The 57,671-nt window shown below is 34.9% G+C and carries 52 protein-coding genes and 1 pseudogene (2 of these 53 only partly in view); 47 read left to right on the top strand and 6 right to left on the bottom strand.

The window, feature by feature from the left end:
• The 14 genes from purB to CAR_RS08115 all read left to right on the top strand — a co-directional run.
• Positions 1 to 1,234, top strand: partial view of an adenylosuccinate lyase gene (gene purB, locus CAR_RS08180; protein WP_013711244.1) — the 3' portion only. Its footprint begins 65 nt before the window's first position; only the last 1,234 of its 1,299 coding nucleotides appear in the window; the start codon falls outside the window, past its left edge; its stop codon occupies positions 1,232 to 1,234.
• A 149-nt stretch (positions 1,235 to 1,383) separates the two neighbouring features.
• Entirely contained in the window at positions 1,384 to 2,283 is a 900-nt protein-coding gene (locus CAR_RS08175; protein WP_013711243.1) for a DMT family transporter, read from the top strand.
• A gap of 355 nt (positions 2,284 to 2,638) precedes the next feature.
• Entirely contained in the window at positions 2,639 to 3,289 is a 651-nt protein-coding gene (locus CAR_RS08170; RefSeq protein WP_041556451.1) for a GntR family transcriptional regulator, read from the top strand.
• 240 nt (positions 3,290 to 3,529) lie between these two features.
• A complete protein-coding gene (gene pcrA, locus CAR_RS08165) occupies positions 3,530 to 5,776 on the top strand; it encodes a DNA helicase PcrA (RefSeq protein WP_013711241.1) in 2,247 nt (748 codons plus the stop codon).
• Between the two features lie 353 nt (positions 5,777 to 6,129).
• Positions 6,130 to 8,151, top strand: a complete 2,022-nt coding sequence (gene ligA, locus CAR_RS08160) for an NAD-dependent DNA ligase LigA (protein WP_041556449.1) — start codon at positions 6,130 to 6,132, stop codon at positions 8,149 to 8,151.
• Between the two features lie 4 nt (positions 8,152 to 8,155).
• Entirely contained in the window at positions 8,156 to 9,265 is a 1,110-nt protein-coding gene (locus CAR_RS08155; protein WP_013711239.1) for a CamS family sex pheromone protein, read from the top strand.
• A 388-nt stretch (positions 9,266 to 9,653) separates the two neighbouring features.
• Positions 9,654 to 11,165, top strand: coding sequence for a long-chain-fatty-acid--CoA ligase FadD (gene fadD, locus CAR_RS08150; protein WP_013711238.1), 1,512 nt, complete (start codon positions 9,654 to 9,656; stop codon positions 11,163 to 11,165).
• A 338-nt stretch (positions 11,166 to 11,503) separates the two neighbouring features.
• Complete coding sequence (gene fadE, locus CAR_RS08145; protein WP_148229450.1) at positions 11,504 to 12,709, top strand: acyl-CoA dehydrogenase FadE; 1,206 nt, start codon at positions 11,504 to 11,506, stop codon at positions 12,707 to 12,709.
• Positions 12,710 to 12,745: 36 nt separating this feature from the next.
• Positions 12,746 to 14,041 (top strand): acetyl-CoA hydrolase/transferase family protein, encoded by a 1,296-nt coding sequence (locus CAR_RS08140; RefSeq protein ID WP_013711236.1) that lies wholly within the window; start codon positions 12,746 to 12,748, stop codon positions 14,039 to 14,041.
• A gap of 37 nt (positions 14,042 to 14,078) precedes the next feature.
• Complete coding sequence (gene fadB / locus CAR_RS08135; protein WP_013711235.1) at positions 14,079 to 16,337, top strand: 3-hydroxyacyl-CoA dehydrogenase/crotonase FadB; 2,259 nt, start codon at positions 14,079 to 14,081, stop codon at positions 16,335 to 16,337.
• A gap of 64 nt (positions 16,338 to 16,401) precedes the next feature.
• Positions 16,402 to 17,589 carry a thiolase family protein gene (locus tag CAR_RS08130; RefSeq protein WP_013711234.1) on the top strand — a complete coding sequence of 396 codons (1,188 nt, stop codon included), beginning with the start codon at positions 16,402 to 16,404 and terminating at the stop codon, positions 17,587 to 17,589.
• 142 nt (positions 17,590 to 17,731) lie between these two features.
• A complete protein-coding gene (locus CAR_RS08125; RefSeq protein ID WP_013711233.1) occupies positions 17,732 to 18,643 on the top strand; it encodes a LysR family transcriptional regulator in 912 nt (303 codons plus the stop codon).
• A gap of 17 nt (positions 18,644 to 18,660) precedes the next feature.
• The gene (locus tag CAR_RS08120) at positions 18,661 to 19,782 is read left to right on the top strand and encodes an acyl-CoA dehydrogenase family protein (RefSeq protein WP_238526683.1); all 1,122 of its coding nucleotides are present in this window, start codon (positions 18,661 to 18,663) and stop codon (positions 19,780 to 19,782) included.
• Between the two features lie 14 nt (positions 19,783 to 19,796).
• Positions 19,797 to 20,222, top strand: coding sequence for a PaaI family thioesterase (locus tag CAR_RS08115; RefSeq protein WP_041556447.1), 426 nt, complete (start codon positions 19,797 to 19,799; stop codon positions 20,220 to 20,222).
• A 79-nt stretch (positions 20,223 to 20,301) separates the two neighbouring features.
• Here the strand turns inward: CAR_RS08115 and CAR_RS08110 are convergent, their stop codons facing one another.
• Positions 20,302 to 21,042 carry an alpha/beta fold hydrolase gene (locus CAR_RS08110; RefSeq protein WP_041556445.1) on the bottom strand — a complete coding sequence of 247 codons (741 nt, stop codon included), beginning with the start codon at positions 21,040 to 21,042 and terminating at the stop codon, positions 20,302 to 20,304.
• Positions 21,043 to 21,196: 154 nt separating this feature from the next.
• Here CAR_RS08110 and gatC point away from each other — a divergent pair, with 154 nt between their 5' ends.
• From gatC to rlmD, 5 genes are all read left to right on the top strand, one after another.
• Positions 21,197 to 21,502 (top strand): Asp-tRNA(Asn)/Glu-tRNA(Gln) amidotransferase subunit GatC, encoded by a 306-nt coding sequence (gatC, locus tag CAR_RS08105; RefSeq protein WP_013711229.1) that lies wholly within the window; start codon positions 21,197 to 21,199, stop codon positions 21,500 to 21,502.
• A 1-nt stretch (position 21,503) separates the two neighbouring features.
• Positions 21,504 to 22,958 carry an Asp-tRNA(Asn)/Glu-tRNA(Gln) amidotransferase subunit GatA gene (gatA, locus tag CAR_RS08100; RefSeq protein WP_013711228.1) on the top strand — a complete coding sequence of 485 codons (1,455 nt, stop codon included), beginning with the start codon at positions 21,504 to 21,506 and terminating at the stop codon, positions 22,956 to 22,958.
• A gap of 15 nt (positions 22,959 to 22,973) precedes the next feature.
• Entirely contained in the window at positions 22,974 to 24,404 is a 1,431-nt protein-coding gene (gatB, locus tag CAR_RS08095; protein ID WP_013711227.1) for an Asp-tRNA(Asn)/Glu-tRNA(Gln) amidotransferase subunit GatB, read from the top strand.
• A gap of 30 nt (positions 24,405 to 24,434) precedes the next feature.
• Positions 24,435 to 25,490 (top strand): diacylglycerol kinase, encoded by a 1,056-nt coding sequence (locus tag CAR_RS08090; RefSeq protein ID WP_013711226.1) that lies wholly within the window; start codon positions 24,435 to 24,437, stop codon positions 25,488 to 25,490.
• A 352-nt stretch (positions 25,491 to 25,842) separates the two neighbouring features.
• Positions 25,843 to 27,219, top strand: a complete 1,377-nt coding sequence (gene rlmD, locus CAR_RS08085; protein WP_013711225.1) for a 23S rRNA (uracil(1939)-C(5))-methyltransferase RlmD — start codon at positions 25,843 to 25,845, stop codon at positions 27,217 to 27,219.
• Between the two features lie 111 nt (positions 27,220 to 27,330).
• Here the strand turns inward: rlmD and CAR_RS13025 are convergent.
• Positions 27,331 to 27,519, bottom strand: a pseudogene (locus CAR_RS13025) (transposase); the annotation flags it as partial.
• A 136-nt stretch (positions 27,520 to 27,655) separates the two neighbouring features.
• On the opposite strand from CAR_RS13025, the gene CAR_RS08080 reads away from it, so the two are divergent.
• The 5 genes from CAR_RS08080 to CAR_RS08065 all read left to right on the top strand — a co-directional run bounded on the left by CAR_RS08080 (position 27,656) and on the right by CAR_RS08065 (position 30,835).
• Positions 27,656 to 28,123: a hypothetical protein gene (locus CAR_RS08080; RefSeq protein WP_158305250.1), complete on the top strand. Its 468-nt coding sequence runs from the start codon at positions 27,656 to 27,658 to the stop codon at positions 28,121 to 28,123.
• A complete protein-coding gene (locus CAR_RS08075) occupies positions 28,120 to 28,347 on the top strand; it encodes a hypothetical protein (RefSeq protein WP_041556443.1) in 228 nt (75 codons plus the stop codon). Before CAR_RS08080 ends, CAR_RS08075 begins: the two co-directional genes overlap by 4 nt.
• A gap of 119 nt (positions 28,348 to 28,466) precedes the next feature.
• A complete protein-coding gene (locus CAR_RS13180) occupies positions 28,467 to 28,640 on the top strand; it encodes a hypothetical protein (protein ID WP_158305249.1) in 174 nt (57 codons plus the stop codon).
• A gap of 100 nt (positions 28,641 to 28,740) precedes the next feature.
• Positions 28,741 to 29,400: a DNA alkylation repair protein gene (locus CAR_RS08070; RefSeq protein WP_013711223.1), complete on the top strand. Its 660-nt coding sequence runs from the start codon at positions 28,741 to 28,743 to the stop codon at positions 29,398 to 29,400.
• 178 nt (positions 29,401 to 29,578) lie between these two features.
• Positions 29,579 to 30,835, top strand: coding sequence for a PQQ-dependent sugar dehydrogenase (locus CAR_RS08065; RefSeq protein WP_148229404.1), 1,257 nt, complete (start codon positions 29,579 to 29,581; stop codon positions 30,833 to 30,835).
• A gap of 88 nt (positions 30,836 to 30,923) precedes the next feature.
• Here the strand turns inward: CAR_RS08065 and CAR_RS08060 are convergent, their stop codons facing one another.
• A complete protein-coding gene (locus CAR_RS08060) occupies positions 30,924 to 31,319 on the bottom strand; it encodes a hypothetical protein (RefSeq protein ID WP_013711221.1) in 396 nt (131 codons plus the stop codon).
• Between the two features lie 143 nt (positions 31,320 to 31,462).
• On the opposite strand from CAR_RS08060, the gene CAR_RS13175 reads away from it, so the two are divergent.
• The 5 genes from CAR_RS13175 (at position 31,463) to CAR_RS13240 (ending at position 33,708) form a co-directional block, all read left to right on the top strand.
• Complete coding sequence (locus CAR_RS13175) at positions 31,463 to 31,636, top strand: hypothetical protein (RefSeq protein ID WP_013711220.1); 174 nt, start codon at positions 31,463 to 31,465, stop codon at positions 31,634 to 31,636.
• Positions 31,637 to 32,048: 412 nt separating this feature from the next.
• Positions 32,049 to 32,288, top strand: a complete 240-nt coding sequence (locus CAR_RS08050; protein ID WP_041556441.1) for a hypothetical protein — start codon at positions 32,049 to 32,051, stop codon at positions 32,286 to 32,288.
• 135 nt (positions 32,289 to 32,423) lie between these two features.
• The gene (locus tag CAR_RS08045) at positions 32,424 to 32,720 is read left to right on the top strand and encodes a PadR family transcriptional regulator (RefSeq protein ID WP_013711217.1); all 297 of its coding nucleotides are present in this window, start codon (positions 32,424 to 32,426) and stop codon (positions 32,718 to 32,720) included.
• Positions 32,721 to 32,730: 10 nt separating this feature from the next.
• Complete coding sequence (locus CAR_RS08040; protein ID WP_052303140.1) at positions 32,731 to 33,342, top strand: DUF2812 domain-containing protein; 612 nt, start codon at positions 32,731 to 32,733, stop codon at positions 33,340 to 33,342.
• A 210-nt stretch (positions 33,343 to 33,552) separates the two neighbouring features.
• Positions 33,553 to 33,708: a hypothetical protein gene (locus CAR_RS13240; protein ID WP_013711215.1), complete on the top strand. Its 156-nt coding sequence runs from the start codon at positions 33,553 to 33,555 to the stop codon at positions 33,706 to 33,708.
• Positions 33,709 to 34,389: 681 nt separating this feature from the next.
• Here the strand turns inward: CAR_RS13240 and CAR_RS08035 are convergent.
• Positions 34,390 to 35,580 (bottom strand): serine protease, encoded by a 1,191-nt coding sequence (locus tag CAR_RS08035; protein WP_013711214.1) that lies wholly within the window; start codon positions 35,578 to 35,580, stop codon positions 34,390 to 34,392.
• Between the two features lie 331 nt (positions 35,581 to 35,911).
• On the opposite strand from CAR_RS08035, the gene CAR_RS08030 reads away from it, so the two are divergent.
• From CAR_RS08030 to CAR_RS08020, 3 genes are all read left to right on the top strand, one after another.
• Positions 35,912 to 36,991, top strand: coding sequence for a S66 family peptidase (locus CAR_RS08030; RefSeq protein WP_013711213.1), 1,080 nt, complete (start codon positions 35,912 to 35,914; stop codon positions 36,989 to 36,991).
• A 162-nt stretch (positions 36,992 to 37,153) separates the two neighbouring features.
• On the top strand, positions 37,154 to 37,873 hold the full coding sequence (locus CAR_RS08025) for a pseudouridine synthase (protein WP_013711212.1): 720 nt from the start codon (positions 37,154 to 37,156) through the stop codon (positions 37,871 to 37,873).
• 203 nt (positions 37,874 to 38,076) lie between these two features.
• Positions 38,077 to 38,358: a DUF503 domain-containing protein gene (locus tag CAR_RS08020; protein ID WP_013711211.1), complete on the top strand. Its 282-nt coding sequence runs from the start codon at positions 38,077 to 38,079 to the stop codon at positions 38,356 to 38,358.
• Between the two features lie 46 nt (positions 38,359 to 38,404).
• On the opposite strand, the gene CAR_RS08015 is transcribed toward CAR_RS08020, so the two are convergent.
• Positions 38,405 to 39,244 carry a glycosyltransferase family 8 protein gene (locus CAR_RS08015; RefSeq protein WP_013711210.1) on the bottom strand — a complete coding sequence of 280 codons (840 nt, stop codon included), beginning with the start codon at positions 39,242 to 39,244 and terminating at the stop codon, positions 38,405 to 38,407.
• Between the two features lie 249 nt (positions 39,245 to 39,493).
• Between CAR_RS08015 and CAR_RS08010 the strand changes: the two genes are divergently transcribed.
• The 4 genes from CAR_RS08010 to CAR_RS07995 all read left to right on the top strand — a co-directional run bounded on the left by CAR_RS08010 (position 39,494) and on the right by CAR_RS07995 (position 41,997).
• Positions 39,494 to 39,916 carry a VOC family protein gene (locus tag CAR_RS08010; RefSeq protein WP_041556439.1) on the top strand — a complete coding sequence of 141 codons (423 nt, stop codon included), beginning with the start codon at positions 39,494 to 39,496 and terminating at the stop codon, positions 39,914 to 39,916.
• 119 nt (positions 39,917 to 40,035) lie between these two features.
• The gene (locus CAR_RS08005; RefSeq protein ID WP_013711208.1) at positions 40,036 to 40,611 is read left to right on the top strand and encodes a hypothetical protein; all 576 of its coding nucleotides are present in this window, start codon (positions 40,036 to 40,038) and stop codon (positions 40,609 to 40,611) included.
• 28 nt (positions 40,612 to 40,639) lie between these two features.
• Positions 40,640 to 41,068: a DUF1801 domain-containing protein gene (locus tag CAR_RS08000; RefSeq protein WP_041556437.1), complete on the top strand. Its 429-nt coding sequence runs from the start codon at positions 40,640 to 40,642 to the stop codon at positions 41,066 to 41,068.
• A 53-nt stretch (positions 41,069 to 41,121) separates the two neighbouring features.
• Positions 41,122 to 41,997 carry a DegV family protein gene (locus CAR_RS07995; RefSeq protein ID WP_013711206.1) on the top strand — a complete coding sequence of 292 codons (876 nt, stop codon included), beginning with the start codon at positions 41,122 to 41,124 and terminating at the stop codon, positions 41,995 to 41,997.
• Between the two features lie 374 nt (positions 41,998 to 42,371).
• Here the strand turns inward: CAR_RS07995 and CAR_RS07990 are convergent, their stop codons facing one another.
• The gene (locus CAR_RS07990; protein WP_013711205.1) at positions 42,372 to 43,736 is read right to left on the bottom strand and encodes an MATE family efflux transporter; all 1,365 of its coding nucleotides are present in this window, start codon (positions 43,734 to 43,736) and stop codon (positions 42,372 to 42,374) included.
• Between the two features lie 204 nt (positions 43,737 to 43,940).
• Between CAR_RS07990 and CAR_RS07985 the strand changes: the two genes are divergently transcribed.
• From CAR_RS07985 to CAR_RS07935, 11 genes are all read left to right on the top strand, one after another.
• Entirely contained in the window at positions 43,941 to 45,203 is a 1,263-nt protein-coding gene (locus CAR_RS07985) for a mechanosensitive ion channel (RefSeq protein WP_013711204.1), read from the top strand.
• A 331-nt stretch (positions 45,204 to 45,534) separates the two neighbouring features.
• On the top strand, positions 45,535 to 47,025 hold the full coding sequence (locus tag CAR_RS07980) for a DUF1538 domain-containing protein (protein WP_041556436.1): 1,491 nt from the start codon (positions 45,535 to 45,537) through the stop codon (positions 47,023 to 47,025).
• Positions 47,018 to 47,686, top strand: a complete 669-nt coding sequence (locus CAR_RS07975; RefSeq protein ID WP_013711202.1) for a P-II family nitrogen regulator — start codon at positions 47,018 to 47,020, stop codon at positions 47,684 to 47,686. Before CAR_RS07980 ends, CAR_RS07975 begins: the two co-directional genes overlap by 8 nt.
• 840 nt (positions 47,687 to 48,526) lie before the next feature.
• Positions 48,527 to 49,990, top strand: coding sequence for a UDP-N-acetylmuramoyl-L-alanyl-D-glutamate--2,6-diaminopimelate ligase (locus CAR_RS07970; protein ID WP_148229402.1), 1,464 nt, complete (start codon positions 48,527 to 48,529; stop codon positions 49,988 to 49,990).
• A gap of 86 nt (positions 49,991 to 50,076) precedes the next feature.
• On the top strand, positions 50,077 to 51,207 hold the full coding sequence (locus CAR_RS07965; RefSeq protein ID WP_041556435.1) for a carbohydrate kinase: 1,131 nt from the start codon (positions 50,077 to 50,079) through the stop codon (positions 51,205 to 51,207).
• Between the two features lie 100 nt (positions 51,208 to 51,307).
• Positions 51,308 to 51,808 carry a signal peptidase I gene (locus CAR_RS07960; RefSeq protein ID WP_013711198.1) on the top strand — a complete coding sequence of 167 codons (501 nt, stop codon included), beginning with the start codon at positions 51,308 to 51,310 and terminating at the stop codon, positions 51,806 to 51,808.
• Between the two features lie 602 nt (positions 51,809 to 52,410).
• Positions 52,411 to 53,070: a TasA family protein gene (locus tag CAR_RS07955; protein WP_013711197.1), complete on the top strand. Its 660-nt coding sequence runs from the start codon at positions 52,411 to 52,413 to the stop codon at positions 53,068 to 53,070.
• 113 nt (positions 53,071 to 53,183) lie between these two features.
• Positions 53,184 to 54,968, top strand: coding sequence for a hypothetical protein (locus tag CAR_RS07950; RefSeq protein ID WP_013711196.1), 1,785 nt, complete (start codon positions 53,184 to 53,186; stop codon positions 54,966 to 54,968).
• A gap of 286 nt (positions 54,969 to 55,254) precedes the next feature.
• Entirely contained in the window at positions 55,255 to 55,938 is a 684-nt protein-coding gene (locus CAR_RS07945) for a hypothetical protein (protein WP_083806893.1), read from the top strand.
• A 200-nt stretch (positions 55,939 to 56,138) separates the two neighbouring features.
• Positions 56,139 to 56,984, top strand: a complete 846-nt coding sequence (locus tag CAR_RS07940) for a metallophosphoesterase (RefSeq protein WP_013711194.1) — start codon at positions 56,139 to 56,141, stop codon at positions 56,982 to 56,984.
• A gap of 166 nt (positions 56,985 to 57,150) precedes the next feature.
• A protein-coding gene (locus CAR_RS07935; protein WP_013711193.1) for an aldo/keto reductase crosses the window boundary here: on the top strand, positions 57,151 to 57,671 show its 5' portion. It continues 367 nt past the right edge of the window; the window shows 521 of its 888 coding nt (coding positions 1-521); it begins with the start codon at positions 57,151 to 57,153; the stop codon falls past the right edge of the window.

Genomic DNA, 57,671 nt, shown 5'->3' with positions numbered 1-57,671 from the left:
TTGGTTAGAGGTCGAAATATTGGCTGCTGAAGCTTGGGTTGAATTAGGAGAAATCCCTAAAGAAGATGTGCAGAAGATTCGTGCAAATGCTTCGTTTGAAGTTGAGCGTATTTTAGAAATCGAAAAAGAAACCAGACATGACGTGGTGGCTTTTACACGCGCAGTTTCTGAATCATTAGGAGAAGAACGCAAGTGGGTCCATTATGGATTAACAAGTACCGATGTTGTTGATACTGCTTATGGGTACCAATTGAAACAAGTAAATGATGTGTTGCGTCAAGATTTACAAAAGTTTTTAGAAATAATTGGTGAAAAAGCTAAAGAACATAAATATACTGTTATGATGGGCCGTACTCATGGCGTGCATGCTGAACCGACTACCTTTGGGTTGAAATTAGCTCTTTGGTATTCAGAAATGAAACGCAACATTGAGCGTTTTGAACATGCAGCAAAGGGTGTCGAAGCTGGGAAAATAAGTGGAGCAGTTGGAACATTTGCCAACGTTCCAACTTTTGTTGAAAAGTATGTCTGTGAAAATCTAGGAACGAGAGCACAAGAAATTTCAACTCAAGTTCTGCCACGTGATTTACATGCTGAATATGTAGCTACAATGTCTTTAATTGCTACCAGTATTGAAAAATTTGCTACAGAGATTCGTGGACTGCAAAAATCCGAAACGCGTGAAGTTGAAGAGTTTTTTGCAAAAGGCCAAAAAGGATCATCAGCTATGCCGCATAAACGCAATCCTATTGGTTCTGAAAATGTAACGGGGCTAGCACGTGTCATCAGAGGTCACATGGTAACAGCATACGAAAATGTTGCTTTATGGCATGAACGCGATATTTCTCATTCATCTGCTGAACGTATTATTCTTCCAGATTCAACTATCTTATTAAATTACATGTTAAATCGTTTTGGAACGATTGTTGAAAAATTAACTGTTTTCCCAGAAAACATGAAACGCAATATGAACGCAACGTTTGGATTGATTTATAGCCAACGTGTATTGCTTAAACTGATTGATAATGGCATGAGCCGTGAAGCTGCATATGATTTGATCCAACCAAAAACAGCTATAGCTTGGGATGAACAAGTATTATTCCGTCCTTTACTTGAACAAGACGAAAAAATCATGTCTATATTGACTACTAAAGACCTTGATGATGCCTTTGATTACAACTATCATTTAAGAAACGTAGATGAAATTTTCCACAGAGTTGGTCTAGGTGAATAAAACTCTTCATGTAAATTTAAAAGCAATGGACTACTAACTAAAGTATAAAAGCATAGGAATCTTTATTTTTCCTATGTTTTTTTTAACACCTTTTTTTAAGAGAATTGACGACGTAAAAACGGATAAAGGAAGACTTAGGAGGGTGGATAATGGGAATAGAAAAGGCAAAAGTTGTGATAGCGATGCTGCTATTTGGATCAATTGGGTTGATGGTCAAAAATATTGAACTGACTTCAAGTGAAATTGCTCTTTATCGTGGAGTATTAGGTAGCTTATTCTTGTTGGTTTTCATGCTTTTTAAGAGAAATAAGGTTTCGTATGGGTTATTAAAAAAGAATGCAGTCGTGCTATTTTTTTCTGGAACAGCTATAGGCTTAAACTGGATTTTATTATTTGAAGCTTATAACTATACAACGATTTCAAATGCTACGTTGAGCTATTATTTTGCCCCGGTAATCGTGATGGTTGTTTCTCCTTTTTTACTGAAAGAAAAATGGATGCTGAATAAAGCAGGGAGCATTCTGTTGGCTATGGTTGGCATGTTTTTAGTCGTAGGGACAAACAATCAATCAAGTATGGGTCACACTCATTCGGTTGGAATCTTTTATGGCTTAGGAGCAGCTATTTTATATGCAAGTGTCATGATGTTAAATAAATTTATAAAAGATTTGACTAGTTTAGAAAGCACAATGATTCAACTAATGGTTGCTTCTGTGGTACTCGCTCCTTATGTCTTCTTTACACAAGGTTTCGATGTAGTAGGGATAACGATCACGTCAATTCCTTATCTTATCATTTTAGGGATCGTACATACCGGATTAGCGTATGTATTGTATTTTTCAGCGATGCAAAAATTAAAGAGTCAAACGGTTGCTCTGTTGAGTTACATTGACCCAGTTGCTGCAGTAGTGATGTCAGCACTTTTCTTAGGAGAAGCAATGAGCGGTATTCAAATCTTTGGTGGGTTATTAATATTGAGTTCAACATTCATTGGAGGACTGAAATGGCCTAAACAGACTGCTTTAACAATTGAAGAGAAAATAAAATAAAAAAAGACAAAAGAAATTTGCCTTTTATGTGGTCTTCAACTATTGAAGGTCCGCTTTAAAAAGCGGACCTCAGGATGGGGGGATCTTTACAATTATCAAAAAAGTAAAGAAAATAGTTTCTGTTTGGTACAAATTCATTATATCGTCCTTGTATAAATTCTATGTAAATATTTGGTAGTGGTTAAGTAAATTTTATCTTAAACAGTCAGAATGGCTTGAATACATAAAGGTATAGAAGTAGACTTGAAGTTAGGTAAGATAAATCTTATAATTGGTACAGGCGTAAAAAATATAAAAAGGCTAGTTTTTCTGTGTAGACAAAAATTGATAACAAAAAAATAGGCAGGTGAGTAAAATGTCTAAACCAAAAAAATTAGTAGAGGCAGCTTACCAATACAGTAAGGAACAAATTTTAACCAAACAATGGTTACCTCAAACACATATTACAGAAATTGGATTGTCTAAAAAGTTGGGTATTAGCCGTACTCCGATTCGACAAGCTTTTCTGAGGTTAGAAGAAGAAGGGTACATAGTCATTGAACAAAATAAAGGCATACGAATTCGTGAAAATCAGATTTCGTTGCAAGGATTTCATGAACGATTAGAGTTTATGGAACTCCTATTAATTGATTATCTGCATTTTTTACAAATTAAAGAAATTCAATTTAATACAGATGAATTGGAAACAATAATCGATCAATTGAAAATGGTGATCCATGTAAAAGAAATCGAAGTTTTTTCAGATATCGAATTTGATTACTGGACCAGTTTTTATCACTATGCTAAAAATACTTATACGACGTCTCTATTTTTGGATACATTTCGGAGTATCAATGGACAAACAAATAAAGAGATTCAAGGATTTCTGCAGATAAGCCAACCAACGAAAATAAAACATTTTAATCAAATTTTGATTCTTTTGAAACAGAATAATTACGCTTTAGCTAGAAAAGAAGTACGTATTTTGATCAATCAGCTTAGCCTGATCGCGATACAGGGGATTTAGGAACAACTGTAATTAAAAAAATAGGTTGAAAGAAAAAAGATTCTTTTTTTAAGAGTCTTTTTTCTTTTCTACTTTCTTCATTTGAAACTGTTCATTTACTACTCGGAGAGGCTTTATTTGTGGTAAAATTATTCTTGAGAAATTATGCAAAACTTTAAAAGTTTTTGCTAGACTGGTGAAGTCCAAATTCTATTTTTTAATCTGAAATAGGATGTTATAAGAAGAGAGGATGTAAAGAAATTGGTATTACGAGATGACTTATTAAATGGGATGAATCCCAAACAAAAAGATGCAGTTGTATGCACAAAAGGACCTCTTTTAATTATGGCTGGAGCAGGAAGCGGAAAAACACGTGTCTTAACACACCGTATTGCCTATTTGATCGAAGAAAAAAACGTTAATCCATGGAATATTTTGGCGATTACATTTACGAATAAAGCCGCTAAAGAAATGAAAGAACGAGTAACCCGTCTAATGAAAGAAGGGGGAAGCGATGTTTGGGTCTCTACTTTTCACTCAATGTGTGTCCGTATTTTACGTCGCGACATCGATCGCATCGGTTATACTAAAGCATTTACTATCAGCGATCCAAGTGAACAGCAAACATTGATGAAACGAATCCTAAAAGAACGAAATATCGATCCTAAAAAGTATAATCCAAGAGCTATCTTAGGAGAAATCAGCAATGCTAAAAATGAATTAGATACACCAGTTGACTACCGTAAAAGAGCTGGAAGCTTTTTTGAAAAAATAGTGGCAGATTGTTACGATGATTACCAAAGAGAATTGCGTCGCAATCAAGCAGTCGATTTTGACGATTTGATTATGTTGGCTATTCGATTATTCAAAGAAAGTCCTGAAACACTGGATTATTACCAAAATAAATTTCACTACATCCATGTCGATGAATACCAAGATACAAATGAAGCACAATACACTTTAGTAAACATGCTAGCTGAAAGATTTAAAAATCTCTGTGTTGTTGGGGATGCTGACCAAAGTATCTACGGCTGGCGCGGAGCCAACATGGAAAATATCTTGAATTTTGAAAAAGATTATCCAGATGCAACGACTGTTTTGTTAGAACAAAATTACCGTTCGACTAAATTTATATTGCAAGCTGCCAATGATGTGATCGGAAATAACTCAAAACGTAAAGTCAAAAAACTTTGGACAGATAATCATGATGGTGAAAAAATCACGTATTATCGTGGACAATCTGAAGGTGATGAATCACGTTACGTCATTTCTAAGATTCAAGAAGAAATGAAAGAAAATAATTACAATTATGGTGATTTTGCAGTTCTTTACCGTACAAATGCTCAGTCTCGTGTTATTGAGGATAGCTTGTTAAAATCAAATATTCCTTATAAAATGGTTGGTGGTCACAAGTTCTACGACCGTAAAGAAATCAGAGACGTTTTAGCGTATCTGCGTTTAATTGCTAACCCTGATGACAATATGAGTTTTGAACGAGTGGTCAATGTACCTAAACGAGGGATTGGTCCTGGAACGATTGAAAAGCTTAGAACTTCTTCCAATCAATACGACTGGTCTCTTTTGGAAACGGCTTTGAATGTGTCTATTACACCGATTTCCGGCAAAGCTGCTAGTGAACTTGAAGGATTTGGCTTCATGATGAAAGATTTGCGTCAAATGCAAGAATACGTTCCGGTGACGGAATTAGTCGAAGAAGTTTTAAAACGTAGCGGTTACCAAAAATCTTTAGAATTAGAACGCACACTTGAATCTGAAACACGACTAGAAAATATTCAAGAATTTTTGACGGTAACACAACAATTTGAAAAAGAAAATACGGAAGATAAATCATTGTTGACGTTTTTAACGGATCTAGCACTGGTTTCTGATTTGGACAATTTAGAAGAAGAACCTCAAAGCGAAGTAACTTTAATGACGCTTCACGCAGCCAAAGGATTAGAGTTCCCAATTGTTTTCCTTATTGGATTGGAAGAAGGAATTTTTCCGTTGTCACGTTCGATGATGGAAGAAGATCAATTAGAAGAAGAACGCCGTCTAGCTTATGTAGGAATCACACGTGCAGAGAAAAAATTATATATTACCAATGCTTATTCAAGGGTTTTATATGGCCGTACACAAAGCAATTCGGCTTCTCGCTTCATCAATGAAATCACGGATGAAGTCTTAGAACTAGGAAATCAACAGAATCTAAATACACCATTTAGCCGTTCAACATTCAGTTCAACAACTAGTCCTATGCAACGCAATCAAGCAACAAGAGCAGCTAGTCAACCTTATAAGGCTCCAGTAACAAGCAAAACGTCAAGCGGAGCTGACAAATTAGGTTGGAATGTTGGCGATAAAGCCGTTCATAAAAAATGGGGTCTTGGGACAGTAGTCAAAGTTACCGGTGCAGCAAATGACCTCCAACTTGATATAGCCTTTAAAGAACAAGGAATCAAACGCCTACTAGCAGCCTTCGCTCCAATCGAAAAACAGGATGCGTAGAGACCCTGAAAGACAAACAGTAAAAACAGGGAATCACAGAGAAGATGTTTCATCTTCGGAGGGATTCATCTTTTTTTACACAGTGTCTGGGGCTCGTAGCTCAACTACAAGGTGCGGAAAACGACGTTTAGGCTCGAAAGAAAAACAAAGAATTTCGTAGAGGATGTTTCATCCTCGCAGAGATTCTATTTTTTCCGAAAGTCTGGTGTGCGAAATTCAACTAAAACAGGATGCGTAACTTCTCAGCTGGACAAATAAGTTGCTTTTAAGATTTATTTGTCTAATTCGTAGTGTGACTAAATGACTACTACTGTTTTCCTATAAAAATATAAAGTACGAAAGGAATTAAGGGCATGTCCACACAAGATTTTGAATCTGCAAAGCAACGGGTATTCGACGTACGGTCATTATTAGACAAATATAGCTATGAATATTATGTGAAAGATGCTCCATCTATACCTGACACGGATTACGACAAGTTGTACAATGAACTAGTAGCTTTGGAAGAAGCATTTCCGGACTTAATCAGTAATGATTCTCCCACACAACGCATTGGAGGAACCATCCTGCCTGGTTTTGAAAAAGTGGTTCATGAAGTTCCTATGTTAAGTCTTGGAAATGCATTTAACGAAGGAGACCTACTTGATTTTGATCGTCGTATCAAAAAAATAACGGATCAACCATTTAGCTACATTTGTGAGCTGAAAATTGATGGTTTAGCCGTATCGTTAACGTATGAAAAAGGAAAGCTGGTTCGTGCAGCCACACGTGGAGATGGAACTGTGGGTGAGAACGTGACTCAAAATATTCGTACCGTTAAATCGGTTCCGTTACGCTTGAAAAATCCTTATTCTATTGAAGTGCGCGGGGAATGTTACATGCCCAAAGATTCCTTTATTAAATTGAATCAAGAACGCGAAGAAAATGGGGAGGCAATCTTTGCAAACCCAAGAAACGCAGCAGCTGGTGGGTTGCGTAATTTAGATCCAAAAGAAACAGCTAAACGAAATTTAAATACTTTTTTATACACGATTGGTGATTTTGGTGAATTAACAGCTGTAAGCCAAGAAGACGCACTCCATCAATTAGATGAATTGGGACTTCGAACGAATCATGATCGCAGAGTGTTCCAAACAATTGAAGAAGTATGGGCATACACTCAAGAATTTCAAGAAAAAAGAACTGCTTTGCCTTATGAAATCGATGGTATCGTGATCAAGGTAAATGAGTTTGCAGTTCAAGAAGAAGTTGGTTTTACCGTTAAAGCTCCTAGATGGGCTATTGCCTATAAGTTTCCGGCAGAAGAAGCTCATACAGTGATTCGCGATATTGAATGGTCAGTCGGTCGAACGGGAGTTGTGACGCCAACAGCTATTATGGATCCTGTTCAATTAGCGGGCACTACGGTTCAGCGAGCAAGTCTGCACAATGAAGATTTGATCCATGAACGAGATATCCGCCTATTGGACACTGTAGTCGTTCATAAAGCAGGAGATATCATTCCAGAAGTCACTCGTGTCATTTTGGATGAACGACCGGAAGACAGCCAACCTTATGCTATTCCTACGCACTGTCCGGCTTGTGACAGCGATCTGATTCATTTGGAAGAAGAAGTTGCTTTACGCTGCATGAATCCTAAATGTCCGGCTCAAATTACGGAAGGCTTATCTCATTTTGTTTCTCGAAACGCGATGAATATTGACGGATTAGGCATTAGAGTATTAATGCAAATGTTTGAAAAAGATATGGTTCACGATGTAGCAGATCTTTATACATTAACGTTTGATCAACTGGTTACGTTAGATAAAATTAAAGAAAAATCAGCTAATAATCTACTAAATGCTATCGATGCAAGTCGCAGCAATTCATTAGAAAGACTGCTCTTTGGATTAGGTATTCGTCATGTAGGCGCAAAAGCGGCTAAATTAATTGCAGAACGTTTTGAAACAATGGAAGCTGTGCAGCAAGCGGAAAAAGACATGATTATTTCAATTGAGGGTATCGGAGAAATTATCGCTGAAAGTGTCGTCGCGTATTTCAGTTTACCAGAAGTGAATGAACTGATTCAGGAATTAAAAAACAGCCAGGTCAACATGAATTATTTAGGGAAGAAAAAAGTAGAAGTCGCAACAGTTGATTCTTATTTTAATGGGAAAACAGTTGTTTTAACGGGGAAATTGACGCATTTTACTCGTGAAGAAGCTAAAGAACGTATTGAAAATCTTGGCGGAAATGTGACTGGGAGCGTCTCTAAGAAAACTGATTTGGTCGTTGCAGGTGAAGAAGCCGGCAGCAAGTTAGCAAAAGCTGAATCATTAAATATTCTTGTCTGGGATGAAGATCAGTTGTTGGAAACATTAGAAGGAGAGGAATAAGTAAATGAACAAAAAAGCAATTGCCTTAATGGCTGCCTGTGTATTTCTTTTAAGTGCCTGCCAAACAGAGGATCCGGATATAAAAGAAACAGAGTCTGTTGGAGAAGAAACTGAAACAACAAGCCAATTATCAGGTGATTATTACAGTGCAATCATTACAGATGGAACTTACAAAACCAGTTTAAACAGAGGGGTAACGTTAGGATTAAACTCAAATGTAAATTTAAAGGCATTTGAGACTGGGTTAATGGACTTATCACAAAGCCATTTTTCACCAGATTCCTACTACTTTCAAGAAGGCCAATATATTAATGCTGAAACCACTAGTAAATGGTTGGCCCGTGCGAGTGAAGAGAATCCAGAAGGTTTGAATCCAGAGGACAATGGAAATCTTGAACCAAATGAACGGAATCCAATTTATTTAGACTCATTGTTGGAGCAAAATTATATGGTACAAAAAGATGATGGATTTGCACTAGGTGGGATTTCTATAGGTTTAGCAATGAATACTGTAGATTATTACACAAAAAAAGAATTCGGCGCAGAATTTGAAACAGAAATTTCGCGAGAAAAATTACTAGCAGAAGGTAAAAAAATGGCTGATAAAATTGTGCAACGCTTACGGGAAACGGAAGGTGTTGGGGATATTCCGATTGTTGTCGGTATCTTTGAACAATCCACGAAAGATAATTTAGCTGGTGGTGTGTATATTTCAGAAGCAATAAGCCAAGATGGGGCAACTACAGTACAGAATTGGGAGCCTATCAATCAAAAGAAAGTGGTATTTCCAACTAGTGGAGAAGAAAGCACTGAGTTATCTAGCTTTTCAAACTTTAAATCAGAAATTGAAAATTTCTTTCCAAACTTAAGTGGTGTCACAGCTGAAGCACTCTATACGGATGACCAAATTGTGAATATGAAAGTATCGATCAACACACAATTTTATGGAGAAAGTGAAATTATTGCGTTTACCCAAAATGTCGCTGAAAAAGCTTCTTCTTATTTAATACCTAATATACCAATAGAGATTACGATAAAATCAATAAACGGTACTGAAGCATTTCTATCTCGAGAAGCAGGCGAAACCGAATTCTATACCCACGTATTTGATTAGGATGTGTAACACACCGCTTAGACTTGACAGAAAAACAAGGAATATCGCAGAGGATGGTTCATCCTCGTAGAGATTACGTTTTTTCCGAGAGCCTGTCGAACACAGCTCAACTAAACAGGATGTGGAGTGTTTCGTTTAGTCTCGACAAAAGTTGTTAAACAGACCTTATTTAGACAGCAAGAGCAAAAATGCTCTTGCTGTCTTTTATTAATACCAAATCAATCAAAAATTTATAAGCTGCTTACTAACTTTAATAAATGATATTGAAGATCAATTTGTAGATGAGAGAGATGAAAGTAAAATACTATTAGACAAATTAAACAATTATTGCTAAAATATATTTATATAAGCGCTTACACAAAATTGGATATTTTGTGGAGGTATAGAAATGAATTTAGATTGGATAAAAGTACGGTCGTTATTAACACCTAACAGGACAGCTTTGGTCGACCCATTAAAAAATAGAGAATGGACATACAAAGAAGTCAATTTACGTGCTGAAAAATTAGCACATTATCTGAAGAAAAATGGTGTGACAAAGGGAGACAGAGTCGCACTATATTCTCCAAATGATATCAGTTATTTTGATGTTTTACTTGCAAGTATAAAGATGGGTGCTATTTTTATTCCGTTGAATTGGCGTCTGAAACCAATCGAAATTAAAAAAGTAGTGGAAGATGCTAAACCCAAAGTTATCTTGCATTCTAGTCAAATCAGCGAACGCTTGTCTCTTATAGATGTTACATTGTTATCGCTAGATGTAGATAGCGAAAAATATAATGATATCTGTGAAAATATAAATTATGAGGAATTTCATTCCGAATCCATTGAATTAGAGTCGCCAGCTATGCTGATATATACTACTGGGACGACCGGTCATCCAAAAGGTGCTGTCATTACACATAATGGTATGATCAACAATTCAATGAATACGGTCATGAGTTGGAATATCTCGCATGAGGATATCACAATAGCCAGTGCTCCGATGTTCCATATAGCGGGTATTTCTGGTATTGTGATTCCATTATTGCTGATCGGCGGAAAAATCATCATTGATCGATTTTTTGACGGAGAAAATGCAAATGAGATGATCAAACGATACAAGCCTACTATGTTGTTTATGGTTCCAACGATGTATTATGGGCTGATCCGTGCAAAAAATTTTAGCAAAGGTAACTTAGAAAGTGTGAACACATTTGTGGCTGGAGGTTCTCCGCCTTTAAAAGAAGTGGTCAACTATTTTGTGAGAGAAAAACTACCACTAATCAATTCATACGGACTGACAGAGGCGGGTCCAAATAATTTTAAACTAACGGGCGAATCTGCTTTAAAACATCCGTTCAGCATCGGTTATCCGAGTTTTTTTGTTGAAGCAAAAATAGTAGATGATAATGGTGAGGAAGTAGAGCAAGGACAAGTTGGCGAGTTGTTGCTAGCCGGTCAACATACTTTTGCTGGGTATTGGAACAATGAAGTAGAAACGAGAAAAGCCTTTCAAGACGACTATGTGAGAACAGGCGACTTGGCCAAGAAGGATGAAAACGGACTTTTTTATATCGTTGATCGAAAAAAAGAAATGATCATCACTGGTGGAGAAAATGTTTTGCCTTCTGAAGTAGAAAAGGTATTGAATCACCTTCCAGGAGTAAAGGACTCTGTGGTAGTAGGGTATGAACATCCGGTATACGGACAATCAGTCGGTGCAGCCATCATTTGTGATGGACAAAAAATAGAGGTGGCGGAGTTGGATCACTATGCATCTGCAAATTTGGCAGGGTACAAAACGCCAAAACAGTATCTTTTTTTAACTGCTTTTCCAAACAATTCAGTAGGCAAAACCGACAAAAAAGAAATTATCCGAATTATGAATGAAATGTCAGAAGTAGAAGTAATCAACTAAATAAAAAAATGTAAAGCATCAAAAAAATAGTTTATTATCCGAAAGTTAAGGATGACAACTAAAATTTTGATGTTTTTTGGTATGAAAAAAAGTGTTCAGAAAATTAATTGATTTAGTTTAATTTTATATATTGTTTGAAAATTCCTTGATAAGACAGTGTTCTAAGAGACTCCATTAAAAAAGGTAATGTTCGGTATTACAAATTGTAATTAGAAAAATAGGAAAGTGGCTATTACAATAAGAATGTAAGCGCTTATATAATAACTAATAAGGAGTGTTAAATGATGGAAAATAGAGAACAAGTATTAAGAATGGAAAAAAGAGAACCAGTGTCAAAATTGGAAAATAGAGAACAAATATTGAAGGAAATGTATCCAGAGGATATTTTGAAATTTTCAGAAAGTTTAACAGATGGGGAAATCGTCGTATTGCAACGTGTCCGAAAAGCGGTAAACGAACATTTGAAACCAGTCATCAATGATTACTGGAAAAGAGGAGAATTTCCAACTGAAGAATTTAAACATGTAGCAAAAACTGGATTAATCAATGATCCTGCATTGTTTGAAAATCAACCGAACCAATTTATGTGGAGAAATACTTATTTCTTATTCTTGGCATATGATTTGTACAAGTTCGATGCTTCGATTGCAACCTTCTTTGGAGTACATGCAGGACTTGGATACTTCTCCTTCTTATTAGGCGGCAGCCCAGAACAACAAATGAGATGGTTGCCAAAGTTACAAAACTTTGAATTACAAACTTGTTTTGCTTTAACTGAACCTGAACATGGATCTGATACAGCTGCAGGATTAGCAACTACTGCACGTCGTGAAGGGGACAAATGGATCATCAATGGTGAAAAACGTTGGATTGGTGGAGCGAGTTCAGCTGATTTGATTCCCGTATATGCAAGAGATGTGGAAGACAACAAAGTAAAATGTTTTATCGTAGAAAAAGGACAAAAAGGATTAAGTGTAGATGATATTGATGACAAAATCGCTTTAAGAATCGTTCAAAATGGAAACATTCATTTGGACAATGTGGAAGTTGTTGAAAGTAATCGTCTACAAAATATCAATGGATTCAAAGATGTAGCGAAAGTGTTGTACGCAACACGTGCTGGCGTAGCTTACGCTGGAGCAGGAATGATGGCAGGATCTTTAGAAGCAGCTCTTGAATATACAACAAATCGAGTTCAATTTGGCAAACCAATCGCAAGTTTCCAACTTGTTCAAGAAAAATTAGCAAGAATGCAAGGAAATGCAGTCAATGCATTAGCTTTAAGTGCTCGTTTAGCTGAATTACAAGAAAGAGGCGAATTCAGTGAGATCAATGCTTCTCTTGCTAAGATGAACAACTCTTTACGCTTAAGAGAAACGGTTGCACTTGGACGTGAAGTATGTGGCGGTAACGGAATCACACTTGAAAGAAATGTCGCACGATTCTTCTGTGATGCAGAAGCTATTTATTCTTACGAGGGTACTCATGAAATGAACGCATTGATTATGGGACGCAAATTGACTGGTATATCTGCTTTCGTTTAATCGAAACATCATAAAATAGATTGGAAGGTGTAAAGCATGTCTTTTAAAGATCAGTACCAATCAAAATTAAAAAGCCTGACAGAAGCTGCTTCACAAATCAAAAGCAATGAGAGAATCATGTCGAATCCTGTTGCAGCTATGCCAATTTCATTGATCACTGCAATAACAAAACGATACAAAGAATATGAAAACGTTACATTGTATTCCGCTTTTGTGATCCACCCATTTGATTTCCTAACAAATCCAGAAGTTGCAGAAAAAATTAAATACCATTCTTTCTTCATGGGGCCATTAGAACGGCAGTTGGCTGCATACGGAACCTTTTCCATAGATCCAGTTAACTTTTCCAACTTAGATAGGTTAATTGAACGACGTATAAAACCAACGACGTTTGTTACGACCGTTTCTGAAATGGATGAAGATGGGTATTTCAACTATGGTCCTATGGGCGTTACGATTGGAGAAGTCAGCCGTAAAACAGCTGGAAAAGTTATTATTCAAGTGAATAAAAATGTTCCAAAAGTCAATGGAATTGACAATAAAATTCATATCGATGACGTAGATATAATTGTTGAACAGGATGAGCAGTTGCTTGAAATTCCAGAGATGCCTTCCAGCAATATCGATAAAAAAATTGCCGAGTGGATCGTTCCGCAAGTAAAAGACGGTTCCACTATCCAAATTGGATTCGGAGGCTTAGCAAATGCGGTAAGTTATGGATTAGACAGTAAAAAAGATCTAGCCGTCCATACTGAAATGATCACAGAATCGATGGTCCATTTGACTGAAAAAGGCGTTATAACAGGACCAATACGAGGCGGTTTTGCGATGGGAACTCGTAAATTGTACAACTTCAGTGGAGACAATGATCAAATAAGTATTGAACCGCTGCACCTTGTCAATGATCCTTCTAGAATTGCTCAAATCGATAACTTTGTTTCTGTTAATGGCTGTTTGATGGTCGATCTAACAGGACAAGTGGTTTCAGAAGGAGCAGGCACACGATTTATCAGTTCTGTAGGTGGGGCAAATGATTTTGTACGTGGAGCGACAAAATCTAAAGGTGGACAAAGTTTTATCTGCTTGCCTTCTACAAATAAAAATGAAAAAACAGGCGAAGTGACATCCAATATTATGTTGTCCTTCCCGCCAGCGACTCCGGTAACCGTTCCGCGAGCTGACGTTCAATATATTGTGACTGAGCATGGAATAGCGGATATGTTCAATAGAAGCATTGAAGATCGTATAGACCAAATGATCTCGATTGCAGCTCCAGATTTCAGAGATGAATTGAGAGAACAAGCCATTACAGCAGGGTATATAAAAAAATAATGCCGTTGTCACTAACTTTAGTTTTGGAGGTATAGAAATGAATATAAAAAAAGCAACCGTATTAGGCGCAGGAACAATGGGAGCACAAATTGCTGCTTTACTTGTTAATGCGGGATTGAAAGTTAAACTTTTAGATATCGTATTAGATAAAAATGACAAAAATAAATTAAGTAAAGGTGCATACGACCGAATCACAAATCCCAAAAAGAGTATGCTCTATAAGGCAGAATGGAATAAAAATCTAACGTATGGCAACTTCGAAGACGATTTAAAAGAAGGCAACGAATCTGATATCTTTATTGAAGCCGTCACGGAAAAATTAGATATCAAACACGATTTATGGCAAAAAGTGGCTAGTATTGCAAAAAAAGATGCGATTCTTGCCACCAATACTTCTAGTATTCCAATCGGTGCTATTGCAAAACCGCTTCCGGAAGAAGCTAAAGTAAGATTTGTAGGAGTTCACTTTTTCAACCCACCGCGTTATATGAAGTTGGTTGAGATTATTCCACATGCAACTACTGATCCAGTGGTCGTTGAGAATTTGAAAGCCTTTGTTTCAACAGTGTTAGGTAAAGGTGCGGTAGAGGCCAATGATGTGAGTGGATTCGTTGCTAATAGAATTGGTACGTATTCAGCTTCTGATATCGCATACCGAGCAGAACAACTAGGTTTATCCATCAGTGAAGTAGATGCTCTTACTGGACTAGTGCTTGGGCGTCCTAAAACTGGAACCTTCCGATTGTTAGATATGGTGGGAATCGATATTGGCTACTTTGTGACAAAAACAATGATGTCCAATCCGGAAGAATCCGAGCATTTCAAAATGCCGAAGCTGGTTGAAAAAATGGTTGCTTTGGGCAACTTAGGAGATAAAACAAAACAAGGTTTTTACAAAAAAGATGGCAGAAAACGTTTAGTGTTTGATGTGGCAAGTGAAACTTATATTGAACCTAAACCAGTTGAATTGACTATTTTAAATGAGTTTGGCCGTGATTTGACGAAAAATTTAACGACCATCTTTGAATCTGAAGACCAAGTCGGTATTTTCTTATGGGAAACGCTGCGCAACTTGATGTATTACTCAGCAATTAATGTACCTAAAGCAACAAATGATTACATCAATATAGACCGTGCCATGGTATGGGGCTACAACTGGAAAGTTGGACCATTCCAACTGTGGGATATGATGGGCATTGACAAAGTTAAAGAAAGAATGAAAAAAGAATTAGGTGAACTGCCTGAATGGATCAAAGATCGCCATGAACCATTTTACCAAAAAGGTCAGAGCATCAGTCCAGCATCTAAGCCAGAAGACTTTGCACATAAACAAGTATGGAAAAAAGAAGATTCTGAATTGTTCGTGACTAAAGATGATTTCTTGTTGTTGGCAATGAGAACACCAAACAATACGATCACTGTTGGATTTGAAGGAGATATCGTTAAAGCAATTGATGTACTGGAAGGTGGAGACTACAAAGGACTATTGCTTTACTCAGATGGACCAAACTTCAGCGTTGGTGCAAATCTATACTACATGAAGATGGCCATCGATCATGGTTTGGTCGATACAGAAACACGTAAAGGATCAGAATTATTCCATGAAGCTGTCAGACGAATGAAATTCGCTTCTAAACCAATCGTAACAGCTGCAAAAGGAAGAGCGCTTGGAGGTGGTGCAGAGTTGCTAATGGCTTCACCATACGTAGTGGCTGCTGCTGAAACTTATATTGGATTAGTAGAAGCAGGTGTTGGTTTGATTCCAGGAGGCGGCGGTCTAGCTGAACTTGCTGACCGTGTTTACCGTCAAAATGTATCCAGAGCGGATAAATTACGTCAGTTGGGAGATATCTTGACAAAAGTTTCAATGGGGCACGTAACCATGAGTGCTTATGAAGCCCAAGAAATTGGATTCTTGAAAGAAACCGATATGATTGTCCAAAATGAAGAGCTTGTGTTTGAAGCAGCGTTGCAAACCTTAAGATTAAAAGCTGCTTACAATTATATTCCAAATAGCTTAGTCGAATACGAAGTACTTGGAAGCAACTTTAAAGCTGTCGCAGCAGCACAAATCGATTCTTTAGTTGATGGACATTTTGCCTCTAAATATGATGGAGTCGTTACTGCAGCTATAGCTGATGTGCTAGCTGGTGGAAATGTTCCTCTAGGCACTAAAGTCAATCAAAAATGGCTTCAAAAACTTTCTGAAGATAATTTTGTTATATTGAGCAAGAATGAGAAAACATATGAACGCATCGTGTATATGTTAGAGAAAAAGAAACCATTGAGAAATTAATATTACACTGCGGAGAAAAAAGAACTGTAACTTTTCCGCAGTGAGCAGAAAGGATTGGGATGTAATGCAAGAAGCTTATATCGTAGCATATGGAAGGTCAGCTGTAGCAAAGGGAAAAAAAGATGGGGCTTATTTTTACGATAGACCTGAAGACATTGCTGCACAAGTTTTAAAAGGAGTTATAGACAGAATAGAAGGCGACTTTGATCCTGCTATGATTGAAGATGTTATTGTAGGGTGTTCAACCCCGGAAGGTCTTCAAGGAAATAATATTGCGCGTACTATAGCTCTTAGAAGTGGGCTTTCGACAACAGTAGGCGGACAAACAGTGAACCGTTTCTGTTCTTCAGGGCTTCAAACCATAGCTACTGCGGCGAATGCTATTATAGCAGGTCAAGCAGATGTATTGGTAGCTGGCGGTATTGAATTTATGAGTTCCACTCAAATGGGTGGAAGCGAGCCGACAAATAGCCCGTACTTACAAGAAAATGGGCCGAAAATCGGTATTCCAATGGGGATGACGGCAGAAAATGTTGCTGAAAAATACCATGTTTCAAGGGAAGAGCAAGATCAATTTGGTGTAGAAAGTCACCAGAAAGCACATATTGCTCAAACAGAAGGACGATTTAAAGACGAAATCGTTCCAGTAGAGATCCATCGTGTAAAAACGACAGGTGACGAAGTAGAAGTTACGACTCAACTGTTTGATCAAGATGAAGGAATTCGTCCGAATACAACTAAAGAAGTCTTAGGGAAATTGCGTACTGTTTTTAAAGCGGATGGCAGTGTAACAGCGGGAACTTCTTCTCAAGTCAGTGATGGAGGTGCATTTGTGATCATGATGTCTGGTGACAAAGTAAAAGAATTGGGCATCAAACCAATCGCTCGTTTTATTTCCTTTAATGTGGCCGGTGTTGATCCTAAATATATGGGGATCGGTCCAGTATATGCAGTTCCAAAAGCATTAGAATTAGCAGGATTGAAACTGGAGGATATCGACTTGATTGAATTCAATGAAGCATTTGCAGCTCAAGCTATTGCTTCTATGAATGAACTAGGCATGAATCGTGACATCGTAAATGTTAATGGTGGAGGAATTGCATTGGGACATCCATTAGGTGCGACAGGAGCTATTTTAACTGCAAAATTATTAGGAGAAATGGCGAAGCGCCCTGAAACCAAATACGGTATGGTTACTATGTGTATTGGAATGGGTATGGGAGCAGCGGGGATTTTTGAATATTTAAGATAAAGTTGGTCTAAATAGGAATCGAGTGTCTTTACTCCCACATTAATTAAGAATTATTAATGTGGGATTTTTTTATTTGATGTATAATTAAGTTGTACAGTTAGCTTGTTTGTTTAAATGTAACCGCTTTTATTAGGAGGATGACATGAAGTTAGATATTGCACAACTTAATTATTTTATTGCTATAGTAGATGCAAATTTGAATCTGACCTTAGCAGCACAAAATATTCATGTAACACAATCAGCACTAAGCCAGTTCATTATCAACTTTGAAAAAGAAGAGAACTTGCAGCTTTTTCATCGTAAAAACGGGCGGTTAACCGGATTAACTACGAGTGGAGAAAAACTGTATGACCAAGCGCTGGAAATCGTTGGAAAACATGAAAATCTTCATGAAATGTTGAGACAAGAAGCACAAATACAACAAGGAACGGTTCGACTAGGGATTTCAACCATTATCCTGCGTCTATTTTTCACCAAGTTTATTCCCGAATTTATGATGACCAATCCCGGAATCAAGATTGAAATCATCGAAGCAAATAATGATGAACTCGTAACGATGTTAAATGAGAATCGCATTCACGCTGCTGTTTTGGTTGACTCAACTAAATTGCATAAAGACAAATTTGAAAAACATATATTGGCATTGTCTGAAATAACGGCTTTTATGCACCCGAATCATCCATTAGCCAAAGAAGAAAAGTTGAATTGGAGAATGCTAGATAATCAATATGTGGCTACATTCAATAAAGGGTATGCGACCCATACAATGGTGATGGATAAATTGAAAAAAATGAAGTCTCATGCGAAAGTATTGATTACCTCTGATTCATGGGATTATATGGTCGAAGCGACAACCCGTACAAATTTGATTGCATTACTTCCTACTGCCAGCTTTAAAAAGTATTATAACTATCTAGATAATATAGGAGTTGTAGAAAAACACTTTAATGATCCCATAGATTATACTCCTGTAGTGTGTTTCCCGGTAAAAAAGAAATACAACACTATAGAAAAGTTCGTTTATGATTCTTTTACTAAGGAATTTTCAAAATGAGAACAGGAGTGTTGGACATGGATATCATTAAATCTTTCACGGAAGCTCTTAAAGGAGACCTCGGTCAGCAAATAGGAAAAGACACTATTGATCGCCCATATACCTTTGAGGATTTTGAAAAATGGAAAAACTATTTCAAAGAAAAAGGATTATATAAAGAAATTGCTGAAAAGGAAATAGCTGAACAAACGATTCCAACGTTATGTGAGTTTATTTACACTCTTTCGCAGTACTTTCCTACTTTAGCGTATTATTTTTTAAGTAAAATTTTGTTTGGAATACTAACTTTAAAATTTTCCACAACTGAAAAACAGAAAGAAATGTATTTTGATAAACTAGTAGAAGAAGAGTTGTTTGCGACTTTTGCGAGCAAAGAACTAGAATCTGGTTTTGAACTCAAAAGAATGGAAACGATCGCACGGAAAACAGAGAATAGTTGGGTAATCAACGGAGTAAAAGAAGACGTGGTCTGTACTCAAGAGGCTGATCTTTTCCTTATGATTGGGAAAATTGATGTTCCCTTTCAAGAAAAGAATCAGTATGGCCTGTTTTTGTTAGAAAAAAATATGCCAGGTATTAAGGTTTATTACGATGAAAGCAAAAAAAGTGAAAGTCCCTTGCGCACAGCTAATTTTACGATTAAAAATCTAACTGTAGGGGAAGATCAGTTTCTGGGAAGTTTACAAAATCAATATGAAGTATTCAATCAAGTTCTTGATTTTTGGAATCTTTTATTATCTGCGTTATTATTAGGCATTACACGAGCTGTATTTAATCAAGCACTTGAGCATGCGTTAGAAATGAATCGTTTCGGTCAGCGTTTTATGGATGCCCCCTATATCCAACAGCAATTTGCCCAATACAAAACAGAATTAGAAGTCACTGAACACTATTTTTTATTCACTATCCAGCAGCCACAACCGTCCACGATAGAAGTAACTCAATTAAAACTTAAATCGATGGTAGTGTCAGACGAAATAATAAATGGTGTTCTCGGTATTTTTGGATTTGCCACACTGCCACCAGATAATGTTTTAAGAAGATACAAAAGCATTTCCGAAGCGGTAAAATACGTGGGTGAAACACCTGACTTCCATTTGAAAAAAATTAGTAAACAATGGACAAAACTAATATCTTGAAAGAAGGCTATTTTATGAATCAATACTACGAAAAAAGAAAAAATGAAAATCAATCTTTTTTGAATGCACTCGGAGGAAAACTAGAACATATAGAAACAGGAAAAGCATTTCTCTCCTTGAAGAAAGAAGATTGGCTGACGCAACATTTAGGGTATTTTCATGGAGGAGTGATTACGACATTGGCTGATTCGGCAGGCGGAGCAGCTGCGGTTACTATGGTGCCAGAAGATAATCAAGTAGTGACTTCAGAGCTGACAATGCACTTTCTCCGTCCAGCTATTGCAGATGAGATTATCGCTACAGCAGAAGTGGTCAAAGGTGGGAAACAATTGATCATTGTCGAAGTTTCTGTTACAGAAAAAGATACTGGAAAACTGATCGCTAAAGCAACCGGAACATGGGTTTCTGTTAAAATAGAGGATGCTATGTATAAGAAGTAAAGCTACATGTGTGGTTAATAAATTAATATAATAAAATAAAAAGTGTAGCTAGGATAATATTTCCTAGTCACACTTTTTTTTACAGCAATTTATTCACGAAAAATGTTGTGACTTCTCTCATGGTGCTCGTTTTCACCAGATGAACTTCGTCCTCGTCTCTAAAGTAAATATTTGATAGTTCCTTTTGTTCTTCTGCAAAATCGGCAGCGTGTTGATACGGTACAATTTGGTCTTGTTTTCCATGCCAAATAAATAAAGGCCGACCTTGTAGTGTCTCTGGGTGTAACGACAAATCGTAATTTGGAATCCAGTTTAATAATTCATCATAGTCTTGTGGCAAGTACCGGTTTAATTTGCTGGCATGCTTCACAATAAGTTCTTGATAAACCTGTAATTTTGGCGAACCCATCAAACAAGCTGCTGCTTTGATTTCCGGATGATGTGTCAATAAGGCACATGTTGTTATGCCACCCATGGATGTCCCTCCAATTCCAATCACGTCATCAACAAACCCAATCTTACGAAAATAATCAATGATGAAGCCAAATTCGAATAAATTCGAGTGAATACTCTGCCAAAAGGTTAAGGAAGGAATTTTTGAAATGGGCTGTTTGCGTTCTCCGTGATTCACGGCATCCGGCAATAATACACGAAATCCTTGCTGCGCTAAATAACGAGCTTGTGTCAAATTCAATTCTTTTGACGATTGCCAACCGTGATAATAGATTACCAAGGGAAGCAGATCATTTCGTTGTTTTCTTGGTACGACTTCTAGCAACGGTATAGTTCCTAATGTTCTTTTTCGTATAGTTATTTTCAATTTATCCACCTCAAAGCTATCCTATCAAACTATTGTTACGAAGTGAAGCGAATTTAAATGAGATTTAAGATACAGCATATAAGTGGTTTATGGTATTATAGTAAAGGAGTTTGAACTAAGATAATCTATTCAAAGAAAGCGAGTGAACAAACCGATGGCTATTACTGAAGAGGACGTAAAACACGTCGCCAAATTAGCAAAACTAGAAATTAGCGATAAAGGTATTGCACAATTTACAGAAAAAATGGATGCTATTATGCATATGGTAGAACAATTAGATGAGTTAGATACTGAAAATGTGCCCGTAATGGTTCATGGCTTGCGTACTTACAATGTTATGCGTGAAGACAAAGCCGTTCCGGGAACGGATCGCAAATTGCTGTTTAAAAATGTTAAAGAAGAAAAAGACGGCTTAATTAAAGTTCCTGCAATAATGGACAATGGGGAGGCAGGAGCATAGTATGGATATAACAAATTACACAGTAGAAGAATTGCATGAATTGCTTGTAAAAAAAGAAGTAACAGCTCAAGAAATCGTAAAAGCTGTTTTTGCTCGTATTAGCGAAACAGAAGATAAAATTGGTGCTTTTATCACGTTGACTGAAGAAGAAGCTCTTGAACAAGCTCGCAAAGTAGACGAAGAAGGCATTGACCCGAATAATGTTCTTTCAGGTATTCCAATCGGTATCAAAGACAATATCGTAACAAATGGTACACGTACAACAGCAGCTAGTAAAATTTTGGAAGACTTTGTTCCGATTTATGATGCAACGGTTACGAAAAAAGTAAAAGAAGCGAAAATGATTTCAGTTGGGAAATTAAACATGGATGAATTCGCTATGGGCGGAAGTACTGAAACGTCTTATTACAAAAAAACACGTAACCCATGGAATCTAGATAAAGTTCCTGGTGGCTCTTCAGGTGGCTCTGCAGCAGCAGTAGCAGCGGGTCAAATTCCGGTCTCATTAGGTACAGATACTGGTGGATCGATTCGTCAACCAGCAGCATTTAACGGAATCGTTGGGATGAAACCAACTTACGGTCGTGTATCTCGTTTTGGTTTGATTGCTTTTGGATCTAGTTTGGATCAAATTGGACCATTTACACGTACAGTTAAAGACAATGCTTTAGTTTTAAATGCAATTAGCGGACATGATGCAAGTGATTCAATGAGTTACGAAGGTGAAGTTCCAGATTTTACTGCTGGGATCGAGTCTGGTGTTAAAGGAATGAAAATTGGTGTTCCAACTGAATACTTAAATGAAAAAGGGTTAGAAGAAGGCGTTAAGGAAGCCGTTCTTAAAGCTATCGATACCTTCAAATCATTAGGGGCTATCGTTGAAGAAGTCAGCTTGCCACATTCAAAATATGGCGTGCCTGCTTACTACATCATTGCTTCTTCAGAAGCTTCTTCAAACTTACAACGGTTTGATGGTGTTCGTTATGGTTACCGTTCACCTGAAGCGAAAACACTTGATGAAGTATATGTGAAATCACGTACTGAAGGTTTTGGGATGGAAGTAAAACGTCGTATCATGCTTGGAACATTCTCATTGAGTTCAGGTTTTTATGATGCTCACTTTAAAAAAGCTGGACAAGCTAGAACGTTGATAAGACAAGACTTTGATAATGTATTTAAAGAATTTGATTTGATATTAGGGCCTACAACACCAACGACTGCATTTGGAATCGGCGAACAAATCGATGATCCAATTGCAATGTACCTAAGCGATATCTTAACCGTTCCTGTTAACTTAGCAGGTGTACCAGCTATCTCTATTCCATGCGGATTTTCAAATGATTTGCCAGTTGGTCTGCAATTGATTGGAAAGCATTTCGATGAAGAAACAATTTATAAAGCGGCCTATGCTTTTGAACAAGCTACTGACTTTCATAAAGAAAAACCAAATTTGTAGGAGGAGAGAATAGATATGAACTTTGAAACAGTAATTGGACTAGAAGTCCACGTAGAATTAAAAACCGACTCAAAAATGTTCTCACCTGCCCCAGCTCACTTTGGTGCGGAACCGAACACAAACACAAACGTTATCGACTGGGGTTACCCTGGGGTTTTACCCGTTATCAATAAAGGTGCTATCGAATTTGGAATGAAAGCTGCTTTAGCTTTAAATTGTGTAATTTCACAAGATACCAAATTTGATCGCAAGAACTATTTTTATCCAGATAATCCAAAAGCTTACCAAATCTCACAATTTGACCAACCAATCGGACATGATGGTTGGATCGAAATTGAAGTTGAAGGCAAGAAAAAGAAAATCCGTATTGAACGCGTACATTTAGAAGAAGATGCTGGTAAAAATACGCATGGAACAGATGGCTATTCTTATGTTGACTTAAACCGTCAAGGAACACCGCTGATTGAAATCGTATCTGAAGCAGATATGCGTTCGCCGGAAGAAGCTTATGCTTATTTAGAAGCGATTAAACAAATCGTTCAATATACTGGTGTAAGTGATGTGAAAATGGAAGAAGGATCAATGCGTTGTGATGCCAATATTTCTATTCGTCCAATTGGGCAAGAAGAATTTGGAACCAAAACAGAATTGAAAAACTTGAATTCCTTTAACTTTGTTCGTCGCGGGTTAGCTTTTGAAGAAAAACGCCAAGAAAAAGTTCTTTTGTCTGGTGGAGTGATTCAACAAGAAACGAGACGTTATGATGAAGCAACTGGAGATACTCTTTTAATGCGTGTCAAAGAAGGGTCAAGTGACTACCGTTACTTCCCAGAACCTGATCTGCCAAACATCGTGATTGATGAAAAGTGGATTGACCGTGTGAAAGCGACTATTCCAGAAATGCCACAAGATCGTCGTATTCGCTACATCAATGAATTAGGATTACCAGAGTACGATGCAATGGTCTTAACAGCAACAAAAGAAATGTCCGATTTCTTTGAAGGCATGTTAGCAAATGGAGCAGATGCAAAGCAAGCTTCAAACTGGTTGATGGGTGAAGTTTCAGCTTACTTAAACAGTGAAAAACTAGAGTTACATGAGACAAAATTAACAACTGAAAACTTATCAGGTATGATCAAATTAATTACTGATGGAACCATTAGTTCAAAAATGGCGAAAAAAGTATTCCGTGAATTGATCATGAATGGTGGAGACGCTCAAGGAGTCGTTGAAGCAAATGGTTGGGTTCAATTAAGCGATCCAGCAAAACTATTGCCAATTATCAATGACATATTAGACAATAACGCGCAATCTGTTGAAGACTTTAAAAATGGAAAAGACCGTGCAGTTGGTTTCTTAGTGGGACAAATTATGAAAGCTACCAAAGGCCAAGCTAATCCAGGAGTCGTGAATAAATTATTGATGGATGAATTGAGCAAACGCTAGAAATAGGTGTGAAAGTAAAGGAGAAGATTTATGCGTGCAAGAGTGATTTATAATCCGACATCGGGTCGTGAAATTGTAAAAAAAAATCTAGTAGAAATCTTTCAAGTTTACGAAGATGCAGGGTATGAAACAAGTGCTTATGCGACAACTCCAGAACCTAACTCTGCTCGAAACGAAGCTGAAAGAGCAGCAAAATCCGGCTTTGATTTAATTGTGGCAGCAGGTGGGGATGGAACGATCAATGAAGTCGTAAATGGGATTGCCGGTTTGGAAAAAAGACCTAAATTGGCAATCATCCCTGCTGGAACAACGAATGATTACGCTAGAGCTTTACACATTCCAAGAAACAATTTAGTAGAAGCAGCAAAAGTAATTCAAAAAGACCAATCTTTTTTCATGGATATTGGCGAAGCGGTTATGGGAGAAGACTTGTCTTATTTCATTAATATTGGTGGCGGTGGATTACTGACAGAATTAACGTATGACGTTCCATCACAACTAAAGTCAATCTTTGGGTACTTAGCTTATTTTGTTAAAGGGGCGGAAGTTTTGCCTCGAATGAAACCAATTCCTATGCACATTGAGTATGATGATGGCATATTTGAGGGAGAGGCAACGATGTTTTTAGTTGCTCTGACCAATTCAATTGGTGGTTTTGAACAAATTGCTCCCGATGCTTTATTAGATGATGGAAAATTCACGTTAATTATATTAAAAACCTCCAACTTAGCAGATATCATGTATTTAGTGGCACAAGTTTTGAATGGCGGAAAACACTTAACCAATTCAAAAATTTTATACAAAAAAACAAGCAAAATTGTTGCACGTCCAGGAAACTCATCTAAAATGATGATCAACTTGGATGGCGAATATGGTGGAGACGCACCGGTTACGTTTTCTAATTTGCATCAACACATTGAAATCATTGTATCCACTGATGATATTCAAAAGGCTGTTGATAAAAAAGATGAAGATGCTGAGGGAGTAGAAGACGCCTTTATCAAAGAAGTTGAAGAATTAACCAATCAGGACATCAATGGTGATGGTGAAATTCACTCTTCAAAAAAAGAAGCTTATGAGAAATAATAAGAAAACTTTGAAATAAGGTGAGTTTTCTTGTATAATTACGAGTCAGTACCCAAACTTAATTATTAAGAATTGGAAGAAGCCTTTATAGTTAAATTAAAAGGTCAATACTATAGTGTAGATTAGAATCATTAGATAAGAACGTATTTTTAATCCCATCCCGTTTAGCCGGTCGAGTCAGGAACACTCCCAGTTAAGTGGATGATAGAAAGTATCAAATATCTGGCGTACTAACTGACAATGGAGTGTGAAGAAAAGCGAATTTGGTTTTGCTTTTTAGAACACGTTCTTGAATAAACATATACCGACAAACATATGACATGAAATAGGGTCAACGAAGGGAGCTTTTTTTATGAAAGCAGATAAAATAGTACCAGTTAAGAAAAATGAAAAACACACCGTTAAAATTGAAGATTTAACACATGAGGGTATGGGAGTAGCAAGAATACAAGGCTACTCACTATTTATTGAAAATGCCTTACCCGGTGAACAAGTAGAAGTTAAGATTCACAAAACAGGAAAATCTTTTGGTTATGCAAAAGTATTGAACCGTTTAAATTCGAGTGAAGACCGTGTAGTAATCCAAGATGAAAATTATACACGTGTAGGCATTACGCCATTGCAACACATGAGATATCCAGCACAATTAAACTTTAAAAAACAACAAGTTATGAACAGTATGCAACGCATCGCAAAATTACCAGAAGTACCCGTATACGACACAATTGGAATGGCTAACCCATCAGGTTACCGTAACAAAGCACAAATTCCGGTACGTAAAATCAATGACAAATTGACAACTGGTTTTTTCCGTAAAAACAGTCATGAAGTAATCCCAATGGAAAATTTCTACATTCAAGATCCTAAAATTGATGAAACAATCATCGCTGTCCGTGATATCATGCGTGAATATGGCGTTAAACCATACAACGAAAATGAAAACACTGGGAACTTGCGTCACATTATTGTTCGTCGTGGATACTATACTGGCGAAATTATGATCGTATTAGTAACAAGAACTGCTAAATTGTTCCCTACAAGCAAAATCATTCCAGATATTCTTGAAGCAATTCCTGAAGTTGTCAGCATTGTTCAAAATGTTAACCCTAAACACACTAATGTGATTTTAGGCGATGATGCAATTGTTTTATATGGCGAAGATAAATTTAGAGATACTTTATTAGGTAACACATTTGAAATTTCTCACCGTTCATTCTACCAAGTGAACCCACTTCAAACTGAGAAATTGTATCAAACTGTTTTAGACTTTGCTGAATTAACTGGCGAAGAAACAGTTATTGATGCCTACAGCGGAATTGGAACCATTACGTTAACGTTAGCTAAAAACGCTAAACATGTTTATGGAATTGAAATAATTGAACCAGCAGTAGAAAATGCTAAAGCAAATGCGGAACTAAACAATATTGAAAATGTAACATTTGAAGCGGGAGCTGCTGAAGAAGTTATGGTTCAATGGAGTGAAGAAGGACGCACAGCTGATTTACTAGTTGTTGACCCTCCACGTAAAGGTCTTGAAAAAGAATTTACTGAGGCAGTTATTGCAATGAAACCAACAAAAATGGTTTATGTTAGTTGCAACCCTGCAACATTAGCACGTGACTTAGCTTTACTTACAGAAGGCGGCTATACAGTTAAAAAAGTTCAACCTGTTGATCTTTTCCCTCAAACAACTCATGTGGAAAGTGTTACTTTGCTAGTCCGCGACTAATCATAAAATTTAGGAACAACTCATTCTAACGGATGGGTTGTTTTTTTTGCTCTATATGAAATAGTGTTGGTGGACAAATTGTTCAATTAAATAAAGGTTAAAGTGAAGGTTTTAAGAAGCTGATTTTTTAAAATCTTCATTTTTTATTTGTGTATTATAAGATAGCAAGATGCGATTGCGAAAACTTGTGAAGCTTCTAAAACCAAAAGCAATGCGTTTAATGACTTTAATTTTGTTATTAATCCATTCAAGTGGACCATTTGAATAAGCACAGATAAAGGTATTTTGACTAGCTGGAGTGTATTTTTTTAAGTAACTATTGAATTATTTTATTCTTGATGATACAAAAATTACATTCCAATACAAAAAAATACTCAGAAAGGATGATATTATGCTAAATAAATCGATTAGATTAATGAAAGAGGACGTAATTTGCTTGAATGAAATTATCAATCATGATCCAAGGATTGAAAAAGGGCAAAGCGAAGCGCTATATTATGCATTCAAAGATGCTGCTTCTGATATACCCGATTGGTCTGTAGTAGCTAAAACTAAATTTAAAAGTGATAAAGATGTTGGAATTAGTCCAAAAGATTACTCCAATATCAGGACATTTAATATCGAAAAAAATGATTTTGACAAGGTTCGTAATAGTATAAATGATCAGTTGAATTTATCAAAACCTAGAATTAGTTATATGACAAGGTTGTGTATACGTGCAGCAAGTATGAGACTTAAGAATAAGATGGCTGTGGAAAAGAAGTTGATCCCCATAGGAGTCGAAAAAGTTAAACTTGATGGTGTATCAATTATTAGAAGAATTGCGGAGTTACTAGAAAGCACATCAGAAGAAGCTGTAGAAAAGGTTGTTAAAATAAAGGATATATTGGAGGAAAACACATGAAAAAAATTGTTTTAAATAGCGATGAATTAAGGGAATATAACAACAAGATTATAAAAGTAATTTCAACATTTACATCAGGAACATATTATTTTAAAGACTTTTTCAAGGGGCAAGCTACATCCCAAAGAATAGCTAGAAGATTTTATGAAGGTGTGAGGGATAAAAATTTTACAAAAGTTACTCTTGTAGGAAAGCTTTCAAGAGAAGGATATGTAATTTCATAATAATAGTAAAGTTTATACAGTTGAGCATCTATCAAGAGGTAGATGCTTTTTTATGGTTATTTTTTTAGAATGTGATGATATTTTGGATTTCTAACATCGGTATTTAAGTAGAAAATAAAATGATAGACAAAACACTTGGCTCTAACCATACCTTTCTCATGGGTGCGACTACTTCTAGTAGAACAGTCACGGAACGCTCTACCCTTCAAATGCTGGCAATTTATTCCTGTATTAGTATCTTAGCTGAAGCAGTTGTGGGACTTCAGTTACATCTTTACCGGTACAGAGGATGAAGGGTGGAAAAGAAAAAGCAAACGGCCATCTTATTGTGAATGGAAATTAAAAGATTTATACTATTTATAATGAATACTATGTGATTGAGAGGACAGCGATATGAATAAATATAGTTTTATAAAAGATGAATTTGAGAAAATTTCAGATAGAGATAAGGCCGATTCGATGGCAAAGTACATGAGAAACATGTTTCAATTTTATGGTATCCCATCTCCTAAAAGAAGAGAAGCCTATAAAGAATTTATCAGGGAAGAGAAAAAGAATAAAACCATTGACTGGAATTTTCTTGATAAATGCTATGAAGATGAGCACAGGGAGTTTCAATATTTGGTGTTGGATTACTTGATTGCTATGGATAAAGAGTTAAACTTTGAAGATATACCTAGAATAAATAACTACATCAAAGTAAAACAATGGTGGGATACGATTGATTTTTTTAATAAGATTATTGGAAACATAGGTCTTAGAGATAGCAGGGTCGACAGTTTAATGTTGGAATGGTCTGAGGATGAAGACTTTTGGGTAAGAAGATTGGCAATCAACCATCAACTTGGCAGAAAAGAAAAAACAAAAACAGCATTGTTAGAAGAGATTATTACGAACAATTTTGGAAGCGATGAGTTCTTTATCAACAAGGCAATTGGCTGGAGCTTGCGAGATTATTCCAAAGTAAATCCTGAATGGGTAAGAGTTTTTATTAACAGGTATTATGATGAAATGAGTAACCTGAGCATAAGAGAAGCAAGTAAGTATATCTGACAACTCATTCTAACAGATGGGTTGTTTTTTTGCTTTATGGAATCAAAATAAGGAGTTTATTAGTCGTTCAATGCCTTTCCACTTATACGTGGGACTGCGTAGTTGCAGATAGAAGTGTAATATTGGTAAACTTAAGAAAAATCTGGATCCTTACGTCAAATGAAAGGAGTTTCTTAGTATGAAAAATCTGAGCGTTTGTTTGTTAAGTATAGTTATCTTTGTTGGTGCTTGTGCTCAAACAGAAGATACGAATCAAATTCCCTCATCAGAATCCAACTCAGTAGTAGAGTCCTTTCCTGAATCTAAATCTGAATCCTCTTCAACCAATGAAACCCAAAATTCTGACTCTTTTGAGCCACTTAATTATGAATTAGTTGAAGCATATCCTAATCTTACTTTTGACCAGCCGCTTCATTATACGACCGCCAATGAGGCAACAAATCGTATTTTTGTGGTCGAGCGAACCGGTAAAATTAAAGTTTTTGAAAATGATAGAGAAGCTACTGAGGCCAAAGTGTTTGTTGATTTAACAACTAAAATCGATTCTAGCGGACAAGAGAAAGGCTTACTTGGGTTAGCTTTTCATCCAGAGTTTGCAGAAAATGGTTACTTTTACGTTAACTATACAACAGAAGAAAATACAATGATTGCCCGATTTAGTGCAGATCCGGATACCTTAACTGAAGGAGATCTAGCTAGTGAAGAAATTTTAATGGAATTCGCTCAACCATACCCTAATCATAATGGTGGCCATCTAGCTTTTGGTCCAGAGGGGTATTTATATATTGCAACTGGTGATGGAGGATCAAGCGGCGACCCACAAGATAATGCACAAGATCTAACCAAAATCTACGGCAAATTATTAAGAATTGACGTCAATTCAGCGAATGGAGATAAAAAATATAGTATTCCTGAAGATAATCCTTATGCTGGAAATACAGCTAATTACGCAGAAGAGATTTATGCTTATGGTCTCAGAAATCCATGGAAATTTAGTTTTGATGAGGAGCGGGAGTTACTGTGGGCAGCTGATGTTGGCCAAAATGCCATGGAAGAAATTAATATAATCGAAAAAGGCCAGAACTACGGATGGAATATTATGGAAGGAACATTACAGTATGAAGCATCTGATACCGGTAATGAAGAAGAACTTAAAGAACCCATCTGGGAATATGATCACACATTAGGTCAATCTATTACAGGTGGTTACACTTATTATGGTCAGGAGAATCCAAGTTTAAATGGCATCTATATTTATGGGGATTTTATTTCTGGTAAAATCTGGGGATTATGGCTAGGTGAAGGAGAACAAGTTGAAAATAAGGAATTAACGGATACCGATTTAATGATCTCTTCCTTTGGAGTGGACGAAAAAGGCGAACTAATGATTGTCGACTTTAATGGGAAATTATATAAATTAGAGGAAACGGATTGAGAATAGATAAAAAGTTAGCACCAACTCTTAGAATAACGACTCTAAGTTTTGGTGCTAACTTTTTTGGCTAATAAATTGCATGATAATTCTATCGTTTGATGTAGAGCAATACAGTTAAACTTATGTAAAATCCAAGAGTCAATTCCACAAAAGAAGAACCCAGTAGGCTAAGAGCTGCATAAATGGGTAGGCTATAACCAAAGTAATTACCAACTAATAAAAAAATCAAAATAGCTGTCCAAGCAGTTAAAATCCATTTTGTAAGCTTAGCAGTTTTATCGAAGTAAATCATTAACCGGTAACTGAGTAATGTCATAGCTATGCCGGTGAATAGCCAACTTATACTAATTGCCCAAAAGGCAGCTGAATTATATGTCCTAGCAGAAATTATTGTTGCATAGTAGATAATCCATGGAACTATCCCTAGCGTTACAACAGGAAACAACGAAACAAGTAATGGATTGAGTATCGATTTTTTCTTCATATGTATACCTCCGTTTTGAGATTCTATTTCACAAATAATTAATTGCGTTAAAAAATTGTTATTTTATGAGCATTTTATAAATTTAATTATACTTTAGAGTATACTATAGTTACAATATAAAAATTAGTCTATTGGAGGTTATCATGTTAACTAAAGCACAAATTATAATCGGTTTAATAGGAATATTTTTAGTAGCTTATCTTACATTAAATGAACTAGTTTCTCAAAAAATAGGTGGAATATTATGGATAACTATTTTGTCCATACAACTAATTTTCCGAGTGTATAATTTTAAAAAAAGCTATTTCAGAAAATAAATTTAACGATTTATTAATGACAATAGCAATCCTAAAATTAATAATAAAATAAAAGTGTATCTAGAAAATAAATAGGGTTTTGGTAACGGTTCTTTGATGGTTGTTAAATCATAAATATTAATACCAATTGCTAGTAAAAGAATAAGAGGATTTCCATTAATATCCTTAGGATAAATAAAAAAAACAATAATAACTGTTAAATTTATAGCAACAAGTAGAATAGTTTTTCGTTTATAATTGTTCATTGTTACTTACCTTTCTTATATTATTGTATTAGAAAATGGTTAAGTGGTTTGTTAAATCATTTATTAATCCTATTATCCTTTAATTTGATAAAATTTTATAGAACGGATCAGTTTACAATTAGCAACTACTGGTTGCATGTGCTCATTAAATAAAGAGGAGTGTGGAAATGTTGGATGAATTAGAAGAAGTTGGGATTTGTTATAAAGAGGATATGTACACAGAACTTGTGTACATAAATAAAGATGAAAAAAATTCATTGTTAAAAAATATAATGGATGAAACGATTGCAGTCTTTAAAATAGCGGACAAAGAAATCAAAAAAAGTAATTTGGATAGTTTAATGTTTGAAGGAATGACAATTCAATTTTATGAAGAAGATGAACTAAAAGGTAATCTAACAGAATAAACTTAAGAAAACAATCTTATGAAAAGGTTGTTTTTTTTGACCAACTCTATATCGTCAAACTATATAGTTGACATGTATAGTTAGCCGGTATATACTACGATTAATCAGTTGAACTGTATATGAAGGAGTAATGATATGAAAAGACATAAACTATTGCCACTAAGTGAAACAATGCATCTAATCTTATTATCTTTAAGAGAGCCATTGCATGGGTATGCTATTATGCAAAAGATTGAGGAAATGAGTTCTGGAACAGTTAGAATAGCCGCAGGAACCTTATATGGAGCATTAGACAATTTATTGAAACAAAACTGGATAGAACCTTATCCATCAGATGATCCTAGACGGAAGGTTTATATTATTACACCTGCTGGATTGGAAATATTAGAAATTGAGAAAAAAAGATTAGAAAATATGATTCATTTATACTAGGAGGATTATTATGAAAAAGATGCGAATGTTTTTAGATATAGACAAAGAAACACAATGGCTAAATGAAATGGATTCAAAAGGTTGGGAATGCAGTAAAGTAAATTCTTTTGGAATTTATTCCTTTCATAAGAAGGGAATAGAGAATAACCATTATCAAATTGATTTTCAAGAATTCCATCGAAAAAGTAAATTTGAAGAGTATGTAAAATTTCATGAAGATTTTGGCTGGAAATTGATTGGTGGTTCTTGGTCAAGTGGGAAATATTACTGGCAAAGTAATTCCACAAAAAATGAAAGTCTTTTTTCTGATCCGTCATCAGAATTGCATTTTTACAACAGAGCTCTCAATCAATATTTATCTCTAGCTGTGCTTTTTATGGTGTTCTTCTTTATTATTAATGGGAGTTCAGATACAACTATTTTTGAATGGCGCGATGCTTTTTATACTCCTGGATTGTGGGAGATGACAGGTAGTGTATTTTGGAGTAAATTTTTGTTTGAATTACCTTTTGCTTTTTTACGTTGGGGTGCACATTTGGTTATAGGAGTTTTTGTATTATATAACTTTTTTATTAGTATGAAAATTCAACAGAAAATTAATCAAATTAAGAAATTGTTGTAATATCATTTATTAATACTTATATAATAGTCAAATAACTTCGAGAAATAAATTTATTATTTATATATTATAAAGAGCTGGAAACGTTGCTATAATAAGGATGCAACTGTTGGTTGCTACTATGTAAACTAATAGGTTCTTTTAAAAGAAAGACCTTTCATAGATAATTTAGAGAGTAAAAAGATTTAGGGAATTATCTATGGAGGAGTTTAAGTGAAAAAAATAAAGAAATCTCAATGGTATCACTATTTCTCTATTTTAATTTTTGGAATAGCGATTTTTGAAATATTGAATCAAAGACTTGGCTTAGGGTATGGTCTAATAGCCATTGGATACTACATGCTTCGCAGATCGGATTTTGAGAAGTAAGATCTGGCTAGAGTTACATAATAATTATCTGAAGTATACATAAAGAAAATTAATTATTTGATAGGGTGTGTACTAAATGATGAGTGAAGTAAGGAAAAAAGAATTGCTAACTATGTTATTGTGGATGGGTGTATTACTTTTTTTACTGATGATGGATGACCATTATCCATTTTTTGCTAACGCGTGATCATTTATAGTTCCTTTTTGTTGGATAGGAAGTTGGATTACCAAATATTATTTAAAAAGAAAAATATTAAATAGATGACCATCATATAGGTGTGGAAATTGGGCATATTTGTTGTAGAAGTAAAACTAAATCAGTTAAAATATGAAAGGATAACAGGAATAATGTTAAAGATAACTAAATGATTCTATTAATTTGATAACGTTAACAATTAAATTTAGGGGTGTAAAATGATTGAAGACTTTGTAGATTCTATACTATTAATTTTAAAAGTTCTTTTGGCTCTAACTTTAACAACTTATACACAGAGTCATATTCCACAATTAAATTTTTTATCAGTAAGTGACAATTTTTATACTTGGAGCTACTTTTTAATTCTGTATTGCGGTTACTTTTTTATTGTATCCAAGGCGATTTCATGTTTTTACGACATCGATTAAGTTTATATTTCAACTAAAAAAAATGCGCCTACTACATTATCTAGTAGGCGCATTTTTTTAGTAACATTTAGAACAAGGAGTCAAACCACTAGCAAGTGCTGTGCTCATAGAGGCTTCAGTATAGGTACCATTTCCACACTTGCGATTATGGTATTTAGAACCTGTAGGAGTAACTAACACTGTCTGTTCATTGCTTTGGCTACTTGCCTCGATAATAGGCGTAGATTGAGCTGGTGTACTTTGTGCAGCTTGAGCTGCCTGTTCATTAGCTTGTTTTTCTTTTTCAGCAATTTCACTGGCTATTTTTTGTTGTTTTGCTTCCTCAGCAGCGACGGCTAAAGCTTTTTCTTCTTTATCTTTTTCAATTATTGTTTTTACAGTTACTAGTCTAGTACTGAAAGAATCATCTTTAGTAGGAAGTGCTTCTATTAGTTCAACTGCATGATTGTAATTGTTATCCGTTGGAGTTTCTTCAGCTAGATCAATAGCTTCTTTAGCTAATGTCAATTGTTCTTCTCTTTCGGTTACTTGAGTTTGAATTGTTTTTACTCGATCAGAAAAGTTTTCTTTGTTTAAGGTAACTTTTTTTATAAGCGTCTGAGCATCTTCTAAGCTATCAGTTGTCAATTCTTTCTCAGCAAGCACAACCGCTTCTTCAGCTTTTAAGTAATCTTCTACATTAGTTAATTGATCATCAATGTTGCTATATTCTTTTGTTAATGCCACTACTAATGTAGCTGCTTTATCATAATTCTCTTGATTCGGTTCCTTTTCAGCCAACACTAAAGCTGTTTCAACTTTTTTCAGTTTTTCTTCTTCTATTTTTTGTTCATTTAAAAAGGTTATGTATTCTTCCGAAGGGGTAACAGTAACGACTTTTTCTGCTTCAGAATCTTCAATAATTGCAACTAACGTAATTTTCTTTTCATCTTGATTAGCTAGTTTAACTTCGTAAGAAAAATCTCCTTCATCATTCTCTAAATTTTTTCCATCAATCGTTAATTTAGCATCAGAATTAGTCGTTCCTTCAATTAAAGCAATACCATTCTTATTGGTTTCAATTTCTGCGGCTTCAATAGTAAGTGAAGCTGTTACTGGAGCAAAACCAACTGTAACCAACATAACAATAAAACTACCTAACATAATATATAACGATTTCTTTTTCGATCGCTTTTTGATCAAATTAAATAAAAGAAATCCTATACCACCCATAAAAACTAACATACCAAGTAAAAATACTATTTCCATTTTTTCTCCTCCTTAAAGTAAAATTAAGTATACCAAATAAAAATAGAAAACGGAATCATAAAAATATAAGTATATATGCAAAAGCTTCTTAATTCATTTAAAAAATAAAAAACTTTAACGGAGGGCATTCGCAAACGTTATTTAATGTGTACTAATATTGAAATGAAAAAAGGTGTTTGCAAAAAAAATATAGACCAATTAGTTTACGAGATTAAATTAACACTAGGAATTTTAAAAAGTAATCACCGAAATTCATGCTATTTTTAAAGAAGTTTGGTATATTATTAAAAATACATATAATAATTTTATAACTAATAAAAGGAGGGAAATTATGATAAAACCATATTCGTTAAAAAATGGAGATAAAGTAGCCATAGTTAGTCTGTCGAGCGGTATTTTAGGCGAGAAATTTTGTGCGCACCAATTAGAATTAGGAAAAAAACGCTTAGAGGCATTAGGACTGGAGCCTGTATTGATGACAAATACGCTTAAAGGAGTAGAGTACTTAAAAAATCACCCTGAAGCGCGAGCGCAAGATTTAAAAGACGCTTTTAAAGATTCATCTATTAAAGGCATTATAGCAGCAATTGGAGGTGACGATACTTATCGATTGCTGCCTTACTTATTAGATGATGAAGAATTTGTACGGAATGTAAAAGAAACGCCTAAATTATTTACTGGATTTTCTGATACTACAATAAACCATTTGATGTTTTATAAATTAGGAATGGTTTCGTTTTATGGACCAAGTTTTATTACAGATGTTGCTGAATTAGCGAATCATTTATTGCCGTATACAAAAGAAACGTTGCAAGGTTATTTTGAAGGTCATGAACAACAAGAAATCCGCTCCAGTAATTTATGGTATGAAGAACGCACCGATTTTTCTAAACAAGCTTTGGGACAGGATCGTATGCAGCATGATGAAAAGTATGGTTATGAAGTTTTACAAGGAGTAGGAACCTTTTCTGGTCCATTGCTTGGAGGTTGCATAGAAAGTCTCTATGACGTTTTGGTTGGAGAGCGATACTCAGATGAAGCAGAGATCTGTGAAAAATATCAACTATTTCCTTCGTTAAAGGAATGGACAGGTAAAATCTTGTTTTTAGAAACAAGTGAAGAAAAACCGACTCCAGATTCATTAAAAAAATATTTGAAAACGTTAAAGCAAACAGGTATTTTTTCCGTTATTAGTGGAATAATAATAGGAAAACCGCAAAATGAGACGTATTACGAAGAATATAAAGATATTTATCTAAAAGTGATTGATGATGTGACATTACCCATTCTATATAATGTTAATTTCGGTCATGCATACCCAAGATGCGCTTTACCTTATGGTATAAACGCAACAGTTAATCTCGATGAAAAAATTATTTTGTTAGATGAACCTTATTTTCAAAATTCATAATAACGAGACAAATACCGACTTAAAAGAAAGAAATTTGTACAATTAAGTTATTGTGGTTGCTTCCTTCCTTAGAAGATTATATTACTCTTCACACATTGACAAAGAAGAGAGCTATGCCTTATTCTATAACTAGAAAACAGATAAAGTAGAAGGAGCAATCGAATGCGGTTAGATAAATTATTGTTTGAGACAGGATTCGGTTCACGCCGCACGGTTAAACGATTGATTAAAAGTAAACAAGTCCAAGTGAATGGACTCATTGCACTAGTGGATAATCTTAATGTGGACCCGCAGTTACAAGAAGTTATAGTTTCTGGAGAACTCATTCGTTTTCAACCTCATGTCTACTACATGCTGCATAAACCAGCTGGAGTTGTGAGTGCGGTATCTGATGTGCTGAATCAAACGGTCATCGATTTAATAGAACCTTCGCAACGTGTGCCCGGATTATTTCCGGTAGGACGACTGGATAAGGATACTGAGGGATTGCTTTTACTGACAAATAATGGGCAGTTGGGTTATCAATTGCTGATCCCAAAAAAAGAAGTGATAAAGTGTTACGAAGCTGTTGTTAACGAACGAGTCACCAGCGAAGATCAATTTGCTTTTGCTTCCGGAATTGTCTTTAATGGAGGCGTTAAATGCAAACCAGCTAAGTTGACCATTCTTAGTGAAAGTGATGCTGAGAGCAAAGTGTTATTGGAGATTAGCGAGGGAAAATTTCATCAAGTTAAGAAAATGTTTTTGTCAGTTGGAAAAAAAGTCATTTATCTTAAACGGCTTTCGATGGGTCCGTTGCAGCTCGACAAAACATTGCCATTGGGCTCTTACCGAGCGTTGCATTCAGAAGAGCTAGCTGCATTGAAGCCTTATTTCAAATGATTTCTAGTCGGCAGTAGTCAAACGAGCTCGCATATCAGATGACATTTGATTAGTAAACCCATTTTATTAACCAAACGAGCCTGAATTTCATCCGTCATTTGACTAGTAAAGCTATTTCATTAATCAAATGAGCCCGAATTTCAGCTGTGGTTTGACTAGTACAAACTCAATATCAGAAAAAATGCGTTTAAAGGAGACTCAGTATGATTGTATTAGGGATGAAAGTATCTTTTCTCATCTACCATTCATATTCTTTAAAAGACAAGCGTAGTGTGATAAAAAGCATTATCAAAAAGACACAAAATAAGTTTAATGTCAGTATTTCTGAAGTTGAAGCTTATGATACAATCAACCAAGGTGTGTTAGGAATTGCTGTGGTAAGCAATAATCGAATAGTGTGTCAACAAACGTTGGATCAAGTGATTCAAGAGATTGAAGACAATGGAGAAGTTGAGATCCATTCTATCGAACGAGAAGAACTATAAAAAATGAGACAGAGGAGTAAAAATCTCCTCTGTCTCATTTTTATTTTCAAGCTTCTTCCATAGGGAATGGTGTTTCAGCTCGTACATTTAAATACTCGTCCTGTAAAGGATGATCTGATTCACTTTGCCAAGGCTTAACGTGTCCGCTATAGTGAATCAAAGCCGGTTCATTGCGTGCCTCAGTATATTCTTGATTCCCAATTTTTGTTGGATGTTTTTGTTCTTTCGTAATTATATAAGCTTGTGCGTTCCATCGTGGATGAAGGACTAACCAACGATCATGTAAGATAGCATTCAATGCATCTTGATCATGAAATTTTAATTCATCTGAATTATCAGTAGCAAATTTTAAAACTTGCTCTGATATTTTTTCAGCACGCCATTTCTCAATATCGATAATCATCATACCAGAATTAAAATACGTATTGGATTCTGCATCAATTTCCATAGCATCTAACCGTTCATGGAAACCAGCATCTTCAACAGCAGCTAATAGGTTATCACCTAAATCAACGTTCCAGATATTTTCAATATCTTCCTTAGCAATGATGTCACAGTCTAGATAAATTGCTCGCTTGATATCTGTATGTTTCAAATAATTCGGTATCGCAATTCTGAAATAAGCTGTTTTAGGAATACGGTCACTCTCTACCATATCTTCAAACGACAATGTATCAATTTGCAAATAGCTAATTGAGGCATTGTACTCATTAACCATTCGGTTTAAAGCGTCTTTTGAGGTTAATGAAATATGATCATCAATAACGTAAAAGTTAACTTGGGTTTCGTCTTTTTTTGTTTTTAAAATAGATAAAAATAACGTAGCTAAATGTGGAACGAATCCGTCATCTGTAGCTGAAACGATTGTAATATCTGAATCAATCATGGTAGTTTTTCTCCTTTTGAGCACTGAACGGTTTAAATACGTATGTGCCAGTTGATGTGTAACAAGTGATTTAATCATAATCGTTTACTACTAAAGAATCAAACAAAACGCCTATCTTATAACAAATGGGGTTGAAAAAAATGAAGACAAGTGTTTGGATAATAATTAGTATTACGAGTATACTAATAGTGAATAAAGTCAATTCAAATGAAAGTAAGCGCCGGTTTACATATAAAGGAGGTGTGGAAAATGACTGTTGGAGTGAAAGCGATTTTTGTTAATCTGCCTGTTAAGAATCTAACAAAATCGATGGATTTTTTTAAAGCACTTGGATTTGAATTTAACGAGCAGTTTACAAATAATAAAGGAGCAAGCATGATCATCTCTGATTCGATTCTTGTGATGTTGCTAACTGAAGAGTTCTTTACAAGTTTTACCCACCTAGGAATAACGGATACGTCAAAAGAAAATGAAGCGATTATTGCTTTACAAGTGGAATCAAAGGATGCAGTTGATGAACTCGTAAATACAGCACTTAAAAATGGAGCGGAAGATAAAACAACTGCTTTGAGTAAAGAAGAAGAAGCCATGATGTATTATCGTCGCTTTAAAGATCTAGATGGACATTTATGGGAAATCATGTATATGGATATGAATGCAATGGACATCTAAATAGTGAAAAAAGATATGAGAAGGTAAGTTTTCTCGTGTCTTTTTTGGTTATTTTACGAATAGGTTTAAATGAGGTAGAATGAATATAGACGATAGTAGAGTATAGGAGTTCAGATAAAATGAAAGAAATACATAATATAACGCTAATCAAAGGAATGCCGAATCATAAATTGGAAAATAATTTGAAGGCTTATAAAAAGGATCAATTGCTTCAAATTGCTGAAAATCAACAGCTATTAATGAAGAAAAGTTATACAAAGACTAAAATTATTGAGCAGTTAAAATCGATTATAATTGAAAATGCAGCAAATTTTTTTGGACAATTAGATTCAAATACACTACAAATACTTGCAACCGAAGACAATGGAACGTTGCAAGATGTATCCTATGAAACACTTAATAGCGTTCAATCTGCTATTGAATCTGGGTACCTATTTGCCTATGTAGTAAATAGTAAAGTAACACTCATTCTACCAAATGAACTCATTTCCTCTATTGAAAGTGAAACGAGTCCAAATCAAGTTAATGAGGAATCAGAAAATAGTACTCTCTTTTTGAGACAGCTGGAAAATGCTCGGAAAATTTATGGCAGGTATGACCTAAATCATTTAGTTTCGGTGTGGAACCACTATTTTACTCAAATGCTCACTGTTGAAGAAGCGACAACATGGATTAAACGAAACAATAACGACTAATTGACCTAATTTGGAAGAGGTGGATGAAATGACTGAAAATAAAACGCAAGAAACGTCAGCAAATGTCTCGAAGTTTGTAGAAGAAATTGAAGATGAGCAGAAACGGCAAGATGCGCATCGCTTGATCCAATTATTTAGTGAAGAGACGGGTCATGAACCTAAAATGTGGGGAACAGCCATTATTGGTTTTGGTCACTACCACTACAAATACGCAAGTGGGCATGAGGGAGATGCACCTCCAGTTGGATTTTCTCCTAGAAAAGCTCAAATCAGTATTTACCTTTCTCAACCAGATGATGAAAAAAGAGCAGAAAAGTTAAGTCGAATTGGCAAACATAAAATGGGAAAAGGCTGCCTGTATATTAAAAAAGTAGCAGATATTGATCTAACGGTGCTAAAAGAATTAGTACAGGACAGCGTGAATTATATAAAAGAAACTTACCCGGATAAAAAGTAATATCAGACGCAACGAAATAAGAAGTAGCAATGACTACACAAAGATAAGGTGAGATGAAATTGACAAAATTAATTATTGACACAACTATTGATCGTAACTTAGAAATGGAACAGAAGTATGATTTCGAAGTCATTCCACTTAGCATAATACTTGATAATCAATCGTATTTGGATGGCGAAGAAATCACAGTGGACGCTGTGTATGAGGCAATGCGGTCTGGAAATGTGCCAAAGACTTCTCAAATTTCTTATGAGTCTCTGACAAAAGTATTGGATAAAGGGATTCAGGAAAATGAAGATATGATTTATCTTTCCTTTTCATCAAAAATGTCTGGAACGTACCAATTTGCGCATCAGATTATGGAAGAATACAAAGAAAAACACCCAGAACGAAAATTGGCTTTAATTGATTCAAGAGGAGGGGCAGGCGGTGGAGCACTAGTTGCACTTCAAGCGTTGAAAATGATCGAAGCTGGGAAGCCATTTGACGAGATTGTTCGTCAAACGGAATGGAACATCGACCATGTTCTATACAAATTTACGTTAAGGGACTTAAATTGGTTGGTTAAAGGCGGCCGTGTAAATAAAACTACGGGGTATGTAGGAACAGCGTTAAATATTAAACCGTACTTGATTGTTGACGATGGTTTTATTAAAATGCATAAACTAGTTCGTGGGGAGAAAAAAATCTACAAAAAATTAATTGAAGATGTTAAAAATGGTTTAGGAACCTTTACGGATCAAACTATCGGTATCAGCCATGGTGATGATGAAGAAACAGCTAAAGTAATTGAGGCGAAATTGAAAGAAGAATTGCCAAACTGTCAAACTCAAGTATTCCGAATTGGGGCGGTACTAGGTTCTCATATTGGTATTGGTGGAATTGGCGTCTTTTACTTTGATGAGCGCCCAGAATGGTATCAAAACTAAAAAAAACGAGTCAAGACTATACGTCTCGACTCGTTTTTTTGCATGCTTTATCAATATATGTACGATAATTTTTGCGGATCTCTTTTTCATGGATAAGTGAGGGGGTTTTTGTGCGTCACTTTGCCGAGAAACCAGTTTTGATGGACAAGTGACGGTTGTTTTTTTGTTCACTCTTCTATGAAACCGCTCCTCATGGAAGAGTGAACGAAATTTTGAGCTCAACTTGTCCATAAAAGTTCATTTTACAGCCTTACTCATTAAAAATAGTATATTTGATATATGTAATCAGATTAGCACTGATTTTTCAAGCAGCAAATACGACAAAAAGAGGGCGACAGTTGATTCGCCCTCTTTTAATGAGATCAATTAAATTATTAAAGCGGATGTTGAGTCGTTTTAAACTGACTCTTTAAAAAGATAAAGGTCACAACGAAAGCTAATGCTTCAGCAATCGGGACAGCGGTATAAATACCGTAAAGACCAAAAATAGAAGACAATAGGAGAACTAAAGGAATCAAAAAGATGATTTGACGAGCCAAGTTTAAAAAGCTGGCCAGTTGAACTTTTCCGACTGCTTGAAAATAACTTGCCCATACTATTTGGATACCTACAAGTGGAAAGGCTACTGTCCAGATGCGAATTGCTTCGACTCCTAATGAAACAACAGCTGGTTCTTGGTTGAATAATGTAATAACGAAGTCAGGGAATAACTGAAAAACTAAGAAACCTGTCGTGCTGATAATTCCACCAACAATACTACCAATTTTCAATGCTTGTTTTACGCGGTCGGTTCGATCTGCTCCGGTATTGTAACTAATAATAGGCTGTAGACCTTGAACCAATCCTGAAACCATCATAATGATAATGGTTGTTGCACTAGTTATGATACCAGCAACTGAAATAGCAATGTCGCCACCATAAGTAACTAAGCTAGCATTGATGACAATGTTCAGCACACTATTCGCGATTTGCAATAAGAATGCCGGTATACCGGTCGTTAATATTTCTTTTACATATGCAATTTTCAACTTCATATTTTGGAAAACCAGTTGAATATTTGCTTTAGGCCCCAAGAAGTAAGCTAGTTGCCAGATCATTGAAAGAAATTGACCACCAATCGTAGCATATGCTGCGCCTTTCATACCCCAACCCATTTGAACAATAAAAATATAATCAAATACGATGTTAAATCCAGCACCGATCATCATACTAATCATAGAAACACGAGGATTTCCATCGGCTCTTGAGAAGTTATTCAGTGCCATAGCGACACTTTGGAAAACAGCTCCATATAGAATAACGCTCAAATAATCTTTTGCGTAGGGAAGAACAGCTGTACTAGCACCCAGCAAACGCAAGATGGGTTCAATAAAGATATTTCCTAAAATCATAAACAACAGTCCTGCGAGAATAGCTAGCGTAACTCCGTTTCCTAAAAAGAATTTAGCTTTTTCGGTTTCTTTTCTCCCTAAGCTAATAGAGAAACAAGTCGATCCACCGACACCTACCATTAAGGCAAATGCCAATAAAACCAATGTAACAGGATAAGTAATTGAAACAGCAGCTAGTCCCAAAGATCCTAGTACAGGATCATTACCAATAAAGATTCGATCCACAATGTTGTAAATAGCATTAACCAGCATCCCAATAATTGCTGGTATCGAAAATTCTGCCAATAATCTTGGAATAGATTCTGTTTCAAGCCGATTTTTTTTGATAATTTTACACCTTCTTTTCATTATATTTATGTAAACACTCTTAAAAATATAACAATGATTGTATTTTTAGTCAATGAGATAAGTGGATTAAAGACTGATAGAATAATATTTAGGCTATATTTGTATAAAATGAGTGAAATATATAATGCGTATTATTTTCTTTAAAAAAATACATCCGCTATACTAATAAATGTAAAGAAACAAATAAAAAAAGGAGATGAGGATATGAACAACGTAACAGAAACAGTCAACTCAGGATTACATTCATTTTTGGATTTTCTTCCGACGTTGTTAGGTGCAATCTTATTATTATTACTGGCTTGGATTGTGGCCACATTAGTTAAAAAAGCTGTGCAAAAAGGGCTGAAAGCAGTCGGGTTTAATCGGCTATTAACAAAATGGGGTGTAACTAACTCACAGGAACAAGCAGACACTACCATCGATTCTCTAGCACAAGTACTTTATTTCTTAATTTGGCTATTGTTCTTACCAGGTATTTTAAGCATGTTAGGATTAGATGCAGTTGCTCAACCGATTTCAAATATGTTTGATAGTGCATTAAACTTCTTGCCAAACTTACTTGCTGCAGCAGTAATTGTCGTAGTTGGAGTGTTTGTTGCTCGGTTTGTTAAAAATCTTGTTTACAACTTAGCTTTAACTCTAAATGTTGATAAATGGGTTTCTAAATTTACAAGTCCTGGTTCAGACGACAATACAACTCCTAGTGCTAGTCCAAAGAATACAATGGCTAAAGTATTAGGAAACATTGTATATATTGTTGTTTTAATTCCAATCATAACAATCGCTTTAGAAACTTTGAATATTCAATCTATCTCACGTCCAATCGTAGGTGTATTGGACCAAGTATTAGCTGCTATTCCGAATATCATCGTAGCTGTAATTCTATTAGCTGTTGGTATCACTATTGCTAAATTTGTAGGTAATTTGTTGACAGATTTACTTTCAAGTACTGGCATCAATGGTTTAACTAAATATGTAAAAAATTCAGGAAATATGAATTTTGATTTAGCTAAAATTATTGGCCAAACAGTTACAGTTGTTATTAGCGTATTCTTCGTAGTTGAAGCATTGAATGTTTTAAACTTAGAAGTTCTAAATGCTATTGGTGCAGCAGTGATTGCTTACTTACCACTTGTTCTTAGTGCTTTAATCATTTTAGGAATCGGTGTTGTAGGTGGAACTGCTTTAGGTGGATTCATTTCAAAATCTACTGGCAACAAATTTGCTGGCGAAATTTTGAAATACATCCTAATCGTGTTATCAGTCTTTATGGCACTAAACCAATTACAATTTGCTATAAGCATTGTTAACTTGGCGTTTATCTTAATTTTAGGAGCTTTGTCAGTTGCCTTTGCAATTGCATTTGGTATTGGCGGACGCGACTTTGCTAAAAGTCAATTAGCAAAATTAGATAAAAAAATGGAAAAAGAAAACAAATCAACAGATGATAAAGGTCCAACTTTATAAAATAGTTGAATAAAAAGCTGAACTTCTAACTTTAGGAGTTCGGCTTTTTTTCTGTTTAAATGGATTATGCACTCAATAGATTATGTAAGTAAGTGAAATTAATCAGATTTTAATTCTGGTAAATCTTATGGTACAATTAAAGATAGGTAATGAAGTAGGTACTTGCATGGGTAGTTGATGAAAGCAAAAAAAAAGTTCGGCTTAGATAAATAGGTCTTTGAACGTTCAAAAAAGAAGGGTTTAATTCAATTTATTAATCTTTTTGTTTTCTTCAGCAACCCTCATTAGGTAAAGACATAATTACCAAAGTTAGAAAGGATGTGCCATTTATTTGAATATACTTACAGAAAAATTTAAAGAAGTTTTACTGTCAGTATTACCGATCGTTGTGATCGTTTTAATACTGAATTTTACCATAGCACCGCTTGAGACTAGTTTATTGTTACGCTTTTTATTGGGTGCTTTGTTTGTGGTTATTGGGTTAGCTATTTTCTTATTAGGAACAGATATAGGAATTACCCCTATTGGAACCAATTTAGGAAAAGGAGTCGCCAAGAGCAATAAAGTTTGGGTCGTCGTTATCGCTGGACTTGTGCTGGGATTCTTTATTTCAATCGCTGAACCCGATTTGCATATTTTAGCTAATCAAATTGCGGATGTTACTGGAGGCGTTATCGACAATATGAGCATATTGATTTATGTTTCTATTGGGATCGCAGTCATGATGACCATTGGTTTATTGCGAATTGTGTTTAATATTCCGTTATACAAATTATTGACTGGAATTTATTTTGTTATTTTTTTACTAGCACTATTTACATCAAATGAATTCCTAGCAATGGCGTTTGATGCTTCGGGAGCTACTACAGGTGCACTAACAGTACCATTCATGCTGGCGTTAGCATTAGGTGTATCAAATTTGAAAAAAGACGGGAAAGCATCTGAAAAAGATAGCTTTGGTTTAGTAGCCATTTCTTCTTCAGGAGCCATTATAGCTGTCATGCTGATGAACATTATTGGCGGACAAGATGAACTTTCAGGAAGTTTAGCAGTAGATTTAACAGGGTCTAAATCGGTGATTGCACCATTTATTCATCATTTTCCTACTATTACAAAAGAAATATTAATTGCTTTAGTACCTATTGTCAGTATTTTCTTGATTTACCAAGTCTTTTTCTTGAAACTATCAAAGAAAAAGTTAATGAAAATCCTAAAAGGAGCTTTCTATGTTTTTGTAGGTTTAGTTATTTTCTTAGTTGGAGTAAATGCTGGTTTCATGGAAGTTGGAAGTGTGGTAGGATATACTGTAGCTGCATTAGACAACAGCATTTATGTATTAATCGTAGCTTTTGTATTAGGAATTGTAACCATATTAGCCGAGCCGGCTGTATACGTTTTAACTCATCAAATTGAAGATGTCACGAACGGTTATGTAAGGAGAAAAGTGGTTTTAACAGCTTTATCCATTGGTGTTGGATTAGCGGTTCTTTTATCAATGATTCGTATCTTAATTCCAGGGTTGCAATTATGGCATTTCATTTTACCAGGATATATTTTGGCCATAGGATTGATGTATGTTACGCCAAAAATGTTTGTCGGAATGGCATTTGATGCTGGTGGAGTAGCTTCAGGTCCTATGACAGCAACCTTTATTTTGGCCTTTGTACAAGGAGCAGCTGAATCGATTGAAGGAGCAAATGTCTTATTAGATGGATTTGGTATGATCGCAATGGTGGCTATGATGCCGATTATCACATTAGAAATACTTGGTATATTGTTTAAAATTAAATCTCGTAAAGGAGGACTCCGATCGAATGAGTAACGCGATTATTGAAGGAATGGATTATGATTTGTTATGCTTAGTAGTGAATAATGGTGCGGGTAGTAAAGCTCTGCAAATTGCTAAAAAGAATGGCGTATCAGGAGGAACGGTTTTTCGAGGTTTAGGTACAGCGTCTAATTCAGCATTGAAATTTTTTGGACTAGAAGATGTCAAAAAAGAAGTTTTAATTATGGCTGCACGTAAAGAAACGGCTGAAACAGCATTAGATGCTTTAACAGAAAAATTGCAATTAAAAAAAAGAAATAGAGGAATTGCATTTACGATTCCTATTGCGAATTTATTAGGAAACCGAAATTGCGTCTATAAAACGGATGCTCACGGCAGAAAGGTTGAGGATATTATGCATCAAGCTATTTTTACAATTGTAGATCGTGGACAAGCTGAAGAAGTGATCGATGCTGCCGTTGCAGCTGGATCTCAAGGAGGAACAATCATCAATGCTCGTGGTTCTGGAAGTCACGAGACTAGCCGACTTTTCTCAATGGATATTGAACCAGAAAAAGAAGTAGTGATGATCCTTACAGAACAACACACCACAGATGCCGTGGTAGCATCCATCAGTAATGCACTAAAAATCGAACAACCTGGAAACGGTGTACTCTTCACTATGGACGTAACCAACACAAGAGGCTTATTCTAAAGGATGTGTAGCACACCGCTTAGACTTGACAGAAAAACAAGGAATTCTGGAAGGGATGTTTCATCCCTGAAAGAATTACGTTTTTTCCGAAAGTCTGGAGTGCGGAACTCAACTAGAAGGATGCGAAGAGTCACGTTTAGCTCCGTAGAAAAACAAAGAAGAATCACAGAGAAGATGCTTTATCTTCTCTGTGATTTTTTTATTACAGTAGATTATTCAATACAAATACTAATTTAACTATACAGCTATTTATCTTAGAGTGTATTTTTAAAAATAGTTCATCAAGAGGAGAATAGCCGTTAGATAGTCAAAGACTAAATAAATTTTTGCGAGTTTATCGTTTACCGAACCGATTTGCGATAGGCTGCCACTGCTTCCGAAATGGACCGGATTTGACAGTGAGAAGGGAAATTACTATCAGGTCCAACTTAGAATCTCATTTGAGTAGGTACAACAATCCTTAGTTCGATCAACTCAAATTCAATTTCCATTTGAGTTGAAGTAACGAGCCTTAATTCGATTATCTCAGAATCGATTACCATCTAAGTTGATGTAACGAGCCTTAGTTTGATCAACTCAGTACCGCTTTCTATTTAAATAGACACAATAAACCTTAATTAGGCTAACTTTGAATAGAAATCTATTTTATTTATTATTTTTTTATAAAAAAGGTAAGTAAATTGAATTTAAGCATTATCTAGGTTAAGATAGTGAATATCTACTGAATATTATTACGAAAAATGATTTAACTCGTAATAAGTAGTGTTTATTAATCAAAAGAATAAAAAATACAATTTCACTTTGTATGTATTCAAAGGAAAAGAGGAGAAGCTGATCACAATGAAAATAAAAGAGATGCTAACAATGGGTCATTTAGAATACAGCGACACCTTGGATCAGTCATTAGAAGTGAAAGGGATTACCGATAATTCAAATGAAATCAAACCGGGCTATGTTTTTATTGCAATAAAAGGATATAAGAAAGATGGGCACATTTATATTCAACAAGCAATTATTAATGGAGCTATTTTAATTATCGGAGAAAACGAACTTATGAATTTAGAGGTTCCTTATCTAAAAGTAAAAAGTGCTCGAAAAGCACTGGGACAAGTTGCGAAATTATTTTATAAAGATCCTTCAAAAGATAAAATTATGATAGGGATTACTGGAACAAATGGTAAAACAACGATCAGTTTCTTTATTAAACATTTATTAGAAAAACAAGGTTATAGTGTTTCCTCGATTGGAACCATCCACAATGAAATCAACGGTAAAAAAATCAAAACTATTAATACAACCCCTAATGCGAAAACAATCAATCAATTATTAGTTGCGTCAACAGATCAAGTTGTTGTTATGGAAGTCTCTTCTCAAGGACTGGAACAAGACCGTTTAGAAGGGATTCAATTTGATTATGCTCTATTTAATAATTTACAACATGATCATCTGGATTATCATAATACTATGGAAGAATATTTTGAATGCAAAGCGTTATTGTTTCAAAAACTTAAACCAAATGGAACAGCAATCATTAATAGTGATGACAGTTGGGGCTTAAAACTAATCGAGCATTTGACTGCAGAAGGTAAGAAAATTCTAACAGTAGGCGAACAATCATTTAGTAATGTTCAAATTTTAAGTAAAGAACTCAACGACGTATCAGTAATGCATAAAAATATGGAGTATAGTCTACGTACACCTTTACCTGGGATGCATAACTTGTATAATTTATCTATGTCTAGCTGTGCAGTCCATGAGTTAGGAGTTCCATATGAAAAGGTTAAACCGTATATGTCAGATTTTACAGGTATTTCAGGACGATTTGAACTCTTTCATTTAGAAAACAATGTAACAGTAGTTGTGGATTATGCGCACACACCGGATGCCTTAGAAATAGCAATCAATACGGCTATCAACAATGGAGCGAATCATATTATCACAGTATTTGGGTTTGCTGGTAACCGTGATACATCTAAACGAAAAGCGATGCTTGAAATTGTGACTCGTTTGAGTGACTCGTCTATTCTAACGGTAACGGAACTTTTTGGTTCAACGATTGATAAATTGTACACAGATTATGTAATGATTCAAAAAGAATGCCAAGTAGAAGATTCGACGAGTATTATCATGGATCGAACACTAGCTATACAAAAAGCCATTAAGGATGCGCAACCAGGCGACTGGGTTTTATTATTAGGTAAGGGGCATGAATTGTACAAAGAAAACTATAATTTAAATACAAAATCTGATCAAGAAACAGTTCTGTATTTGCAAAAAAATAAACTATCAACGTCAGGTCATTAATAATTAAGCAATCAATTTTTGTTTTGTTCATGAACGAATTAAATTTAAACAATCACAAAAATGTAACTCAGGAAGGGAAAACTACAATGAGCCTTAATGAAAAGGAAAAACTAATTTTAGAAACCATTCGTGAAAATCCCTTTATAGCCCAACAAGAGCTGGCAAATTTAATTGGATTGTCGCGTTCGGCTACAGCAAATCTCATTTCAGGACTTGTAAAAAAAGACTATTTATTGGGTAAGGCATATGTGTTAAATGATGAAGAACCAATTATCTGCATTGGTGGAGCGAATATTGACCGTCGATACTTAGTTAAGGATGCGTTGGTTCAAGGAACATCAAATAATGTGCAATCTCGTACAAATGTTGGGGGTGTCGCACGCAATGTTGCTGAAAATTTAGGTCGTTTAGAAGAAAAAGTGATGTTGTTTTCGGTTGCTGGAAATGACGCTGAGTGGAAGATGATTGAAAGTCATTCGGAACATTTCATGAATATTAAAGCTGTCGATTCAATTGAAGGATGTCCTACTGGAACATTTATGGAAGTAATTGGTGTAGACGGTAAAATGGTCTTAGGCTTAGCCGAAGTAGATATTTTTGATAAAATGACACCTGATTGGATCAATAAGCATTTATCAGTTTTAAAACGTTCAAAGTACATCATTATTGATTTAAACTGTCCTAAGGAAACAATTGAATTTTTAATTAGTTTTGCCGTTAAGTATGAGGTACCTATTGCTTTGTTAACTGTATCTGTTCAAAGGTTATCGAATCTACCTAGTTATTTAGAAGGAATAAATGTACTAATCACGAAATGCAGTGAAACGGAGGCTCATTTTAATATGATCATCAAAACCGATGACGATTTAAAAGAGGCTGTAGAAAAATGGTTGAATAATGGAAAAGGACCTGAACATGTTTTTGTCTCTAAAGGAAGCACCAAAATTGCTTATGGATCTCAAAAAGATGGTGTTCATATTTTTAATTATTCAAGTGAACAAAATGACCATTATAATTGGGGAATGAATGAAGCTTTTTGTGCGGGTCTCGTATTTAACCGTCTACAGGATAAATCTATAACTGAAAGTATCATGATAGGATTAACAAATGCTTACCATACATCTCAGTCTTTGTATGTCGTTCGACCTAATTTGTCTAAAAGTCAGTTGAAAAATGAATATAATGGGTGTTTAATTGATAAAGTATTTTACGAATAAGTGGATGATTTTTGTTCAGGTAGGTAAGAACTGAGATAGAATTAATAGCGGAGATGTGCTATCTTTAATATAAATGTACAGATAGTGAGGAAATAATAACATGAAAATAGTAAAAACTATTGGAACCTTTATAGCTGTAATAGTCGTCTTTATTTTTGTAGCGATTGCTGGAATCAGTTTCTTTTCTGCTCCTGAAAGCAGCGGATTATTTGGATACAAAGGATATACCGTGGTAAGCGGAAGTATGGAACCTAAAATAGCAGTAGGCGATTTTATCATTGTTAAAATGGATCCTTTTGATAACGTGAATAAAAAAGATATTATTACATTTCAATACAATCAAGAACTTGTCACGCATAGAGTAGTGGACAGAACAGCTGATGGATTAGTAACAAAAGGTGATGCTAACAATATCCAAGATCAAGGTTTTGTAATAGCGGAGTCTTATATAGGAACTCAAAAAATACTAATTCCATACTTTGGGTATGTCATTACGTTTTTGCAAAAACCAATTGCTTTTGCAGTAATTATCGCTTTAATGGGAATCTATCTTATCTACCTTTATCTTAATCCAACAACAAAGGATGAAATAGTAGAGTGATTAATTAATAAACAACTGTTTGTTAAATGACTGTGTATTAAATTGTCACATTTTAGACATAAAAATATTTATGCAATAGTAAGCGTCTTTATTAAATAGAAAGTGGATAAATTATCTGCTTTCTATTTTTTTTGCTTTTTTTTTTTAGGAATTAATCTAGTTATCGTGGGCAAAAAAATGATTAAAAAAAATAAAACTAATAAGTGTCTATCCTAATTTTTATACTTCATACAAAAAAATAGTCATTTTTTCATAAAATAACAGTTAATGCTAATAAAAGATAGAGAATAAAACTTTTTTATTCATTAAATATTCATTTTATACTTTTTATCTATAAACAAATGTCGTGAATCTGTTTAGTATTACATGCGTTCTTGTACAGAAATATAACAAACACTCCGTGAAAGGCCATCATAATGCAATTTGTTTGAATATCAAAGTGATTTTTTTTTGAGTATTTAGAAACAAAAGTTACATCTTAGATGATGAATATTTATTTTTTTGAATAAATACTATATTGTTTGACTTCTTTTTTATCCGGGATTATAGTTACGAGTGTTGGAAACAAGCAAACAATTAAAATAACGGAGGAGATCATAAAAATGAAAAAAGCATCAGCAAGCAGAATGAAAAAATTACCAATTTTACTAGGGACATTATTAATTATCAGTGTGGCAGCATATGGAACTCGGGCTTACTTTTCAGATAGTGCAAAACAACAAGCAAATATCGTATTAGAACTAGGCAATGTAGAAATAAGCACAGAAGATTCAGAGTGGGTACCAACGGCAGCTGGTACTGACTTGAATAAGTTAGGTAAAGATGAAAAGACACAAAATTACTCGTTTAAAAATGTTAAACCAGGAGATTTTTTTACAAGACACTATACTATTAAGAATACAGGATCTCTTGATACAAACGTGACATTAGAATATAGCGGAAAAATGAATCCAACTAAAGAACCACTAAAATTAGATTCATTAACTCAAGAACAAATAAATGGTGAGCACCCAATTAAAGGTACTCCGTTTATTATTACTATTAAAGATTTCAAAAATAAATTAGTGCTTAAGGCAAATTCTGGTGAAGATAGTCAAACAACATATACTGTTGTAATTAAAGTAGATGAAAATGCTGCTGCTGATTTTAATATTAATACAAAAGCTAAAGAAAAAGCAGGGAATCAAAATTTAGATTTAGTTGTTTCGGACTTTCTGAAAGAAAATCTAAAAATTACAGCCAATCAAATAGTGAAAAATTAAAAAATACTAAATAAAATTTTAATTTATAGTTTACTAGAAACGGTTAGGATAGTTATCTAATCGTTTTTTATTCAGAATTTTTTGTGCTTAGAATGAGGAAGAGGAGGGATAATATGAGGAAAATAAAGAAAGATTTAATAGGTTTAGTAAAAATAAGTTTGTTTTGCTTTGCTTTTTTTATGTTATCCCCTTCAATACCTGTAAAAGCAATGTTTAGTGATACAGTCAATCAAACTTTAGGAATTCAGTTGGAATTTGGAACCATTAATTTAGATCCAAAGGAAACTAAAATTGTTGATTCAGTTAAATTTACTGAAGGAGAGTCAGTTAAAATTGCTACAAGTATTCTTGTAAATAAAGGAAGTTTGTCTGCGAAGTTAGCTTATAAAATAGATGTGACAAAAGAAGATGAATCAATATTGACAACTGATGAACTAAAAAATATGGTCATTTCAATTGATTTAGGAAGTACAGTAAATAATGTAGAAGCAACTGGAACAAATTTAAACTCAGATAGCTATACTTTTGTGAAAAATACGAGTGGTAGTGATGTCGTTATTGATCCTGATTCAGTAGGTAAAGTACCAGTAAGTATTTCGTATAAAAGTAGTATTCCTACTAAAGAAGAAAAGGTGAAAATTAGGGTTACATTTAGATTGATTCAATCGAATGCTTTAGATGCGAATGATAATTTGTTTTCTGATACGTTAACAATAGAAAATATTGTTTCGCTTATCCCTGAAGTTGTTGAAAAAGAAAGTTATTGGCCAGCTGAAAGAACATTTATTAATGCTGTGCATGGAAATTATACCTATAGTTTAGAAAATATGAAAATGCTTTTTAGTGAAACATATGAAACAATTAATTCAGAAACAAAAAAAATTAAAAATTTAAACAAAGCTATGTTATATATTCAGTTGCCAGAAAGTGAACCTTTAACAAAAATCATTACTAAAAATAATGGTACAAAAGAAACTAAAGAAATGTTTATTGTTTCTAAATTAACAACGAACGAAGCAGCTATCAAAGTAGAATCTATAGAACTAAATGAAGAGCATCATGGGATAATCATTACATTTAAACTAGAAGATGAATATGTTTATAATCCATCAAATCCAGATACATCACTTGCTCAATCAAATAAAGATAGATATGCTATAAGCTTAAATATTGAAATTCAAAAGTATGGTATGTATGGATCAAATGAATATCACTATTATGATAATTCCCATAATTATGATCATTTTTTTGCCACTAGATTAGTCTTAAATACTGATATACCAGATGCGCCAAAAAATTATGCGCAATTGTCAATTAATTTAACAGATAATGAACGAGTTTTATCTATTAAACATCTTTACTATAATTCAGCCCCATATGTAAGACCAGAAGATTTCAAAGAAGTTCAATTAAAGAATGAAATAGTTAATGTTGAGATAACTGGAAAGAATGGAAAGCTAGTATCAAGTAAGGTAAATACAGATAAAACATTTTCTTTGTGGTTAAATTCCAGTGAAAAAATGGATGAGGCTACCTTACACGTAAAAATCACAGGTGATACAGGTAATACTTTGGTTATATCTAGAAAACTAGAAGTACAAAAAGATACTAGTATGTTGAGAAAAAGTTCTCTTAATGAAGAGCGATTAGTAGAAGATGTTATAACACAAAGTAGTATTGAAGAAAGTGAAGAAGGTTCGGCTACGGAAGTAGAAAGTTCAACATTAACTGTAGAAGAAACCGCAAAAGAAGTGGTTGAAGAACCGGTTAATGAATCTCAAGAAGTAGATGAGGCAGATGACCTGTCATCTAGTGAAACTATTATTGAAGTAAAAGAAAATGTCCCTGAAGTAACGAAAGAAGACAAGGAAATAATCACTGGAAAAGTAAGTGAATAATTAAGTGAATAAATTTTAAAGACCCTAACAACTGTTAGGGTCTTATTTTCATGTTATTTAAAGATAATACTTAACATTTGAATCTTTGTGCCGATTATATAAGTGAGGTTTAAAATTTGTTGAAAGATTATTTTAATTATTGTAATTTTAAATGTAAGGGCTTTTATTAATTGTTTAGAATCTTTATACAATGTTTACACAAATAAAACGTGACATTTCTGGTATAAAGAGTAAAATAACTGTATAAGAATAGATTAAAATTGAATAATAGGAAGCGGTGTTTTTTATGAGAAATCCGAATGTGCATACTCATATACATAAAAAGAACGCAATTTACCTTCGTTTAAGTTTAGTTGTACTTCTAGGGTGGAGTATATTCTTTTTAGGCTATCTGTTTCAACCCATTTACGCTAATACAATAGACGGACTAGCCATCACCTACCGCACTACTTTTCAGTCGGAAAAATTGGAAAAGATTAATCCTATAGTATCCAGTCTTTCTTCAGATGTTACTGAAGAAGAATTAATTGAAGAAGCAAATGAATTGAAAAAAGAAAAACACCAAGAAGTGACTGTTTTAACCTATTATGATTCTGCAAAAGAAATGAATTCAAAAAAGGAACTAAATTATAAAGCTGAAACAATGAATGATGGAGTGAAAATGACGCATTTTTACCATAATGCAGCCTTGGTCTCAGACATTACCCTTTCTAAACAATGGGATGTCAGCAAGAATAATTTTGACTTAGTGACTGGCGTCCTTACGATTCAACTAACAATTGAAGATGGGTTAAGCATGGATACTATATTAACTCAATCAAAAGGATTGATAGATTTATTAATGACATATAATGCTGAAAAGGAAATCCAAGCTATTGAGCTTGAGATTAAAAGCGGCAAAGAACATTATTCGTTTGAATCAGTAAAAGCTGATAGATTAACAAATACTAAAATGGTTTATACGAACTAATTTAAAATAAAATGAAATTCGATTCTTTTTAATAAAGGAATCGAATTTCATTTTATTTTTTTATGAGAACCATTCATTGGTAACCATTTTACCAAGAAAATTATGATACAATAGTGCTAGACTATTACAATAAATGAATCAATTAATTAGGGCAGTAAATAAAAAATAATTAGTTTTGGTTTGGTCAAGGGGGAATATTCATGTCAGGATGGACAATAGTTGGTATATTTATAGCCATTATAGGAGTTACCGTTCTTTATTTGCATCTACAAAATACACAACTACAACGAACACAAGTTGAAATTAAATTACCTTTCACGGGAAAAAAATTAAGTGGAGCAAAAATTGTTCAGTTAAGTGATTTACATTTTCCACGTCAAGGCGTTTCTATAAAACAGTTAATTGGAAAAGTCGCAAAAGAGAAACCAGATATGATTGCATTGACTGGTGACTTGATAGATGTACGGGGTGATTTTCCAGAAAAAGAATTGGAATCTTTTTGTAAGGCATTAGTTGATATTGCTCCAACTTATGCTGTGACTGGAAATCATGACTTAGGTTCAGGGCATTTGCAAAAGTGGGAAACGGTCCTAACCTCTGCTGGAGTACGAGTATTGATTGATGAAGCAGATTGGCTACCAATTGGAGACGATGGAATCGTAGTAATGGGTTTGTCTGAGAAAGAAGATTTTGAGAATACACCAAAACCTATTTTGAGAGAGGTGACCATTGAAGAATCATTGCGCAAAAAGCCACGTATTCTATTGGCACACCATCCAGAATTGTTTGAAGAGTACTTAATGGATTTAACACGTGTTCCAGCTCTTACGCTTAGTGGCCATGCTCACGGAGGTCAAGTTAGATTGCCTTTCCTAGGTGGCTTGTTTGCACCAGGTCAAGGGAAGTTGCCTGCATTCACCAATGGAATTTATTATGATCCCAATATGCCTGCATATCGGATGATGGTTAGCCGAGGGATTGGAAATTCTACTTTTCCGTTTCGAGTCAACAATAGACCAGAAATGGTAGTTGTTACCTTACATTAAGAAACTAAATAATACCTAACTGAAAAGACAAGTATGAAGATAACAATAGTTAAGTTATTGTGTGCTTCATGCTGTGTCTTTTTTCGATTTGTAAGTGTTTTCTTTTGAAGTTTAACCTACTGTTGTTTAAACTAAAGATAACACAAAGTTTAGGAGGCGGATAACTATGGTAGTAAGCTTATTAGACAGAATGGCGTTAAACAACGGGTACACGATTCCTGGAATTGGATTAGGAACTAGTGGAATGACTGGGAAAGAAGCTGAAGATGCCGTTTTTTCAGCGATCATGAAGGGCTATAGACTAATTGATACTGCTTCACAGTATGATAATGAGGAAGACGTTGGTCGTGGAATCAATCGTGCAGTTAGTTCAGGTGTCTCTCGTGATGAAATCTTTCTTGTCACTAAAATCTGGAAAACAGATGCTGGGTTTGATAATGCTATTCAATCTTTTGAAGCAAGTTTAAGTCGGTTAAACCAACCATATGTTGATTTATTGCTGATCCACTGGCCGGATAAAGATGACGCAGTAAACATAGATACGTGGAGAGCACTCGAAGACATCTATGAATCAGGTAGATCGAGATCAATTGGAGTCTCTAATTTTAGTAGGGGCGATTTATCTGAATTATTAAAAGAAGCAAAAGTAAATCCAGCTATCAATCAGTTTGAAGTTTATCCAGGACA

This window comes from Carnobacterium sp. 17-4, from assembly GCF_000195575.1.
Lineage (GTDB): Bacteria > Bacillota > Bacilli > Lactobacillales > Carnobacteriaceae > Carnobacterium_B.
Note: the sequence above shows the minus strand (reverse complement) of the source record. Positions and strands in the feature narration are given on the sequence as shown.

Coding starts and splice junctions, on each gene's coding strand:
- CAR_RS08175 (WP_013711243.1), top strand. CDS start 1,384: ATGGGAATAGAAAAGGCAAAAGTTGTGATAGCGATGCTGCTATTTGGA.
- CAR_RS08170 (WP_041556451.1), top strand. CDS start 2,639: ATGTCTAAACCAAAAAAATTAGTAGAGGCAGCTTACCAATACAGTAAG.
- ligA (WP_041556449.1), top strand. CDS start 6,130: ATGTCCACACAAGATTTTGAATCTGCAAAGCAACGGGTATTCGACGTA.
- CAR_RS08155 (WP_013711239.1), top strand. CDS start 8,156: ATGAACAAAAAAGCAATTGCCTTAATGGCTGCCTGTGTATTTCTTTTA.
- fadD (WP_013711238.1), top strand. CDS start 9,654: ATGAATTTAGATTGGATAAAAGTACGGTCGTTATTAACACCTAACAGG.
- CAR_RS08140 (WP_013711236.1), top strand. CDS start 12,746: ATGTCTTTTAAAGATCAGTACCAATCAAAATTAAAAAGCCTGACAGAA.
- fadB (WP_013711235.1), top strand. CDS start 14,079: ATGAATATAAAAAAAGCAACCGTATTAGGCGCAGGAACAATGGGAGCA.
- CAR_RS08130 (WP_013711234.1), top strand. CDS start 16,402: ATGCAAGAAGCTTATATCGTAGCATATGGAAGGTCAGCTGTAGCAAAG.
- CAR_RS08125 (WP_013711233.1), top strand. CDS start 17,732: ATGAAGTTAGATATTGCACAACTTAATTATTTTATTGCTATAGTAGAT.
- CAR_RS08120 (WP_238526683.1), top strand. CDS start 18,661: ATGGATATCATTAAATCTTTCACGGAAGCTCTTAAAGGAGACCTCGGT.
- CAR_RS08115 (WP_041556447.1), top strand. CDS start 19,797: ATGAATCAATACTACGAAAAAAGAAAAAATGAAAATCAATCTTTTTTG.
- gatC (WP_013711229.1), top strand. CDS start 21,197: ATGGCTATTACTGAAGAGGACGTAAAACACGTCGCCAAATTAGCAAAA.
- gatA (WP_013711228.1), top strand. CDS start 21,504: ATGGATATAACAAATTACACAGTAGAAGAATTGCATGAATTGCTTGTA.
- gatB (WP_013711227.1), top strand. CDS start 22,974: ATGAACTTTGAAACAGTAATTGGACTAGAAGTCCACGTAGAATTAAAA.
- CAR_RS08090 (WP_013711226.1), top strand. CDS start 24,435: ATGCGTGCAAGAGTGATTTATAATCCGACATCGGGTCGTGAAATTGTA.
- rlmD (WP_013711225.1), top strand. CDS start 25,843: ATGAAAGCAGATAAAATAGTACCAGTTAAGAAAAATGAAAAACACACC.
- CAR_RS08075 (WP_041556443.1), top strand. CDS start 28,120: ATGAAAAAAATTGTTTTAAATAGCGATGAATTAAGGGAATATAACAAC.
- CAR_RS13180 (WP_158305249.1), top strand. CDS start 28,467: ATGATAGACAAAACACTTGGCTCTAACCATACCTTTCTCATGGGTGCG.
- CAR_RS08070 (WP_013711223.1), top strand. CDS start 28,741: ATGAATAAATATAGTTTTATAAAAGATGAATTTGAGAAAATTTCAGAT.
- CAR_RS08065 (WP_148229404.1), top strand. CDS start 29,579: ATGAAAAATCTGAGCGTTTGTTTGTTAAGTATAGTTATCTTTGTTGGT.
- CAR_RS08060 (WP_013711221.1), bottom strand. CDS start 31,319: ATGAAGAAAAAATCGATACTCAATCCATTACTTGTTTCGTTGTTTCCT.
- CAR_RS13175 (WP_013711220.1), top strand. CDS start 31,463: ATGTTAACTAAAGCACAAATTATAATCGGTTTAATAGGAATATTTTTA.
- CAR_RS08050 (WP_041556441.1), top strand. CDS start 32,049: ATGTTGGATGAATTAGAAGAAGTTGGGATTTGTTATAAAGAGGATATG.
- CAR_RS08045 (WP_013711217.1), top strand. CDS start 32,424: ATGAAAAGACATAAACTATTGCCACTAAGTGAAACAATGCATCTAATC.
- CAR_RS08040 (WP_052303140.1), top strand. CDS start 32,731: ATGAAAAAGATGCGAATGTTTTTAGATATAGACAAAGAAACACAATGG.
- CAR_RS08035 (WP_013711214.1), bottom strand. CDS start 35,580: ATGGAAATAGTATTTTTACTTGGTATGTTAGTTTTTATGGGTGGTATA.
- CAR_RS08030 (WP_013711213.1), top strand. CDS start 35,912: ATGATAAAACCATATTCGTTAAAAAATGGAGATAAAGTAGCCATAGTT.
- CAR_RS08025 (WP_013711212.1), top strand. CDS start 37,154: ATGCGGTTAGATAAATTATTGTTTGAGACAGGATTCGGTTCACGCCGC.
- CAR_RS08020 (WP_013711211.1), top strand. CDS start 38,077: ATGATTGTATTAGGGATGAAAGTATCTTTTCTCATCTACCATTCATAT.
- CAR_RS08015 (WP_013711210.1), bottom strand. CDS start 39,244: ATGATTGATTCAGATATTACAATCGTTTCAGCTACAGATGACGGATTC.
- CAR_RS08010 (WP_041556439.1), top strand. CDS start 39,494: ATGACTGTTGGAGTGAAAGCGATTTTTGTTAATCTGCCTGTTAAGAAT.
- CAR_RS08005 (WP_013711208.1), top strand. CDS start 40,036: ATGAAAGAAATACATAATATAACGCTAATCAAAGGAATGCCGAATCAT.
- CAR_RS08000 (WP_041556437.1), top strand. CDS start 40,640: ATGACTGAAAATAAAACGCAAGAAACGTCAGCAAATGTCTCGAAGTTT.
- CAR_RS07995 (WP_013711206.1), top strand. CDS start 41,122: ATGAAATTGACAAAATTAATTATTGACACAACTATTGATCGTAACTTA.
- CAR_RS07990 (WP_013711205.1), bottom strand. CDS start 43,736: ATGAAAAGAAGGTGTAAAATTATCAAAAAAAATCGGCTTGAAACAGAA.
- CAR_RS07985 (WP_013711204.1), top strand. CDS start 43,941: ATGAACAACGTAACAGAAACAGTCAACTCAGGATTACATTCATTTTTG.
- CAR_RS07975 (WP_013711202.1), top strand. CDS start 47,018: ATGAGTAACGCGATTATTGAAGGAATGGATTATGATTTGTTATGCTTA.
- CAR_RS07970 (WP_148229402.1), top strand. CDS start 48,527: ATGAAAATAAAAGAGATGCTAACAATGGGTCATTTAGAATACAGCGAC.
- CAR_RS07965 (WP_041556435.1), top strand. CDS start 50,077: ATGAGCCTTAATGAAAAGGAAAAACTAATTTTAGAAACCATTCGTGAA.
- CAR_RS07960 (WP_013711198.1), top strand. CDS start 51,308: ATGAAAATAGTAAAAACTATTGGAACCTTTATAGCTGTAATAGTCGTC.
- CAR_RS07955 (WP_013711197.1), top strand. CDS start 52,411: ATGAAAAAAGCATCAGCAAGCAGAATGAAAAAATTACCAATTTTACTA.
- CAR_RS07950 (WP_013711196.1), top strand. CDS start 53,184: ATGAGGAAAATAAAGAAAGATTTAATAGGTTTAGTAAAAATAAGTTTG.
- CAR_RS07945 (WP_083806893.1), top strand. CDS start 55,255: ATGAGAAATCCGAATGTGCATACTCATATACATAAAAAGAACGCAATT.
- CAR_RS07940 (WP_013711194.1), top strand. CDS start 56,139: ATGTCAGGATGGACAATAGTTGGTATATTTATAGCCATTATAGGAGTT.